Origin of the sequence: Sinorhizobium sp. BG8, from assembly GCF_016864555.1 — a bacterium.
Taxonomy (GTDB): domain Bacteria; phylum Pseudomonadota; class Alphaproteobacteria; order Rhizobiales; family Rhizobiaceae; genus BG8.
Genome location: NZ_CP044011.1, coordinates 3375548 through 3431616 on the forward strand (window position 1 = coordinate 3375548; position 56069 = coordinate 3431616).

Here is a 56069-nt window from a genome sequence, read left to right on the forward strand (position 1 = left end):
CCCGCCTCGGTAAGCAGTTCTTCAAACGCGACGGCCGCCTGCGGAACCATGCTGGCGTGTTTCGCAAGCACGGGATTGCCGATTGCCAGATTGGGTCCGGCCACCCGGATCAGTTGGTAGAAGGGGAAATTCCAGGGCTCGACGGCAACGACGACCCCGATCGGATGATACTCCAGCCACGCGTCGCCCTTCGGTGTCGCAACCTTCTCCCGGGCGAGAAGGGTCTCGGCGTTCTCGGCGTAGTACTGGGCGATTTCGGCGGTGATCCGCACCTCGGTGCGCGCTTCGTTGATCCGCTTTCCCATTTCCAGGGTCAGTATGCGTGCGAGCTCCTCCAGGCGCTCGTTTGCCAGTTTGGCAAATCGGTTCAGAACCTGCAGTCGCGGCCCCCTGTCGCCCTTGCACCACGGTGACTTGTAGAGGGAGTGCGCGAGCGCAAGCGCCCTTTCGATCTCCTCATCGCTGTGGCTTTCGAAGGTCTTGAGGACCTTGCCTGTTGCCGGGTTTACGCTCTGATATGCCATCTCATGTTCTCCTTTCTCGTCAGGGCCGGAAACGGCCTGTCTTGGGAATTTGGCGCACGTGTTCTCGCAGCCGCGATCCGGTCAGGGATCGCGATGGATTGAGGTTTCCGCAGTCGTTTGCTTGATCCGTCGATCAGAATTCCTGTGCCGTCGGACGCAGCACGATCTCATTGATGTCAACGTCGTCTGGTTGCTCGATTGCGAAGGTAATTGCCCTGGCGACGGAACTGGCGGGGATCGCCGACTTGTAGAATTCCAGGACAGCGCCCTGCGATGTGCCGCTGGTCGTATGCTTGAGATCGCTCTCGACGGCGCCGGGTTCGATGGACGTCACCCTCACCTTGCTTCCGACCTCCTGGCGCAACCCCTCTGAGATCGCCCTCACGGCAAACTTGGTACCGGAGTAGACCGTGCCACCCGGCGCGAAGACCTTGACGCCCGCGACGGAGCTGATGTTGATGATGTGGCCAGTCTCCTGTTTGAGGAACATCGGCAGGACGGCGGCGATACCGTACAGGGTACCCCTGAGGTTGACGTCGATCATCGCGTCCCATTCGTCCGTGTTCACTTCCGCCATCGGGCGGATAGGCATCAGTCCTGCATTGTTGATCAGCACATCCAGCTTTCCGAACTCGGATGCCACCGCGTCGACGACCGCCTTGAACTGGTCCTTGTTGGCCACATCCAGCTCATAGGCTTTCGCCTTGCCGCCCGTGGAGGAAATTCTGGACGCGACTTCGTCGAGTTTTCCACGCCGGCGCGCGGCGATCGCAATTTTTGCCCCCTTCGAGGCGAGCATCTGGGCAGTCTCCGCGCCCAGCCCCGTGCCGCCGCCGGTGATCAGAACGACTTTTCCTTCGATATTGGTCGTCATGTCCTATGCTCCTTTGCTGAAGTGTCGCTTTGCGTATCTGCTAGAGCTGCACGCCGATCGCGGACAGGGCGGCCTGAGCAACTGCTATGTCCTGCTCCACCGATCCGGCGCTTGCCCCGACGGCACCGATCAACCGCCCCTGATGGGTGACAGGGATCCCGCCCCGAAGATGATGACGTTGCCGTCGTTGCTCTGGTCGATGCCGAAAAGCGGCTCGCCGGGCTGGGCCAGCGTTGCCAGGTAGTCTGTCTTCTTGTCGAAGAGCCGCGCCGTGACAGCCTTCTTGATGGCCAGATCGATGCTACCGATGAGTGCGTCGTCCTGCCGGACGAAGGCGATCAAGTGTCCTCCGGCGTCAACCACCGCGATGTTGTAGGCGATGTCGAATTCGATCGCTTTTGCTTCCGCCGCTGACAGCATCAGCTTGGCGTCGTCCAAAGTCAGTGTAGCGATAAGCCTGGTCATCTCCGCTCCTCGCAACTCGATAGCGGCGCATCGGCCAGGCGATCCTTGCGTATCCACGGGACAAGCAGGAGCGCCGGACGTGGCTGGTCCGCCGTTTGAATGGGATGAAGGCTAGCATCTGGTCCGGGCGGCGCGCGCTAAATGCCGTCAATGTGCGCGAAATCTGGCATGTCACTGCGCCTGCTCGCCTCAGCAAGGCTCCTCACCGTCAGGTTGTTTCCGCAATCGGTTACCGAGACCGGCCGGAGTCGGCTCCATGTTCCCGTAAATTCGCGATGATAAGCGCTGTTTAACAGGCTAGGCTAAGCGAGCACGGCTAGGCTCACTCATCCACGCGCCGCAGCGCGGGACGGCACCGAGGTTACTCCAATGGCCGACAGAGGCGACTTCAACACTGTCAGCAGCCCGATTTCCGTTGAACTGCGTGAAATCCCTGGCGAGGCGTTTCCTCGCCTCACGCCCGATATGGTGGCACGCATCGCCCCGTTCGGAGGGAGCGATCGTTTCGAGGCCGGTGTGTACTTGTACGAGGTCGGCGATCGGGAGGTCGACTTCTTCGTCATCCTGAACGGGGCGGTCGACGTGTTCGAGAGTGACGGGCAAGGCGGGCACAAGCTTATCGCCACGCACCGCGAAAACCAGTTCACCGGAGAACTCCATCACCTGAGTGGGCGAGCAGTCCTGGTTTGTGGGAAGGCCACAGTTCCCACGTCCGTCATCCGCCTTTCCCGCTCTTCCCTGTTGAAACTGGTCAGCGCCGAGCCGGATATCGGAGAAATCATCCTGCGCTCGTTCATTCTCAGGCGCGCCAGGCTTCTCGAACATGCCGAAGGCGGCACCGTGGTCGTGGGCAATTGCCGCGCGGGAGATACGGTCCGCATCCAGACTTTTCTGGAAAGGAACGGCTATCCATATCGCTGTCTCGACACCGACGTCGACGTCGACGCGCGGGTTGCCATGGAGTCCTTCCATGCTGACGCCGATAGCCTGCCGATCGTCGTTCTTAATGGCGTCAGGGTTCTCACCCGGCCGACCAATCATGACCTCGCAGAGGCTCTCGGCATAACGGAGCGGCTGGATCCTTCGCATGTTTATGACGTGCTCGTCGTTGGTGCAGGGCCATCCGGCCTCGCCGCCGCGGTCTACGCCGCATCCGAGGGCCTGAATACGCTGGTCATCGAGGCCATTGGTCCAGGCGGCCAGGCGGGCACGAGTTCGCGGATCGAGAACTATCTCGGGTTCCCCATGGGCATCTCGGGACAGGATCTTGCCCGGCGCGCCCAGATACAGGCGCAACGGTTCGGCGCGCGCTTCGCCGTCGCCGATGCAGCGTTGCGTCTCGACTGCACCTGCTATCCATTCCAGGTGCAACTGGAAGGCGGAGGCGTGGTGCTTGGACGATCGGTCGTGGTCGCGACTGGCGCGCGGTACCGAAGACTGGACATACCCGAGGCACAGCGCTTCGAAGGGAAAGGAATCCACTACGCTGCAACGTCGATCGAGGCACAGCTTTGCGAAGGCAGTGAAGTCGCAATAGTCGGCGGTGGAAATTCCGCCGGACAGGCGGCGATCTTCTTGTCCTCACGAGCCCGGCGCGTACATCTGCTCGTCCGAGGTGACGGGCTTTCGGCGACCATGTCGGACTATCTTGTCGGCCGCATCACCCAGTCCTCGCGGATTGACCTGTATACCCGCAGCGAAATCACCTCCCTTGCCGGCGAAGGCTACCTTTCATCGGTCCGCTGGCGACAACACGGGAACGAAGGGTTCGAGCACGAAATCTCCAACCTTTTCCTGATGATCGGGGCTGTTCCGAACACCGACTGGCTCAACGGTTGCGTTGAACTCGATGATCGGGGTTTCATTCTGACTGGCGACCACTGCAATAGTGCTCCGCAGAGTTCGCCCTATGCGACGAGCGTCCCGGGAATATTCGCAGTCGGCGACGTTCGTGCCCAATCCGTCAAACGTGTCGCGTCAAGTGTCGGAGAAGGATCAGTCGTCGTTCACTCGATCCACGGCTGGTTGGCGAACAACCCGGTGGTGCGCAATGTCACGGGTCGCTTGGCGGGCGTTTGAGGAAGCACCGGACAACGCGCTACGTGCTCGCAATGCGTTCAGGATCCTTCAGCTCCGTCAGGAGGTCGCGGGCCTTCTGCAAGTCGGGAGTATCGAGCCCGTCCATGAACTGACCATATAGCGGCTCAAGTACGCTCTTGGCCTCGTAGATCTGCATTTGGTCTCTCAAGAGGGCGGCGAGATCTGTTGCGCAGCGGATCCGCCACGCCCAGGCGCCGTTTTCTTCGGCGACCTGCAGCGACTGCCGCAATGTGAAGACTGCTTCTTCGTCGCGCCCAGCCGACCGTTCCTTGACCGCTCTCAGACGCAACAATTCGGGCACCATCGATCGCTGCGGTCCGACCTCGAACAGGTAGTCGAGGATGCGCGCCGCTTCCGCCATGCATCCGATCGCGTAGAGGGCTCTTATCAGTTGTGCGAAATAGAGGTGACGTCCTATCTGTGGCAGTCCATTTCGAAGCTCGACAAACGCTGACATCAGGCCATTCGGGTCCCGGCGCGCGCCAGTCATCGCGTCAAGTACTTCGGTGAAGCAGTTTACGAGTGGAATCCATGCTGGCATCCCATGACGATAAATCGTTTCCTTCAACTGCTCGGCATAGTACTTCGCCAGGGTATACTCCTGGCATTCACACAAAACGAAGAGCGCTCCACGAGTGTAGCAAAAGATGATCGTCCATCCATGATCGGTTTTCGACACTGCCTTTGAAACAGCTCTTATCCTTTTCAAGCCGGTCCCGGGGCGAGTGGAACCAAGCCATTGTAATCCACCCAACGTATTTTCTGTTCTAAGCTTCGGATCAAGGTCAAACCGAGAGCCTACGCCATCGGCCGCCCCGCGTAGCTCTCGACGCAGTTTCTCCAAACGCGCTATCGCGGATGGGTACTCGCAGCGGATAATGTCCAATTCTGTCAGAAGATGCTCATGCTCCCAAAGGGCCGAGCGATTGTTCGAACGTATGGCCACGCGCTTCAATGCCCTGAGCGTTTCGCGGGCTACTGTCTGCTGTCCCGGCAGGATCTGGTACCGCGCCAGAGCACCCAAGGCCTTGCATTCCGCACTTGTATCGGCGACTTCACGTGAAAGTTGGATCGCAGTTTTGAAGGTCGCGACCGCCTTCTCGGCATCGGCTGATATATAGCTGCTCACTGTCGCCAGCCCTACAAGCAACTTGAGCTTCAGCGCTAGATCATTGCAACTGATGCGATCGAATTCGGCGAGAGCCTGCTCGCAGTTCCTGCGGGCCTCTTCGCTCAACGACAACTCATGCCATAGAGGCAACCCGGATGAGACCAGTTGCATGCCAAGCAGTGGATCGCCTCGAACAAAGAGCGCCCAATTGACGGCCTTTCGCAGATCGTCCGCTCGGCTCGCGTAGGCGGTGTGCCACTGCCGCGCTGAAAGGCTCGCCTGGTCGGCATTCGCGCGAGCGAGGATGTCGAGTACGAGGCGGGCGTAGGCTGCCGTCACATCGCTCAGTTCTCCGGAGGCTTCCAGCAAGTCGCCCGCGAACGCGCGGGTACTATCGAGAAGGCGATATCGCATTCCGCCTGGCATCTGCTCGACGCTCAACATCGACTTTGCACGCAGCCCGGCAATCGCATCAAAAACGATCGTCGGATCCAGCCCGTGGTGGACGACGACACTGACAACTGCATCCATGTCAAACGCGCCCGTGAACACCGAGACGGCACGCAAGATGGCCGCCTCGCTCGTCGTGAGGAGCGCATAGCTCCACTCCAACGTCGCAAGCAGGGTCTGTTGACGAAGGGGCCCTCCTGATCACGTCCGACGAGTGTGGTGAAGCGATCATCGAGTTCCTCGAGGACGTCAGAAGCAGGTCGGGTGATCAGCCGGGACGATACAAGCTCGATGGCGAGGGGCGATCCATCGAGGCGCCTGCATATCTCAGCAACCGCTGACGCATCTCCATCGCCCATCATGTATCTCCCCTTCTCGGACGCTCGTTCGATGAGAAGTTGGGGCGCGGTGTAACGAAGGACCTGTTCGGCGGTGTAGCTACGGCCAGGCGGCGGGACTTCGAGAGGACCGAGCCAGAAAACCTCCTCCCGCTTTGCGCGGAGGGCCTGGCGGCTTGTCGCGACGATCCTCACGTCGCCGGTGTTTGCGAGGACGACATCACAAAGATGGGCGACGGCATTGAGCACATGCTCGCATGTGTCCAGCAGGAGCAGTGCCTTCCTTCGAGCAAGGAACGACGAGATCGCCTCGAGCCGATCCTGGCTACCTGAACTGATACCAAGCGCTGCGGCAACCGAGGGAATGACGAATTCCTCGCCGACCGCCCGGGAGAGATCGATGAAAGTGACGAGACCTCCTTCATCGTCTTCGAGCAGCTGCACGGTCGCGACTGCAACTGTCGTCTTTCCAATGCCGCCGGGACCAACGATCGTCGTCAGGCGGTTGGCGGCAATCCTGCCGCGCAATTCAGCGATTTCGGCATCCCGCCCGACAACCGTGCCCAGTTCGGGAAACTGGGTGTTTGCCGCAATGGGCAGATCCGCGATACCAGGAGTATCCACGGCCCCCACCTGATCGCTCAGCCAGTAGCCACGGCCCACGAACGTCCTGATATAGTCCGCCGAGGGGGAATATTCCCTCAGTGCCCGCCTGAGCGAAGCTATCGTCACCTTCAGATTGGCTTCATGAACGAAAATACCGGGCCAGGCCGCGTTGTACAGCTCCTCCTTGTGCACCACATCGCCCTTCTTCCGGGCCAGGGCCACGAGCATCTCCATTGCCCGACCGCCGAGATGAACCTCTTCGTCACCGCAGAACAAGCGGCGATGGTCCCCATGAAGACGGAAAGGACCAAATACGAATACATTCTCCGGTTCCGTCGATACCATGTCTCCCTCTTCGTGCGGTCGTCATCAGCTCCGCAAGAGAATTCAGGTCACAATTAGGCGCTGGTGGTCGCGGCAGTCTCCGGCGATCGTTATCTCTGGCTTGCAATTAGCGCCATTTCTGGTTGAATTTCCACAGTTCCCTATAGCATGTCACGGCCATCGCCGGTCGGCAAATGTCGTCGGTGGGAATGCGATGCCGGACCCCAAAAACCGACCGCCTGCAGATGACCGCCTCAGGCAGCTCGCCGCAGGTCAATCGTTTTCGAACAGGTCCCGGAAACGATTGGGCTGGGATTGGAGATATTGCTTCGGCACGTGCACCTTTCCACCCAGCTTTGCGGCGGCATGCCAGGGCCAGTTCGGATCAAAGAGGATCGTCCGGGCGAGCGCCACCATGTCGGCGTCGCCCGTTCCGACAATGGCCTCGGCTTGTTCGAAACCTGTAATGAGTCCAACCGCGACGACGGGTATATTGACCTCTTTCTTGACCGCGCGGGCAAACGGAACCTGATAGCCTGGTCCAATCGGGATACGCTGGCCGGGGTACAGGCCGCCGCTGGATACGTGGATGGTGTCGCAACCGCGCCGCTGCAGTTCCGCAGAGAAATGAAGCGTTTGCTCCAGGTCCCATCCTCCATCGACCCAGTCGGTGGCGGACAGCCTGATCGAGACAGGAACGTCAGGGGGCACTTCCGACCGGACAGCATCAAATATTTCGAGTGGAAAGCGCATCCGATTTGCGAGCGAACCGCCATAAGCATCGCCACGGCGATTGCTCAACGGAGAGAGGAACTGGTGGAGAAGATATCCGTGAGCCGCATGGACCTGGACCAGATCCAAGCCAAGCTTGGCGGCGCGCCTTGCAGCGGCCGCGAATGCATCGCGAACATGCTTCAGCCCCTCCTTGTCCAGGGCAAGGGATGGGAACTTCCCCTTCCCGTACCGCAGTTGCGACGGCGCAAGAGTTTGCCAACCGAGTGCTTCTGTCGGCGGAATCTGCAATCCACCTTCCCAGGGAACCTCGGTCGAGGCCTTCCGGCCCGCATGATTGAGCTGCAATCCAATCGGCATGTCCGTCCAGCGACGGATGCTCTCGAGGATCAGTCCCATCGCCGCATAACACCGCTCGTTCCACAAGCCGAGGTCGGCATAGGTTATACGGCCTTCCGGCACGACCGCGGTCGCCTCGATCGTCAGCAAAGCCGCTCCGGACAATGCGAGCTTTCCAAGATGAATGAGATGCCACTCGTTCATGCAGCCTTCTTCGGCAGAGTACTGGCACATCGGCGCGATCACGATGCGATTGAGAAGATTCAAGCCTCTTATTTTGATGGGTTGGAACAGAGCTGCTGTGGACATTAGCTTCACTCCACGTCCTTGACTCAACATCACGAAAAGCTGCGCTGAGGTCCAACTCGGTCTCCGGAAAGGCGGCACCGCCGCTCCCTCCAACCACCAGACGACCGAGTTCAGGAACAAGATTGATATTTACGCCGGAAAGGCATCAGCAGCGCGCGAATTGTGGTCAAAGCCCGTGAAATCTCGGCCGCCGGCGCAGGGTTCGCACTGCGGGGAACGAACCCATCCCATTATTTACCGGATTTAACCTCCGTAGAGAGCGAGGTCCTGTAGTATCGAAACGAATATGTGTGGATCCAGCGCTCGAACGAGGGTCAATCCATTGAGGGCAACCGAAATGGGATATCACGCTAGAAACGGCTTTTTTGGCTTTGGGCCATACCAGTTGAACCCGGCGGCAAGGGTTCTTCTGCGAGGTGACGAATTGCTTGCAATAGGCAGCCGCGCTTTCGATATGCTGGTCGCTCTCGTCCAGAACCATGGACAGGTCCTCTCCCACGCTGAACTCATGGCGTTCGCATGGCCCGGCCTCAATGTCGAAGCCTCCAACATAAGAGTGCAGATGACACATCTGAGGCGCGAAATCGGCTGCGGCGAGAACGGCGATCGCTATATCGTCAGCGTGGCGGGCCGTGGCTATAGCTTCGTCGCCCCGGTTATATGGGAAGAGGCGTCGGAGGTGACGCAGGTCTGGCATGTACCCTTGAGCTACTGCGATTCATCCCGCACGGCACCCTGCGTCCCAAAGGCTTTCCCGCCACGCTTGAGCCATCCGATCGGCCGAGACGAGAATATTGCCAAGCTTTCGCAGATGGTGGCTGAACGCCGTTTCGTCACCATTGTTGGTGCGGGAGGGGTCGGAAAGACGACCCTTGCCATTTTGGTGGCCCACGCCGTGCGCATGTTCGAAGATGCGCGTTTTGTCGACCTCAGCACCGTCGATGATGAAGCAGCTGTACCAAGTGCGATTGCCTCGGCGCTGGAGATCCCCTTTTCAGAAGGTGATGTCATCGGCCGCCTGCGCTCACGACGCGCCCTCGTGGTCCTGGATAATTGCGAGCATGTCATCGACGCTGCGGCTGATATCGTCGTTTCATTGCTCGGACGGACCAATGGGGTGCATATTCTCGCCACAAGCCGAGAGGCGTTCCGCCTGCCCGGCGAAGCCGTCTTCCTGCTCCGGCCCCTCGGCGTTCCTCCGCTCACAGGACGTTTGACCGCAGATCAGGCGCTGCTTTGGCCCGCGATCCAGCTTTTCGTGGAGCGTGCGGTTGATAGTGGCCATCTGGAGCCATTCGTCGACGAACAAGCAGGCACCATAGCGGCCATTTGCAGGAGATTGGACGGTAATCCGCTCGCGATCGAACTGGTGGCGGGCCGCATGGGACCATATGGCCTCGACCGGGTCGCGGAACTGTTGGACAACCAGCTCGCCTTGCGTTGGAGAGGCAGCCGATACGCTACGCCGCGCCATCAGACGGCAGAAGCAATGATGGATTGGAGCTATGCTCTTCTGTCCGAAGCGGACCAGCGGGTCTTCAGGGGGCTGTCGGTATTCCCCGGTGAGTTCTCGCTGGATGCGGCCATCGCAATGATGGAAGACGATGACTTCGAGCAAGCAGATATCATCGAATCGATCGGCAACCTGATCGACAAGTCCCTCCTTTCCCTTCACCCCGGGACGGGCCCGCGCAACTCAAGCTGTCGGGTATCGCCAGGACATATGCGGCGTTGAAGCTTCTTGCCTCCGGGGAGCGCGCGCTTATCGAAGAGAGGCAGCCTTCCCACCATTCCCCGCCACCTCAACGGCGTCGTGCAGACACGGTTGTCTCTTCGGACGGCGGACAGGCGATGCAGATCCAGGCGTCCTGAGCGTCCCCGCAAATCCGAAGTTCGTGGGCGCGGACTTGCGCCAGTCTCCCGGCACAAGTGGGTTGCATCCCCCCTCCGACGCGACTCTGCCCCGATCTTTGATTGGCAGACTTCCACGAGCATAAGGCGATGCGAAGAAGGGAACGCCGGGGAACGTGCGCTCTTCCTGCAGGCGCTGGCCACGTCACAGTCACGGGATTTAACCACAATTAACGTGCGTCCGAGGCTTCGGAAGATGAGTATTCCCAACATTCAATTGAGAGGTTCATCGGAGAAGATCGCATGTCCCGGATCCTTGAACTTACCCTTTGCGCCCTGCTGGCGTTCGCGGGCACATCTTCTCCCGCAGCTGCCGCGGATCCCAAAGCCAGGACCGTCGTCCTTGTTCATGGCGCTTTCGCCGATGGATCATCCTGGCAGAAGGTCATTCCCCTATTGCAAAGCGCCGGATTGAAAGTGATCGCCGTCCAGAACCCATTGGAGTCCCTGGAGAGTGACGTGGCCTTCACCAAGCGCGCAATCCGCGATGCCGAAGGACCCGTCGTGCTCGTCGGTCATTCCTGGGGCGGCGTCGTCATTACGGAAGCGGGTGGCGATCCGAAGGTCCAATCACTGGTTTACGTGGCCGCCTATGCTCCGGATACCGGGCAATCTCTGGTCGATGTCGCCTCCAAATACCCTGAGCAGGAAAGCCGGACGACTTACGTCAAGGACGAAGATGGGTATCTCAAGATAAGCGATGACGGCATTTCCAGGTACTTCGCCGCGGGCCTCTCCCCGGACGAACAGAGGCTCGTTGCAGTCGTGCAAGGGCGGTTCCATGTGCGTGCGACCACCGCACCTGTCGGCCATCCCGCCTGGCGGGACAAACCGTCCTTCATGGTTGTGGCGACGGAGGATCAGATCATCTCTCCCGAGTTGCAAAGGGACCAGGTGAAATCCGCGAATGCCGAGATGGTTGAAGTTCCGTCCGGGCACGTCGCGATGCTGTCCCATCCCAAGGAGGTTGCGGACCTCATTGTTAAGGCGGCCCAATAGTCTGGGCAGGACGAGCACGTCTCTGCCCGCGCGAAACAACGAGTGTCCGGGTCAATCGCCAACAGGGCCGCCATGAACTTTCGGTCCTTGGTGAAATCCACCGCCGGCAGGCCCTGCCACGATCGTCATCCGCCGGACCGAACCGATTTTTAACCGCATCGAATGAGGAGGATTCTATGAGCAAGGGAAAGGTTCTCGTCGTCGGGTCAAACGCCACCCGGATTGAAATTCAGGGCGGAGGAACCGGTCCGACCGGACAATATCTCAACGAAACCGTGGTGCCAGCTTTAGCTCTTGTCGACGCAGGTTACGAGATCGTGTTGGCGACGCCCGACGGCACCAAGCCGCACATAGACCCCGTGTCCGATGTGGTGCAGCATTTTGACGGCGACGAAGCTGCTTACAAACGCGGCCGCGCCTTCTTCGACAACGATCGGGCGATGAATGACGTCAGGACATTGAGATCGGTAATCGACGAAGGCCTCGATGGCTATGCCGGCGTCTTCGTGCCAGGCGGCCAGGCGCCAGTGGTCGATCTTATGCAGGACGCAGATCTCGGCGAGATCCTGCGCCACTTTCATGCGCGCCGGAAACCTACGGCTTTCCTTTGCCATGGTCCGATCGCCTCGCTCGCCGCACTGCCGCGCGCAAGGGAGTACCGGGCTGCCTTGATTGCTGGCGATGTCTCAAAGGCGTCTGACCTCAGTAGGGGCTGGCAGTATGCGGGTTACGAGATGACCGTATTCTCTGCGAGCGAAGAGAAACCAATCGAAGAGCAGATCCTTCACGGAAAGCTCTATTTCACGATGCCCGATGCATTGGGTATGGCAGGTGGCGACGTCAGGACAAACCCGGTCGACTTCTCTCCCCATGTAATCGTGGACCGCGAACTCATCACGGGTCAAAACCCGCGATCGGATCATCCCCTTGCAGCAAAGCTGGTCGAGGCTCTCGATAGCGTGATGGTCACCACGTGATCTGTGATGAAGTACGGCATTGAAGCGGCTGGTGCATCTTCAGTGCCGTTCTCCGCTCCGCACAACCCTCGTGCGCGAATACCCCTCGTGTATTCCATCAGGAGCCCCGGAATGACGCAGTCCCCGACCAAGATCACCGCCATCCTGACCGCCCACCTTGGCAAGGCCGCCGAATTGCAAACACTGCTCGTTGGCATGGCACCGCTTTGCAGGGCGGAACCCGGCAATCTGCGCTGGGATGTTTGGCGCGACCGGGCACATGGCGAGCGATACGTGCTCGACGAACTCTATGTGGACGCCGCCGCCGTCGAGGCACACCGCATGACGCCCCACTATCAGTCTTATCTGGCCAGGATTCCCGAACTCGCCGAGCGAACGGCGTGGATCCTGGAGGCGGTCGATGTCGGAGGCGTTTGATTTGAATTCCTTGCACCCCCGCGCAATGCCCGTGCCGCAAATGTCGTGCGAAGGGCGGCGCACCGGACGGAGAAGAGTATCGTCCGTGCGCCGCCCCGAGGTCAGCGGGTTGGAGGCGCCGCTGGAGGCAGTCCAGCCGCTTCCGGCCGGGGGCCATTGATCAATCGTAGAGAACGGCAGCGACCTTGGCGTCAGTCAGGTTGCTCTTGTCGTACCAGTAGAACCCAGTGTCGATGACCTTCTCGAGCTTCTCGCCCTTGATCACCTTCGCAAGCGAGTCCACGACACATTGGCCGATGCCGACCGGGTTCTGCGTGATCGCGCCGTATTCGGAGCCGTCGGCGATTGCCGCCTTCTGCTGCTTGCCGGAGTCGAAGCCAATGACGATGACCTTGGATTTTGCTTCGCGAGCCGCCTGAAGCAGACCGATTGCGGATCCTTCGTTCGAAGCGAAGATGCCCTTGATGTCCGGATGGGCTGCGAGCATGGCCTTTGCGCTCTCGGTCGCCACCAGCGGATCGCCGCCGTACTGGATGTCGACGATCTGGATGTCGGGATATTTGCTCTCGATCTCGTTCTTGAACCCGTCCCGGCGCTGGATGCCCGTCTGGCTGGTTTGGTCATGCACGAGCATTCCGATCTCGCCGGACTTTCCGATCGCTTCCGCCATCTTCTCTCCGGCTGCGGCCGCGGCCTTGAGGTTGTCCGTCGAGCAGGTCGCAAGGGGAAGGTCACTGTCGACTCCCGAGTCGAAGGCGACGATCGGGATGCCCGCTTCGTGAGCCTTCTTCAGCAGAGGCACTTCGGCCTGGGAGTCGAGTGCTGCAAAGCCGAGGCCCTGCGGTTGCTTGGCGATCGCGGCGTTGAGCATGTCGATTTGCTTGTCGATCATGGTTTCGGTCTCCGGTGCCTCGAACGTGATCGTCACGCCATTTCTCTCCGCCGCTTCCTCCGCACCAGCCTTCACGGCCTGCCAGAACTGATGCTGAAAGCCCTTCGAGATGATTGCGAAATATGGGTCGGCGGCGAAGCTCGGTGCGGATACGGTCGCAGCAGGGCCGAGAGCCAGTGCAAAGATCAATGCGGTCTTCTTCATGTAATTCTCCTCCAGTAGGTTTTGACTTCGCTGTTCGATGCAGCGGAATTGCCTTCATGCGTGCGTGTCTGAGGAACTGCCCTCCCAATTCACCTTTGCTTGCGAAGAACCATGTCGACGAAGACGGCGACGATGATGATGATTCCGGTGACGACGATCTGCCATTCCTGGGCCACGCCCATGATGCGCAGGCCGTTGTTCAGAACGGAGATGATGAACGCGCCGATGATGGTCCCGAGGATCGTGCCCCGACCGCCGCTGAGCGACGTGCCGCCGATGACGACTGCGGCAATGGCATCGAGCTCGTAGCCCTGGCCGAGAGCAGGCTGTGCGGAGTTCAGCCGGGAAGCAATCAAAAGTCCCGCGATACCGCAGACCAGACCGCCGAGCGCATAGGTCAGGATCTTCCAACGGTCGACGTTGACGCCCGAAAGGCGTGCGGCCTCTTCATTGCTGCCGAGCGCGAAGATGTAACGACCGAGCAGCGTACGCGTCAGAATGATGGAGGCGACGAGTGCGACGGCGAACAGGATGAGGACGCCGTTCGGGATTTCCAGACCCGGCACGATCTGGCCAACGAAGGAATCGACCGAGATCATCGTGAAGTTCGGCGTATCGTTGAAGTAGATCGGCTTGACCCCTGAAATTACGAGCGAAAGGCCTTTCAGGATCAGCATCATGCCAAGCGTGGCGATGAAGGGCGGGATCTTGAACTTCGCGATGATCGTCCCGGAGACAGCGCCGCAGAACGCGCCCGTTGCCATGGCGCCCACGATCCCCACCGCCATCGGCAGCTTCAGGAAGGTTAGCAAGACGCCCGTGATGACCGCGCAGAACGTCATCAGGGTCCCGACCGAGAGATCGATGCCGCCGGAGACAATCACGAAGGTACAGGCAACTGCGAGAACCCCGTTGACCGCTGTCGCCTGCATGATGCCGATCATGTTGCTCTGGGTCATGAAGTTCGCGGTGGCGACGCTGAAGTAGATCAGCATCGCGATCAGCACCACGAACGCGACCGCCTTCTGCAGCGCCGCCGCCGTGAAGAATCCAGGCTTCGCCGGGCTTGCATGTGCGAGTGTTGTGTCAGTCATAACGTTGCTCCCCTTCAAGCGGCCGACTTCTGGCGTTGCGTGGCCAGTGTCATGATGGCCTCTTGTGTTGCTGTCGCTCCGTCGAGTTCCCCGGTTATCCGGCCCTCGCACATCACGATGATGCGATGCGAAAGCCGGAGGATTTCGGGAAGTTCGGACGAGATGACGATGATGGATTTGCCCTGCGCGGCGAGGTCCTGGAGCAGATGGTAGATCTCGGCCTTGGCACCGATGTCGATGCCGCGCGTCGGCTCGTCGAAGATGAGGATGTCGCAATCCCGCAGGAGCCACTTGGCGATGACGACCTTCTGCTGGTTTCCGCCCGACAGGAGTCGTGTTTCCTGGTCGACGGAAGGCGTCTTCACCCGGAGCTTTTTCACATATTGATCGGAAGTCTTTCGGAGCGCCGAATCCTTCATGAAGAAGGATCCCCAGGTGAACCGCGGCCATGAGGCCATCGTCACGTTATCGAGGACGGACATCCGGGTGACGAGACCGAAGTGCTTTCGATCCTCGCTCAGGTAAGCCACTCCAAGCCGGACCGCGTCTTTCGGCGTGCGGATATGCTGGGACGCACCATGAATGATGATCTCGCCTGAATCGATCGGGTCGGCGCCGAACACTGCACGGGCGACTTCGGTTCTCCCCGCCCCCATCAGGCCGGCAAATCCGAGGATCTCGCCTCTCCCCAGGGAGAAGCTGACGTCGCGAATGACCTTCCCGCGGTTCAGCCCCTCCACGCGAAGAACCTGCTCGCCGGAGCCTCGGCCCTCGGCCCTCGTAGCGTCGGCGAGTTCGCGTCCGACCATGAGCGAGATCACCTTCGAGATCGGCGTGCCCTTTGCCGGGAGGGTGCCAATGTACTGGCCGTCGCGCATGATGGTTATGCGGTCGGCAATGCGCATGACCTCGTCCATCTTGTGGGTGATGTAGACGATGCCGACGCCCTGGGACTTGAGATCCTCAATGATCGAGAAGAGATGCTCGACCTCGGTCTCGTTCAGCGCCGAGGTCGGCTCGTCCATGATGAGGACGCGCGAGTTGAAGGAAAGTGCCTTCGCGATCTCGACGAGCTGCTGCCGCGCCACGGTGAGGTCGCCGACCTGCCCTTTAGGATCGATCTTGACTTTCATCCGGGAAAACAGTGCGGCGGCATCGACGTTCATCTTGTCTTCGTCGACGAACATTCCCATCCAGCTACGAGGCTCTCTGCCGATGAATATGTTCTGAGCAGCGGTCAGGTGGTTCATCAGGAAGAGTTCCTGGTGAATGATTCCTATGCCCCGGCTCAGCGCCGACCGCGGGCCATGCAGCGTCACGGGCTCGCCGTCTAGACGTATCTCTCCGGCATCAGGCTGGTACACGCCCGTCAAGATCTTCATGAGGGTCGACTTTCCGGCGCCGTTTTCCCCCATGAGAGCGTGCACCTCGCCCTCGGCGAGATCGAAGCGGGCGTTGTCCAGCGCACGTACGCCGGGAAAGGACTTCTCGATGCCTTTCGCATCGATCACTATCTTCCCGGGCTGGGTCATTATGTTTTCAGTCACAGTGTCCTCCCTTGCGCGGCCGCAGGGACGCGCTCCCCCGCCCGGCTGTCATCGGGTGGCCGGTTGGATTGTCTTTGAACGATGTCGTTGATCTCGTTGCGCGGCTCAGGCCGCGCCGGGTTCAGGATCTGTCGCTACGCATCTGAAAACCGTGCGAACGGGAGCGATGCCGCCGTTCGCGAGGAGGGACACTTGTCCGAGTTCAGGTGCAGGAAATGTCTGATCATGATGCTGTCCTCCAACAGTCGATCAAGCGCATGTTTGTCACAGCACAGCATTCAGGACTGTGCGTGCAAGTTCACCCTCGACTGGAGAGAAACTCCCGGTCTCTCCGTGCGCTTTTCTGATCGGCGATGGTGATCTGAAGGACGGTTCATGGCAAATGATAAAATGATACATTTGCATCATTTGTTTCGTGCACGACGATGAGACACGCTCGGCAAAACGCCAAAGACCGTTGCGAAACGCGCATTTCCGTCAATGCAGACGCACCCCTCGGGTTCAGGGCGCGCACAAGTGAGCGTGGCAGGTGCGTCTAAGTCGTCGGAGGGACGGTTAGCCAAGGACTTTGGCTAGACGGATCACAGTCGTCTATTCGAAACGAACGTTCTCGCGGATGAAGATCTGGGGCCGCTGCGCCGCGGAAACCTCCTCTTCGGAAAACCTCCCGGCCTGGCAAAGCTGGATTTCTATGGCCCTTCGCGCATCCAGGTAGGGATCCCTGTCGATGATCGCATCGACAACGCCTTCGTTCATCAAGGCCACCCGCTCAGGTGTGACAGTGTGGGTTATGATGCAGGTGGTCTGGTCCTTGCCGACAGCCTTGAGCTCCTCGGCAAGACCCGGGTTTCCGACGGACATGTTGTAAATGCCCTTGAGGTTCGGATACGTCTTGAGAAGCGCGCGGAAGTCCTTCCTGATGTCTTCCTGCTCGAAGCTCTGGAAAGTCTCCACGATCTGACAATTCGGATAATTCCGCCGGAGGATGTTGCGGAACCCGACTTCTCGCTGATCATGTTCAAGCAGTTGGTGGAAGCCAACGATGATGACTATCTCGCCTCCGGGCGGGCCAAGGAACCTGCCCATGAGCGCTCCGGCCGTTCTTCCTTCCTGAAGCGCGTTGGAGCCGACGTAGTCGACGCGACCTGTTGCCGGCAGATCCGAAGCCACAGTGACGATCGGCATCTTCCGGGCAAGCTCCTCGGTCTTCATGACAACCTGCGGATCGTCGAACAGGATGACCACCAGGGCATCGCAGTCTGCCGCCGCCTTGTTCAGCGTCTTGATCGCGGCCTCGGGCGTGATCTGCTCGAAGTACCAGAAGCTCACACGGATGTTGTAGCGCTTGTATTGTTGGGCCGTTCTAGTGAACCCCTCGCGCAGCTTCACATAGTAGGAATTCGTGTTGTTCTGCAGCACGACGCCGATGCGAAGGATGCGTGTCGGCATCATGTTGAGCGCCCGGTCGACCCCGAGCGCCTTTGCCGTTGCGATTACAAGCTGCTCGGTCTGAGGCTTTACCCCACCCCTGCCGTTCAGGACCCGGTCAACGGTGATCCTGCTGACACCCGCCTTTTCGGCCACGTCCTCCATGCTCGGCTTGCGACGAACCATCCTCGCCTCCCCGTGGCCTCCAATGATGCATTAGTATTGAAATGATGCATTTGCGTCAACAATGACGTTGATCTCCGACCATGGACGGCGGGATATTCGGCCGATCAGGAGGAGCGAGCGCCTCGGCGCTTTGACAGGGTGGAGAGCAATGACAACACAATCGCAAATCGGGTCGGCCGATCGCGCCGTCCGGATCGCCGTCATCGGCGCTGGCCGCATCGGTGAGGTCCACATCACGAACCTGACCAGAAGGGTGAAGGGCGCGGTGGTCACGGGCGTCTTCGACAGCGACATATCGAAAGCGGAAGCGATCGGTGAACGCTTCGGCGTGCCGGCGCGGCCTACTCTTGAAGCGCTTCTCACCGAGGGAGGTCCTGTTGCCGTCGTGGTCGGCTCTCCCAGTGCTTTCCACCTGGAGCATGTGAAGAAGGCAGCATCCGCGGGTCTGCATGTACTTTGCGAGAAGCCCTTGGCACTGGACGAGGAAGGTATCGCCGAAGCCATAGAGGCATGCGCCTCGAAAGGCCGGATCCTGCAGGTGGGTTTCAACCGCCGTTTTGATCCCAACTCGGTCGCGGTCCGGGAGGAAGTCGATTCCGGGCGGCTGGGCAAGGTAAGGTCACTCAGGATAACCTCCAGGGACCCCTGGCCGCCATCCATCGACTATGTGCGCTCGTCTGGGGGGATGATCATGGACATGACCATCCATGATCTCGACCTCGCCCGATTCCTCACAGGAGAGGAAGTCGTGGAAGTGTCTGCATTCGGCGGCTGCCTGATTGACCCGGAAATCGGGAACGCGGGCGATATTGATCTCGCAACCATCATGCTCCGCTTTGAATCCGGCGCCGTGGGCGTCGTGGAGAACACCCGCGCCACCCCGTATGGCTACGACCAGCGCGTCGAGGTGCTCGGTTCGGACGCTTCCATCGAGAGCGAGAACATGACCCCGTCCCGGGTCGTGAAGCGTTCGGCATCGGGGCAGACGCAACCCAATCCCCTTCCCTTCTTTTTACAGCGCTACGAGGAGGCGTTTTCCCGGGAGCTGCAGCATTTCGTCGATGCGGTTCGCGAGGCGAAGGCGGTCGCTGTCTCCGGTAAGGATGCTCTTCACGCACATCGAATTGCTCAGGCCGTCCAACGCTCCCTGGCGAGCGGTCGTCCTGAACGCGTTACTGCTTGAGAGGAGATTGACATGGCCTGGATTTCCGCTTGTCGCGTCGAAGACATCGAACAGGAAGGCGTGGTGCGGTTCGACCACGCGGGAAAGACCTACGCTGTCTATCGCTCGCCGCATGACGAGGTGTTCTGCACCGACGGTCTCTGCACCCACGAGGCGATACATCTCGCCGAAGGACTGGTGATGGACTACGAGATCGAATGTCCCAAGCACGCGGGCGTATTCGACTACCGCACGGGCGACGCCATCCGCCTGCCCGCCTGCCGGAAACTCAACTCCTATCCGGCACGTGTCGAAGATGGAGCTGTGCTGCTGCAACTTCCTGCCTGACCGGTTTCCAGAAACGGGAGATGGACCATGTCGTCGTATGTCATAGTCGGCGCAGGCGAATGTGGTGCGCGCGCCGCCTTCGCACTTCGAGAAAAAGGTTTCGACGGATCGATAACGCTCGTCGGCAGTGAGCCCCACCTGCCTTACGAACGCCCGCCGCTTTCGAAGGACGCGATCATCGCGGGTTCTGCACCCAAGCTCGTGGCAGATGCCGAGGGGTTCGCGGCAGCGGGAATCGAGGTCCTGCTCGACACGCAAGTGGTTGCCATCGACCGTGCCAGGAAAGAACTGCTGCTTCTAGATGCAGATGGTCCCCTCCCGTATGACAAGCTGCTCTTGACCACTGGAGCACGACCAAGGGAGCTTCCCGTCGCCCGGCTCTCAAACGGGCGCGTGCGTTCACTTAGGAGCCACGGCGATGCGATGGCAATCCGCCGGCACCTCGCATCAGCTTGCCACCTGACTATCATTGGCGGTGGATTCATCGGATTGGAACTTGCGGCGGCTGCTCGAGGGCTGGGCGCGGAGGTCACTCTGCTGGAAGGACTTCCTCGTGTTCTCAGTCGCGGCGTTCCGGCGGAGATTGCTGAAGTTGTCGCCAGCCGCCACCGCCAGGAAGGCGTCGAGCTGATCTGTGATGCCAAGATCGATTCAATCGAGGAGCTCCCCGACCGCGTCGACATCCGGCTGGCTGACGGTCGCGCCATTTCTTCCGATCTGCTTGTCGTTGGCGCAGGTTCCATACCGAACACCGATATCGCCGAGGCGGCGGGGCTCGCCATCGCAAACGGCATCTCTGTCGACCAACATCTGCGGACAAGCGATCCCGACATTTTTGCAGCCGGCGACTGCTGCTCGTTCCCGCTCGGTCTCTACGATGGACGCCGCATTCGCCTGGAGTCTTGGAGAAACGCCCTCGAGCAGGGTCAGTTCGCAGCGGCAAACATGCTCGGCCTCACCGAAAGTACCTCCGCAGTCCCGTGGTTCTGGTCGGATCAGTACGACCTGACACTACAGATCGCCGGGTTGGCCGAAGGCTCCGTCCTCCAGGTCAGACGAAACCTCGCCGACGATGCCTTCATTCTGTTCGACCTCGACGCGGGCGGCAGACTGATCGCGGCAAGCGGTATTGGCAAAGGTAACGCCGTCGCTCGGGATATCAGGGTCGCCGAGATGATGATCGCAGCACGCATCCTATCGGATCCGACCGCCTTGGCTGCACCGGACGTCAAATTGAAGAGCCTTTTGGCCGCTTGAATGGAAGCAACCGGAACATGACCAACTATGTGCTGACGGTTGCTTGCAAGTCGAAGCGCGGTATCGTTGCGGCGATCTCCAGCTATTTGGCCGAGCACGGCTGTAACATCATCGACAGCTCGCAGTTCGATGACCTTTCGACCGGAATGTTCTTCACGCGGGTGGGCTTCACCTCCGAGGAAGGCGCAACACTTGCCGAGATCAGGGACGGCTTCAGGTCGATCGCCGACAAGCTCGAAATGGATGCCGAGTTTCACGACGGCCAGAACCGCATGAAGGTGCTGCTGATGGTCTCGCGGTTCGGACATTGCCTGAACGACATTCTCTACCGCTGGAAGATCGGCGCGCTGCCGATCGACATCGTCGGCGTCGTCTCGAACCATTTCGAGTACCAGAAGGTCGTGGTCAATCACGACATCCCCTTCCACCACATCAAGGTGACGAAGGAAAACAAACCGCAGGCCGAAGCGCAGCTCCTCGATCTGGTCGAGCAGACCGGCACCGAGCTGATCGTGCTCGCACGCTACATGCAGGTTCTCTCGGATGCGATGTGCCGAAAGATGTCCGGCCGCATCATCAACATCCACCATTCGTTCCTGCCGAGCTTCAAGGGTGCCAATCCTTACAAGCAGGCCTACGAGCTTGGGGTGAAGCTGATCGGCGCCACGGCGCACTACGTCACCGCCGATCTCGACGAAGGTCCGATCATCGAGCAGGACACGGCCCGCATCACGCACGCACAGTCGGCCGAGGACTATGTCTCGATCGGCCGCGATGTCGAAAGCCAGGTGCTCGCTCGCGCCATACACGCCCACATCCACCACCGGGTGTTCCTCAACGGCAACCGCACGGTCGTCTTCCCGGCAAGCCCGGGAAGCTACGCCTCGGAGCGTATGGGGTGACTGGCGCGCGACCGTTTCCCGGCTCTCGGATGAAGCAAATGCATCACCGTATCGTTTGCCTCTCCATGCCGTTGGGCAGACGATACCACCACTAGAACGCTGGGGCGTGGAGATCCAGCAGACCGAAATCGACCCATGCGGGAGGCATGATCATGGACGACCAGACATTCGGAAAACGTGACAAGCGAGGAAACTGGGCACCGAACGGGGCCCTGTCGCCAGCACCACTCTTCGTTCTGCCTCCCAGGCCCCTCCAGCTTCTTCGGTGGCTGCCGAGCTACTTCCTTCCCTGGAACGTGTTCTTCATGGCCACCGCCGCGCTGTTCTGGTTTTACCTGACACCGGAAACAGAGACGACGAAGACGCTCTCAGTGGGGTGGATCGCCTTCATCTTTGCGCGGAACCTCGCCGCATTCTTCCTGTTCTATGGGGTGATTGAGTTCCGGCTCTACCGCCTGCGCCGTCAGGAAAACCGCTTCAAGTACAATCCAAACTTTCCCGCCGACAAGAAGAACTCCGTCTTCATGTTCGGTTCGCAGGCACTGGACAGCATCATCCGGGCGGTGGGAACGGGCGTTACGATCTGGACCGCCATCGAGGTCGTCACACTATGGGCTTTCGCCAACAACTACGTTCCCATGGCGAACTTCCACGACGATCCGCTTTGGCTGGCAACGATCGTCCTTCTGGTCCCCGTCTTTCATGAAGCGTATTTCTTCGCGATCCATCGGGCTCTTCACATCCCGTTTCTCTACAAGATGGTTCACTCCGTGCACCATAACTCGGTGAACCCTTCGCCGTGGTCGTCGCTGGCGATGCATCCGATCGAGCATCTGTTCTTCTTCGGCGAGGCGCTCATCCACCTGGTCATCTTCTCTCACCCGCTGGTCGCGATCTACAATCTGCATTCGCTGGCGTTCGGCGCGGTCGTTGGGCATGTCGGGTTCGACAAGATCGAAACCGGTGAGGATAGCGGCATCGACACGCATGCCTATGCTCACTACCTCCATCACAAATACTTCGAAGTGAATTATGCAGATGGGCTCATCCCCTTCGACCAGTGGTTCGGTACCTGGCACGACGGCACCAAGGCCGGCGAGGAAGCGATGAACGCCCGCTGGAGGAAGAAGATGGAGCGTGAGAACGCCCGCAAGGCCCGACAGGGAGAAAACGCATGACGCGCCCGCTGACAGTCGCCGATCTCTCGGCCCTGAAAGGCAAGCGCCAGTTTCTCACCATGCACGTGGATAGTCCCTCGGAAGCCGCAGCCGCGTCAGAGGCGGGCATAGAGATGTTTACCTGCGAGGTGGGGGAAAACCTCCGGAAGATCCGCGCGGCGGCTCCGAACACGTTCATACAGGCCGCTCACGCGCAGGGAACCGTTCACGACGAGTCCAGCGCCATCCGGGAGGGTTTTCGAGCACTCGAACTCGGAGCGAGCTGCGTCTACTTCGCCGGGTCCCTCCGACTGGTCGAGGCCATGGCAAAGGAAGGGATACCCGTGAGTGGCCATGTCGGACTGGTCCCAAGGTGGGCGACGTGGACAAACTACCGGGCAGTTGGCAAGACGCCGGAAGAGGCCGTGTCCGTGTTCCGGAAGGTCAAGGATTACGAGCAAGCGGGTGCCTGGGCCGTCGAGATGGAAATCGTTCCGGTATCGATTGCCGAATGGATTACACGGTCAACGCCGCTGATCACGCTCGGGATGGGTTGTGGATCCGTCTGCGACGCGCAGTATCTCTTTTCCTGTGATGTGCTCGGCACCGGAACAGGCCGCATGCCAAGGCACGGAAAACAGTACGCCGACCTCGCTTCCGAGGAGGCAAGGCTGCAGCAGATCCGGGTGGATGCGTTTCGTAATTTCGCAGACGACGTCCGATCGGGCGGCTACCCCGATCACCGCCATGAGGTTCACGTCGATGAGGATGTCCTGGAGTCTGCCAGGAAGCTCATCCGGTCTGCGTGACCATCCGCGTGGCGAGGGCGTCGTTCAACGCGCGAGGCAGACCTGCTAGCGATAGCGATCCTCGCGTTTGATGACGAAGCGGTTTCGATCAAAAAGCAAGACAGACGAACTCGTGTGAGGGTCAGGGCCGCGCCTGACCTGCTGGCGCGGTTGGGGAAAGTAAAGCGGGAGAAGCGGCAGCGCGTTCTTGCGGAATCATTCGGCCAGAAGTGGAATTCCAGCCGGTTCACCTCACAGAAGCGAATCAACGATATCTGTCGCGAAGCAAAGAATGCCGAAACTTCAGAATGCTGGTCTTGTTGTAAAAGCGCGTTGGTAAAAATGCGCTAAGTAGTTGTTTTGGTGGGTGATCACGGGCTCGAACCGTGGACCCGCTGATTAAGAGTCAGCTGCTCTACCAACTGAGCTAATCACCCATCCGCGACCGCTTCAGCGGTCTGGAGGGGCGTATAATGGCGTTCGGGGAGCTTGTCCACCCACCCCTCGAAAATTTCTTTGCAGAAGCGAAGATTTTTTCGCAGCCGCTCCCTCGGGGTCAGATTTCCAGCGTTCCCGAAGCGAGCTTGACCGCCTGGCCGCCGATCCTGGCTCCCGCAATCTCGCCGCCGTCGACATCGAGATGAAGATGGATGAAGGACGGCCTGCCCATTTCCACCCCCTGCTCGATCAGCAAGGGATGGCGCCCGTCGATCAGCCTGTCGAAGAAATGAATGGCGCCGGACATTGCCGCGACGGCAGACCCCGTCGCAGGATCCTCGCTGGTCCCCAGGTCGGGCGAAAACATGCGGGTGTGGAACTTCGCAGTGTGGTTCACCCCGCCGCGACAGTAAAGGTACGCCGCCGCCAGCCGTCCCTCGGCGAATGGCACGCAACGCTCCCAGAGCACCGGGTCGAACTCCACCTCCCCCACGGCTGCAAGATCGTGGAGCGGCACGAGAACGAACGAAACGCCGGCGCTCCACAGAGACGGAACGTGATTCTCGAAACCGATATAGGACACCTTGATCCCCAGGGCATCGGCGATCGCCTGCCGGTCGAGCGCCGCGTCGAGGCGCACGGATTTACGCGGCAGGTCGAACTCGGCGAAGGAGGCGCCCTCCCCATTGATCTTCACCGCGCAACGCACCGGACCGACGTTTTCGTCAAGCACGCTGACCAGGTCGATCGGGCCGGTCGCCGTCTCGTTTTCTGCCTCCGCAATGGCGATCGCCGCGCCGACGGTCGGATGGCCGGCGAAGGGCAGCTCGGAGACCGGCGTGAAAATCCTGAGCCGGGCGGTGTGCGCGGGCCTGGACGGCGCACATACGAAAACGGTTTCGGAAAGATTGAATTCCCGGGCAATCGCTTGCATCGCCTGGTCAGAGAGGCCATCTCCCCGAAGACCACAGCGAGCGGATTCCCCGCCAGCTTCGTGGCTGTGAAGACGTCGTAAATGGCATAGCGACGTGCCAAGGGTCTCTCCTCTGCTACGCTTTTCCAGAGCCGCAAACTGCACGAGGCAACTGGACGCGGCAAGCGCAAATCAGCCTTTTTCCCGTGCAAAAAACCAGTCGAGGACGGGAGGCATGAAGGGCATGTAGCTGTGCGCCGACGCGTCCGGCCCGAATATCGCGACCGCCCCTTCGATCTCGGGCTCTGGCTCGGAAGCGACATGGGCTGCGATGCGTTCCATCAGTTCCGCCGCGCTCGCGGCCATCCGGAATATGCGGACGACCGTGAAGACGCGATCGATGTGAAGCGCGTAGTAGCCGCCCTCCGCCTCGGCGGCGGCAAGGTCGAGCCCCGTCTCCTCCTTGACCTCGCGGCGCATGTTGAGATCGATGTCGGCCCGCCCATCGAGAACATCGCCGCAGTCCAGGGACCCGGCCGCACAATAGACCTTCCCGGCATTGACGGTGTGGCGCCCCATGCTGACGGCGATGATGCCGCCATCGGCGGAAACGATCAGCGGAAGCCCGAACAGGTGATAGCCACTGTCAACGGAGCGCGACTTGCGCCACCAGAGAAAGGTCGAGAACGGCACCATGTGCCCGCTGGCGGAGAGGCTTTCCCCGACAATGGAGACCTCACGTTGGAAGAGGATCTGCCCGTCGAAGAGGGCCGGATTGGCGGCAGTCTCCACAAGCCAGTTGGCCGCGGCATTCGACGCCTCGCGAAGATGGTATGGGTGAGGCACGCTGCTCACCCGCAGGTCTGGGCGAGATATCGGGAAGACCACGCCTTCGGGCGGCCATTCGGCTCTGCTCATGTCAGGTACCTCTCCGTCATACGTCCAGCGTCATCACGACCGGGCAGTGGTCGGAAGCCTTGGGTCGATCCCAGCCGATGCGCGGGTAGCGCTCCACCTCCTGTCCTGGCGGAAAGATCGTTCTGTAGGGCTGCCCGCCGCGGATGATTTCCGGGATGCGCTCGGCATTGCGCTGCGCGAGTCGCGGCGACAGCAGTATATAGTCGAGCTGGCAGAGATGGCGCTCCTGCGGACCCCGACTGTGGTAGAGCGTCCATTGGTCGTCCACGGGACGCCGTTCGACCACATTGGTGGCGAAACCGTCCCGCGTGAATACGTCGAGGCAACTCCTCTCCTCCGAGGCGGGCGTGAAGCTGTAGCCATTCTTCCGGTCACCCTCGATAACCAGCTTGTTCTGGTAGTCGTTCATGTCGCCGCAGATGGCGAAACTCTTGTTGGCCGTTCGCCCGGCACCGAACCGGCCCTCGATGATGCGGCGGACGGCGGAAGCTTCCGCGACGCGAAGCGGCATGGTGGACTGCCTGCCGTCGAGCCCGTTGCGCCCCGGCCCCATCGACTTGAAGTGGACCACGTAGAGCGTCAGCGGCCGGCCTGCGATCCTGAGGTCCAGTTCGAGGCAGTCCCGCTTGAAGATCCGGTCGTCAGGATTGGTTCCCTCCGGCATGTCGTTGGTGAACAGGTCGAGGTCCCGATAGGTCAGCGACGCGTGGCTCCGCACGTCGACGCACACGATCGGCTGGCCGTCCCGGGTCTGCTCGCGCATCAAAACAGCGACATCGATGCCGCGCGTGTCGTTGCCCTCGATCAGATACTTCTGGCGGTAGCCGTTGCCGACCATGCGGAAAAGATAGCCATACTCGAAGGCCTCGAGCGCCGACATGTTGTCGGCCTCCTGGAGGCAGATGATGTCGGCGTCGGTATCGGCGATCGCGAGCGCCGTCTGCTGGCGCGTATCGTCCGTATGGGCGATTGTTCGCGCTTCCTCCAGCCTCTGGTACTCCGCCTCGCTGCGGATGTCGAAAAGCCTCAGCACCCGATCCTGCTTCAGCTGGTTGCGGAAACCCGTGAAATCGAACCGGGTCATGAGATTTTCGATATTGAAAGTGGCAAGGCGAAGCGACATCTGGAAAACCTGTTTTCGGCGCAGGAGTTTAGCCAGCAGGCGAAGGAAGGAAAGCCCATTTTGCGGGGCCAGCGCCAAAGCCCGGACGCCCGATTGCTCCGACGAGGCACGCATCTTGCTTTCTCCGACCCCGGGAGACAAAACCATGGGGACAGAAATGCAACCGACAACAGTGACCACTCCGGAAGGCAACACGCTCTTCCCGATCGTTCTTTCCATCGTCGCCGCCGCCGCGACGGGCGTGCTCTGGGCCTACGCCAATCCGATCCAGCTCGTACCAGGCGTGATCCAGTGGCGGATCTTCGCCTTTCTCCCGCCGCTGATCGGCATTCTTCTCGGCTGGCGAAGCGGCTTCATCTGCGGATACCTCGGCACGATCGTCTGGTCGCTGCTCGCCGGCACCTTCATTCCTGCCCATTCCCTGATCGTCGACGGCATCATGGTCGGCCTGACGGGTCTGGTGCCCGGGCTGCTCTTCGATCCGACCAAGACGACGTTCGACCGCACAACGCTGATCAAAATTGCAGCAACCTGCCTCATTGTTGGCCTCGTCATGGTTGCAGCAGTCTCCGCCAGCCTCGCCTATCTCGGCATCTTCCCGTTCTGGTGGGCCGTCATGTATCTCGGGCTCTCCGACATCGTCCCGATGATCATCGGCACGCCCCTTCTGGTAATTCCGGCGCTGAAGATCCTCAAGAGCGCTCATCCGGCCGGCTTCACGCGGTTCTAGACCAAGACTGTAGTGCAAAGTGCTTGAAGTAAAAGACATAGCGGTAGGCTTCGGCGAAACGGGACGCGTGCTCGCCGGGGCCTGCCTGACACTTTCCGAGGGACAGAGGCTGTTGGTGTGCGGCGCCGCGGGCAGCGGCAAGTCCACCCTTCTCAACGTCGCAGCCGGCATCATTCCTCGCCTGATCACTCCGCCGCGCTTCGGCGGCACCATGACGCTGTACGGCCGGCCGATGGGCGTCTACAGCAAGGATGCCCTCTTCACCACGATCAGCATCGTCTCGCAAAACATCGAGGACCAGCTGTGGGATCTGAATGTCGAGGACCTCATAGCCTTCCCGCTGGAAAATCGTGGCCTCGACAAGCGCGCAACCAGGGACCGCCTGCAGGTTCTCCTCTCGGAAATGGAACTGGACGCCCTGAGGGGCCGGCGCGTTCTGAAACTTTCCGGCGGCGAGCGTCGGATGGTTGCTATCGCCGCCGCCCTTGCTGCCTCGCCCAAGCTCCTCGTTCTCGACGAGCCGACGACCGGCCTCGATCCTGCCGCCCGCCTGCGGCTGGTGCGCATCCTCAACAAGCTCACGCCCGAAATTCCCGCCCTCCTCGCCTCGGAGCAGGATCCCGCCTCGCTGAGAGATACGATCGACAGCGTCACGCTGCTGAACGGCGGCAAGCTCACGCACACCGTGGCAGCGCAAGACATCATGCCTCTGTCTGCGCCATGGCTCGATGCGGGGATCCTGCCGCCGAGCCGGCAGAGAAGCGCACGCAGAGATGGCGCACCGGGCGAAACGCTCCTGTCCGTTTCAAACCTCAGGACGAAGCTTGCCCGCCCCGATGGGCGTCCGGTCCTTGAAGAGGTCGCCTTTGCGATCCGTGCCGGCGAGACGGTCGCTCTGATCGGCCGCAACGGTGCCGGCAAAACGACCCTCTTCCAGGCGATCCTCGGGCTGGTGAAGGTTGCAGAAGGGGCGATCACCATTGGCAGGGAGCGCGCGGACGGCTGGACGGCGGCGCGCCGCGCCCGGTCGATCGCATACCTGCCGCAGAACATGCGGCGCATCCTGTTCAACATGTCCGTGCTCGAGGAGGTGGTGTTCGCGATCACCGCATCGACGGGAACGACGAACGACCAGGCTGTCCTTTCGCGCGCCACGGCCGCGCTCGCGAAATACGGGCTGGCTCATCTCGCGCAGAGCAATCCCTTCGCGCTCTCCGCACGCCAGCAGGCGCTTCTCGGGCTTGCCTGCGCGGATGCGGCCGAGACGCTGGTCGCAATCCTCGACGAACCGCTTCTCGCCCGCGACGTCCATGGACGAAAGATGCTCGATCTCTTCCTGGACACCATGCGGTCGCGTGGCCGCGCCGTGCTGCTGATCTCCCACGATCTCGAACTGGTCGACGACGTGGCGTCGCGAACGCTTATCCTCGACGGTGGCCGCATCACCTTTGACGGAACGCTGGAAAGCGGGTGGACGAGCAGCGCCTTCCACGGGCTCGGCTGGCCCGCTCCCTATCAGCTCGCCACGGGAGAGGTCGCATGAACCGGCTATTCGACCTCAATTTCTTTCTCAAGCTGATCGCGGCCTTCCTCGTCATGCTGGTCGCCTGGCTGATGCCGGACTGGCGCTTCGGCATCGCGCTGGCGGTGGCGGTTGTCGGTTTCCTGTGCGTTGTCCGCACTCCGGGACTGCGCGCCTATCTGAAGGGCGCACTGCTTCTCACCCTCCTTGTCATGACGAGCTGGATCGTCAATCTGCTGCTGCAGGGCCTGCCCCTTGTGGAGGCACTGCCGATCGCCTCGGCGATGGCTGCCCGGCTGGTGACGACCACCGCGGCCTTCTATTTCGTCATGGAAACCAGCACGCCGGGCTCCATCCTTGCCGCCTGCAGCGCGCTCCGCCTGCCACCCATCGCCACACTCGTGCTGTCGCTGACGTTCGGCATCATCCCGATGCTGCGCGAGGACTTCGAACGTATTGCCGATGCGCAGCGTGCACGCGGCATGGAAATAGATGACGTGCCGCTCCCGACCCGGCTGCGCTATGCACTTGCGCGCGGCATGCCGATGCTCGTTCAGGCGATCCGCATGGCCCACGCCATCTCGCTCTCGCTGGCGATCTACGGCTTCGACCTCAAGCGAAAGCGAACAACATGGCGCAATGTCGGCCTGCTCGTCGAACCGCGCCTCATACCGAAGGACAAGACTGAATGACCAATGAACCGTTGGAGACGCCGCTGACCGGAGAGTTCTGGCCGGTCGATGTGGCTGGCCTCGAAGTCAAGCTGCCGATCGTCGCGATCAAGCCCGACTTCGCCATCTCGCTGATGATGGTCATCGATCTCGGGGTGAAGTTCGGAGAGCATATAGGCAAGGAACTCGCCAGGAAGCTGGCGCCGCTCGAGCCCGACGTCATTGTCGGCGCGGCCACCCTCGGAATTCCGGTTGCGATCGAGGTTTCCCGCGCCCTGGGCCTCGACAACTACGTCATCCTGCAGAAATCGCCGAAGATCCATCTCGGTGACGCCATGGTGCAGCGCATTTCCTCGATCACCTCCAAGGGTGAGCAGCGCCTGCTGCTGGACAGGCAAGCCATTCCGCTTCTCGAGGGCAAGCGGGTCGTCGTCGTGGACGACGTCGTCGCCTCCGGCTCTAGTCTCAAGGGCTCCGTCGAGCTCGTCCGCAGTGCCGGCGGCAATGTCGTCGGCATCGGCGTGATCCTCACGGAAGCGCGCGACTGGCAGGAGACCCTTGGCGAGGACAGCGCGCTGGTCCATGGCCTTGCACATATTCCGCAATTCACACCCGGCGAAGGCGGCTGGCAACCGATTCCGGAAACGTTCCTCTGAAGGCAGGATACCGCCGGCTGAACCTATTCAGGAGGGGCGCGTTTCGACACGCCCCTGTCTCTGATCCACTACCTTCCGGTTGAAGGCGCGAAGAAGCCGCTTGTCGGGGGAGACGGAACTCACCATGATGCGCCCCCGCGTCAGGGGTTTTTCGCCGGTCGCCTGCACCGGCTCATGAGGAGGAAATTGCAATGGAATACCGGCTGCTCGGCCGCTCGGGCCTGAAGATCTCGACCCTTACCATGGGCACGATGACGATTGGCGGCGGCGGCAAGTTCGCCCAGGTGGGTTCGGTCGGGCTTGAGGATGCGCGCCGCTACGTTTCCATGTGCATCGACGCCGGCGTAAATCTCATCGATACCGCCAACATCTACTCGAACGGAGCCTCCGAGGAGATCATCGGCGACGTTCTTGGCGGCAAGCGGCCTGGAGGTGTTCTGGTCGCCACCAAGGCACGCTTCTCGATGGGCAAGGGACCGAACGATGGCGGCCTCTCCCGCCATCACCTCATTCACGAGTGCGAAGCGAGCCTCAGGCGGCTGAAAACCGATGTCATCGACCTCTACCAGGTGCACGAGTGGGACGGACAGACGCCCCTCGAGGAAACGATGGAAGCGCTCGACACGCTGGTGAAGCAGGGAAAGGTCCGCTACGTCGGCTGCTCCAACTATTCGGGCTGGCATATCATGAAGGCGCTCGGCATCAGCGCCGCCGAGCACCGCCAGCGCTTCGTCAGCCAGCAGATCCACTATACGCTGGAAGCGCGCGAGGCTGAGTACGAACTGCTGCCAATATCGATAGATCAGGGCCTCGGCGTTCTGGTCTGGAGCCCGCTCGCCGGCGGGCTGCTCTCCGGCAAGCATCGCCGCGACACTCTGACGCCGGAAGGCTCGCGCCAGCTCGCCGGCTGGAACGAGCCGCCGATCCGCGACGAGAATCGTTTGTGGAATATCGTCGACGTGCTGGTCGAGATTGGCAAGGAACGCGGCGTGTCGGCCGCGCAGGTAGCGCTCGCCTGGCTCATCGGGCGGAAGGCCGTGACCTCGGTCATCGTGGGCGGTCGGACAGAAGCGCAGTTCAGGGACAATCTCGCCGCTGCCGACCTTGTGCTGTCCGAAGAGGAGCGCCGGCGCCTGGACGACGTCAGCCTGCCGCCGGTCATCTATCCTTACTGGCACCAGCTGTGGACGGCGAACGACCGGCTCGGCGAGGCCGACCTTTCGCTGCTCGGTCCACACCTCGGCAAATGAGAAGCGCCGCCGCGCCCTGAGAATTCGTCACAGGGTGGTCAGCAGCAGGCTCGTCTCGGACTTCGATACGCCATCCATCGAACGGATATGGCGGAGAACCCTGTCGAATTCGACGAGGTTTTCCGCCTCGATCTCGGCAACGAGGTCCCAGGAACCATTCGTCGTATGCAGCGCACGGATCTCCCGGACACCGCGCAGGTTCCCGATGACGGAGACGGTCTTCTGCCCGGTGATCTCGATGAGCGTGATCGCGCGCACCGCGTGCGGATCGTCGGATGCGGCCACGCGCACTGTAAAACCGGTGATCACACCGTCCTGCGTCAGACGGTCTATTCTGTTCTGAATGGTTCCCCGCGACACTTTGAGCATTGCCGAGAGCTTCGATACAGAGGCCCGTCCGTCCGTGCGCAGCGCCGCCAGAAGGCGTTTGTCGATCGTATCCATCATCCCTGCCATTTTGTCAGCCATGCCTATCAATTTGCGCACCTTATCGCGCATTTTCCCAAATTGTTGACATTTCGCATGATTGCGTCCTCCGCTAGCGTCCTTGCCGGTACGCGGTTACGGACTTGCCGCACAGCATGAGCAGAAGGGTTACCAATGGCGAGCACCGCATCGAACGAGAACAGGGTATCCGCCTCCCGGACAAGCGAACTGGCGCTTGAGATGACCCGCTGGCCGAGCGTGAGCGGCACGCCCGGCGAAGCCGAATTTTCCGAGAGGCTGCACGCACTGCTGGCGCAAACGCCCTATTTTCAGGACCACCCCGACCAGCTCCTGACCTTCGACAGCCACGGGGATCCGATGACGCGCAATGTCGCGGCGCTGGTCAGAGGCTGCGGCCGGGAGACGATCGTTCTGGCGGGCCATTTCGACACCGTCTCCATCGACAACTACGGCACGCTGGCGCCACTGGCCATCGAACCGGAAGGCCTGACCAAGGCGCTCGTCGCCGAGCTTTCGGCCCGCCCGCGTAATCCCGCGGAGGAGAAGGCACTTGCCGACCTCCTCGGCGGCGACTTCATTGCCGGTCGCGGACTGCTCGACATGAAAAGCGGGCTTGCAGCAGGCATCGCCGCCATGGAGCGTTTCGCCGCCCTGCCCGCGCCCGTGGGCAATATCCTCTTCATTGCGACGCCCGACGAGGAGGTCCTGTCTCGCGGCATGCGAAGCGTTCGGGACGCCCTGCCCGCACTCGCGGAGCGTTTCGGGCTGGATATCGTCGGCGGCATTAATCTCGATGCGTCGAGCTGCGAGCGTAATGGTGAGGAGGGCCGCGCCGTCTATCTGGGCTCGGTCGGGAAGTTCCTTCCCTTCGCCTTCGTGGTCGGCCGTCCGACTCATGCCGGCTATCCGTTCGACGGGATCAGCGCCCACCGGATTGCCGCGGAAATCGTTCGTGCCATAGACACCAACCCGGCCCTTTGCGACGAGGCCTTCGGCGAGACCTCGCCGGCACCCGTCGTTCTCGAGGTGAAGGACCTGCGCGAGAGCTACGACGTCACGACCCCGGACAGGGTCTGGCTTGCCTGCAACTGGCTCACGCACCGGAGGACCGCCGCCGGGCTGTTCGAGGAGTTCGCGGCAATCGTTGGCAACGCCATGGCCGCGGCGCTTGGCGCTCAGGCGGAGAACCGCAGCAAGTCCACCGGAGACTCAGCCCCTTCCCATGCGCCGGCCGGCCGCGTGCTCGCCTACAGCGAGCTGGTTGCGATCGCCAGGGAGCGAGGCGGCGAGACGGCGATCGAACGCGTTCGAAATATCGAGCGCACTCTTTCCGGCGGCGACAATCCGCTCGCCATCACGCGCGAAATCGTCTCGGCCATGGTGACGGAGGCAGGCATCGTGGGCCCGGCGGTCATCGTGGGGCTGAGCAGCCTGCACTATCCTCTCGTGCATCTTGACCGGCAGGGTGCAGCCGGCCGAGCGATGCAGGAGATCCTTGCCTCGGTGATGGAGCGGGTCGCCGCCCGCCACGACACGACGATAAAGTTCAAGCAGATCTTCGCCGGAATCTCCGACATGAGCTTCTTCGGCCATGCGCCGGACGCATCGGAAACGGACGTACTGGCGGTCAACACACCGGCAGCCGTGTTCTCCGACACGCCGCCGGCGGGAAGCCTCTCCTTCCCCGTCGTCAACATCGGCCCGTGGGGCCGCGACTATCACCAGAAATGGGAGCGCGTTCACGCCCCTTACACTTTCACCGTACTGCCTGACCTCGTCTTCGAGGCGGCGGTCGCCTGCCTTCAGGCCCTGCGCGCGAGATAAAAAAATCTCCCGAAGGCGAGGAGCGCTTTCGGGAGACTTGCATCAGATGTTGGCTGCGAAGCTGGGAGACGCCTCAGGCCTTCGGCATCTCTTCCGCGATCAGTGCGCCGAGGCGCGCGATGCCCTCGTCGATCATCTTGTCGTTTGCGCAGGAGAAGCTCATGCGGAAGGTGTTCTCGCCCGTGCCATCCGCGTGGAATGCGCGACCGGGGACGAAGGCCACCTTCTTCGTGGCGATTGCCTTCGCCAGGAGATCGGCGCCGTCCATGCCCTTCGGCAGGGTCACCCAGATGAACATGCCGCCCTCCGGCTTCGTCCAGCTCGTGCCCTTGGGCATGTACTTTTCGAGCGCGGCCAGCATGCAGTCGCGGCGATAGCTGTAGGCCTTCTTGATCTTGGCGACCTGGGCATCGAAGCCGCGGCTTGCGACATGGGCGATGGCCATCTGGTTGATGGTCGAGGAATGCAGGTCTGCCGCCTGCTTCATCAGCACGAGTTTGCGGATGACGGGGGCATTCGCGACGATGAAGCCGACGCGCAAACCCGGAGCCAGCGTCTTGGAGAAGCTGCCGCAATAGATGGTGCGCGTGTCGTCGATGTTGCCCTTGCGCTCGATCTCGAGTGCGAGGATCGGAGGGATGGCCTCTCCGTCGTAACGCAGCGACTGATAGGCGGCATCCTCGATGAGCGCGATATCGAGCTCGTCGACGAGGTCGATGAGCTTTTCACGCTCGGCCCGATGCACGGTCTCGCCGGTAGGGTTGGCGAAGTCGGCCGAGAGATAGGCGAACTTGACTTGTCCTCCGGCCTCTGCCGCCGTCTGCCTGTGGGCTTCCGGTGTCCGGTTGCCGCCGGGAGTGAGCTGGTCGTAGTTCGGCTCGTAGGCGTTGAAGGCCTGAAGGGCGCCCAGATAGGTCGGCCAGGTAACGAGAGCGGTGTCTTTCGGCGAGAGGAAGAGCTTGCCGAGATAGTCGAGGCCCTGTTGCGAACCGGAAACTATGAAGACGTTATCGAGACCGCAGGGTACGCCGAGCTTGCCCATCTCGCCCGCGATCCATTCGCGCAGCGGCGCATAGCCTTCGCTTACGGAGTACTGGAGTGCCGAATTCACCGCAGCGCTGGAGAAAATGTCGGCATAGGCCGCCTTGAATTCCTGGTCCGGAAACAGGGCCGGATCCGGAATGCCGCCGGCAAAGGAGATGATGTCCGGGCGGTCGAGCAGCTTGAGAAGTTCGCGGATGTCGGACGCCTTCATGCGCGAAGAACGCGTCGCAAAGATCTTTTCCCAATTCAACATGGGGTTTCCTCGTAATTTTTTGTCGCGGGGCGACCAAATCACGCAACAAACAATATGTCAACAATGCTGACCTATCTGGTGCGATTATTCTTGGTTCGCAGCGTGGCAGCCGCCCTTCCCGGAAGCTTTGAGAACGTTCGCGGTCAGGCGTCAAGCTCTTTTCAGGAATGGTGCCTGAACGGCGCAAGAGTAGTCCGCGCGCCACCGCACGGCCTGATACTGATGGTTGAAAGTGTGACTTGCAGGGGTGAGAGGGAGAACGCGAAGCGGCTGGATGACAGGGGCCTTGCAAGGCCGCACGCCGGAGCCTGCACCCGGGGAACCATGACAGTTCGCGCAAAGGTCGATCGGAGGACTGGTCCTCGCCGCCTTCAGTTGAACTAGCTGAGCTGGCGCCTTGCTACTTGGCGTGGCGGTCGTACCAACTGCACAGCGCGAGGCAGATGATCCCCCCGAGAATGAAGAGATCGAGCACGGCGAAGTAGTTCAGAACCGTCGTCATCACACTATCCTCCCGATTGTGGAACGAGACGATGATGATTTTGTTCCTCTTTTGGAAATGATGCAACTGTCGATTGGCATCGTCGTGCAAACCGGAGGAGGACGGCCCGGTCGCCGCGCAGAAAAAGAAAACCGGGCAGTCTCCCGCCCGGTTCCCGTTGATGGATGGACGCTGGCCCTGGGCCAGCGCCGATCGATTAGTTGACCGACTTGTCGACCAGCTTGTTCTTGCCGATCCACGGCATCATGCCGCGGAGCTTCGCGCCGACTTCCTCGATCTGGTGCGAGTCGTTGTTGCGGCGGATGCCCTTGAAGCGTGCGCCGCCGGCCTTCCATTCCTGCATCCACTCGGAGGTGAACTTGCCGGTCTGGATGTCCTTGAGGACGCGCTTCATCTCTTCCTTGGTTTCAGCCGTGATGATGCGCGGACCGGTTACGTATTCGCCCCACTCGGCCGTGTTGGAGATCGAGTAGTTCATGTTGGCGATGCCGCCTTCATAGATCAGGTCGACGATCAGCTTCACTTCGTGCAGGCACTCGAAATAGGCCATTTCCGGTGCGTAACCGGCTTCGACCAGCGTCTCGAAACCAGCGCGGATGAGCTCGACGAGACCGCCGCAGAGCACGACCTGCTCGCCGAAGAGGTCGGTTTCGCACTCTTCCTTGAAGTTGGTCTCGATGATGCCCGAACGGCCGCCGCCGACGCCGCAGGCGTAGGAGAGCGCGAGGTCAAGGGCGTTGCCCGAGGCATTCTGGTGAACTGCAACGAGGCAGGGAACGCCGCCGCCCTTCTGGTATTCGCCGCGAACCGTGTGGCCCGGGCCCTTCGGTGCGATCATGACGACGTCTACGGAAGCCTTCGGCTCGATCAGGCCGAAGTGGACGTTGAGGCCGTGCGCGAAGGCAATCGCGGCACCGTCACGGATGTTGCCGGCGATGTCGGCCTTGTAGATGTCGGCCTGAAGTTCGTCCGGCGTCGCCATCATGAGCAGGTCGGCCCACTTTGCGGCATCCGCAACGGTCATGACCTTGAAGCCGTCGGCTTCAGCCTTCTTGACGGTCGGCGAACCGGCCTTGAGAGCGATCGCTACGTTCTTTGCGCCGGAATCCTTGAGGTTCAGCGCATGGGCACGGCCCTGGGAGCCGTAGCCGACGATGACGACGTTCTTCGACTTGATCAGGTTGAGATCGGCATCACGATCGTAATAGACACGCATTTGGAGTTTCCTTCCCTTGGGTCGCGTTTCCTCGGCAGGCGTTTTACGCCCCTGCCCCGACGTTTTCCACACCGTAAAGAGCGAGAAAGGACGCAACCGCCCGTTCCGCCCGTCCGGCGAATTCTTTCTTCATCGGCGTCATGTCATCACCGAGGAGCATCCTGAGATGCAAATCGGAAACGACGAGGCCGTAGAGCGTTCCGTAGGCTTCTTCCGCATCCTCGAAGAGGAGAAGCCCCGCCTCACGCCCCGCGTTGAGCAGGGTTGCCGCGCGTCGCCCTATCTGGCGCCGGCCGCGCTCCTGCAGCATGTGGCCAAGCTTCGAGCCTTCCCGGCTTGCCTGCCCGATCGCCAGCCGGTTGAGCGCGAGCGAGACGTCGCCGGACAGAACCCCGAGCAGATCGTGCGAAAAGGCGACGAGATGCCTGCGCAGGCTCTCGCTCGTCAACGCCTTCGCATCGACCTCGACCGTGCGGACCTTGCCCGCCTGGTATGCGATCATCGCGGACAGCAATCCGTCCCGATCACCGAACCACTTATAAAGACTCTCCTTGGAGCAGTTGGCAGCACGGGCCACCCCGGCCGTCGTCAGGGCCTTTTCGCCCCCCTCGACCAGCAGCATGAGCGCGCACTCGAGAACGTCGCCCTGACGTGTCGTCAAGGTGCCCTTCGTGTCTCCGTCTCTGCTCCGCTCTAGAGCCTGCACCAAACCAACTCCCCCTGCAGTACCGTACGGTACGGTTCGGCAATAAACCAAGCCTGCTGTCGGGTCAATGGGGTTGTCGGTGAAACTTCTGACGACACGACGGGCTCTGCGACATTGTGAATCGGTCATGAATCGATTCCCGCGAAGAAAGCCCCCGCAGCACAAACCGGTGCTGGCGGGAGGGGCAGGAACGCAAGATTGAGGCAATCAGCTATGCCGCTGAAAAGAGAAGAAAATTCCGAAAACTCGCAACAAAGTTCACCTTTGCGCGAAATTTTGCTTCCACTCTCGGCATTTGCAAATAAAATCGATCAAGTAAGTTGTCACATTGAAACATAGCGTTCCCACAGGCATTGAATACGGCTGACATTTTAGGAGTACGAAGCCCAACGCCCTTACGCCAAGGAGACAGAAAATGATGAATTTCCTGCCAGACCTTCACGAAGGACATGCTCCAATCACCCTCCAACACCTCTTCCGCGACGCCATCTATGCGTTCGACGATTGGGAAGATGGCACGCCCGAACCGGCCGTCATGCATCAAGGCACCCTGGTTCCGATAACGGTCGTGTTCGAATCCATGCGCGGCTGCACCGATATCGTGCCTCAGACGGTTCTGGTTGCTGTCACCGAGCGCCTGACCAAGCCCTGGGACGGCGACGGCCCTCTCGATGCAATGACATTCTCGACCGCGGCCCGCATCATGGGCGTGCTGATCCGCAAGCGGAAGCTTCACGGGACCGAGGCAGTTAACACTTTCGTCGAACACGCGTCCGCCAAGCGCCCGCCCCTCCACTGAGGGGCCTCGCTGTTCCTGGACAAGACACGTAGCCATCTTCCCGCTCTGGGCGGGGAGATGACCGGTTTTTCAGGCAATCGCCCCCGCGGTAATCCGTATGGTGGAGCGGCTGAATCCCGGAGGACATGGCCCGGAGAGGCGCCCTGCCCGTCGAGAAAGTCTCCCCGGCTTCTTGACTTCTCCGTGGGACCAATTATTTGAAGGGCATCGAGATTTGAACGTTGACTTCTGCTTTTGCGCTTTTAGCGCAGTTTGACGAACTTCCCCTTCAAATTCGACCAAAAGCGGTAGACGGCGAAGTAGCCGTCTATCTGATTGATCAGACGGAGAAGAAGAAAGGTTTCGTCATGGCAACTGGTACTGTCAAGTGGTTCAACACGACCAAGGGTTACGGCTTCATCGCACCCGATAGCGGCGAGCCCGACGTGTTCGTCCACATCTCGGCTGTCCAGCGCGCTGGTTTGAACGGCCTCGACGAAGGTCAGAAGGTTAGCTACGAACTCGTACGCGACCGTAAGTCTGGCAAGATGTCGGCCGATCAGCTCGCTGCAGCTTGATGGCAAGTTCCCGCCGTTGACCACGGATGTACCGGCAGCGGCTAGGGAATGAAGGGAAGGTCGGGCTTTGTCCGGCCTTTTTTCTTGCGCGCTTTTCGCCTGGCCCCAACAGGCTCATCGCGCGTGATCGAGTGGCAGCCCCTTGCCGCTTTTGAGCACTTCCATGGAAATGGACGCCGACACGTCGAACAGCTCCACCTTCCGCACAATCTGCTTGTAGATGACGTCGTAGTGCTCCACCCGGGGCAGCACGACCTTCAGGATGTAGTCATAGTTGCCCGTGAGCCTGTGCGCTTCCACGATCTCGGCAATGTCACCGATTGCGCGTCGGAACGATTCGATCCACTCGTCCGAATGATGGGCCGTCTTGATCAGGGCAAAGACCGTCGTCGGCACGCCCATCTTTCCCCGATCGAGCACTGCCACCCTACCCTGCACATACCCGCCTTCCTCCAGCCGCTGGATACGGCGGGCGCAAGCCGAAAGGGATAGATTGACCCGGTCGGCCATTTCGCCGATCGAAAGGCCGGCATCCTCCTGCAACAGGCCCAGAAGCCTGCGATCCCGATCGTCTATCGTCATTGCTCTCCTCCCGCGCGCTCCGTGCTGCGCTCCGCAACCTTAGCGCAGTATCGCACATTTGCGCGAATATTTCGCGCCAATGTCAAATATTTCGGGATTTATTCGTGCGGACACCGCAAATCCTGCGCATGAATGCAAACAACGATCGCGGCCTCTCCTGCATATTGGATCCAGTTGAAACAGGGAACTTGCCTATGAAAAAGATCGGCCTCATCGGCGGCATGAGCTTCGAAAGCTCCGCCGTCTACTACCGTCAGATCAACGAAGCCGTGCGCGACTGCCGGGGCAGCCTGCACTCCGCCGAGGTCATGCTTCACTCGGTGGACTTCCAGGGCATTGTCGATTTGCAGAAGGCCGGCGCATGGGAGAAAGCGGCTGACAGGCTTGCCGAGGTCGCGGTGAACCTTGAACGGGCAGGCGCCGATTGCGTGCTGATCTGCACGAACACCATGCACCTCGTCGCCGAGCATGTTCAATCCGCCATCGGCGTCCCTCTCATCCACGTGATCGACGAAACCGCGAGAGCGATCCGCGCCGCCGGCAAGCGCAAGGCCCTCCTGCTCGCCACCCGCTACACCATGGAGCACGGCTTCTACGCCGATCGCATGGCGCAGAACGGCGTCGAGATCACCCTGCCCGATGCGGCCGACCGCGCGATCGTCCATGACGTCATCTTCAACGAACTCTGCGCGGGCCAGATCCTGGAGCCGTCGCGTAAGATGCTTCTTTCGATCATAGAAAAGGCGAAGGCCGACGGTGCCGACAGCGTTATTCTCGGCTGCACGGAGATCTGCCTTCTGCTCGATCCCGACCAGCTCCCGCTCCCCGGCTTCGATTCGACCGCGCTCCATGCCGGCGCCGCCGTCGATTTCGCGCTCGGCAAGCGGGAGGCGGAAGCGCGCGCGGCCTGAACCTCAGAAACTACTTGACTCAGTCAAGTAATTTGCAATCATGGCATTCAAAGGAGAATGCCATGCAAACCTATGCCGAGATCGGGGACGACGACATCGAGGCCATACGCGCCTTCAACCGCTTCTATACGAACAGGATCGGGGTGCTCGCGCGCGCATATCTCGACACCCCCTACACGTTGACGGAAGCCCGCGTCATCTACGAACTCGCCGCTTGCGGCAGTACGTCTGCGTCCCGGCTGACGGAGGAACTTTCGCTCGACCCGGCTTACCTGAGCCGGATGCTGAAATCCTTCTCCTCTGCCGGTCTCGTCGAAACGACGCGCGATCCGGCGGACGGCCGCGGCCGTCTGCTGGAATTGACGTTGCGCGGACGCGCGGTCGCGACCGAGCTCGCCCAGCGTTCGCGCTGCAGCATCTCGGCCCTCGTCGAGGCGCTCCCCGAGGAGCGACAGCGCGAACTCACCAATGCCATGGGCACGATCCGTAACCTCCTTTCCGAAAACGCAGATACGCCGCCGCCGATTGTGCTCCGGCCACATCGCGCCGGAGACATGGGTGCGGTCGTCGCAATGCAGGCGCGCGGATATACGGAGGCCTACGGCTGGAACGAGGAATACGAGGCGCTCGCCGCAGAAATCTCCGCGGCGTTCCTTCGCAACTTCGACCCCGCATGGGAACGGTGCTGGATTGCCGAACGCGCCGGCCAGATGGTTGGAAGCATCTTTCTCGTGAAAGGCCCTGATGGCGTGGCCAAACTGCGCCTCCTCTACGTGGATGCCGCCGCACGCGGCAGCGGGCTCGGCACCCGACTGGTCGAGGAATGCATCGCCTTTGCCAGGGAATGCGGGTACCGACGGATCGAACTCTGGACCAACGATATTCTCGTTGCCGCGCGCCGGATCTACGTCGCGGCCGGCTTCAAGCTCGAGAAGGAAGACCGTCACCACAGTTTCGGCAAGGACCTGGTAGGCCAGACCTGGGCTCTCGACCTGACGCCACAGGCAAGTTGAGCCTCGAGCACAGGCCCGTCGACTATACCTGGGCCTCGTCGTAGGCCTTTCGTGCGGCACGTATCGCCGGATGATTGGCCTGCGACCAGTCGACAAAGGTGATCAATAGCGCCAGGAAAGACCGGCCGAGCTCCGTCAGCTCATACTCGACGCTCGGCGGCTGGGTCGGAAACACCGTTCGCTTGAGATAGCCGTCACGCTGCAGGTCGCGCAATGTCTGGGTCAGCATTCTCTGGGAAATGTCCGGGATCGCCCGTCGCAGCTGGGAGAAACGGGCCGGTCCATCGGCAAGGGACAGGATCATCAGCGAATTCCACTTGCCCCCGATATTGTCGAGCACATCCCGGACCGGGCAGTTGTCGAAAGGCATGGCTATCCCCGCCACCACGATCACCCTTTCGCCCTCGACGCTTTCCACGAGCTTGTTCATAACCGGTATCCTTCAGGTAACCTTGGGCTGAAAAACTGCCTTCTTTACTTCTCTTACCACAGGCATAAGGAAGAGTAAGTCTCTTTTTGAGACTGAACATTCCAGCGCCGGAACGCCGGCCTTACTGAAGGAAGAAGACAATGCCCGACACGTTCCTCATTACCGGTGCTGCAGGCAAGCTTGGCCGTCTCGTCATCGAGGAGCTGCTTGCCTCCGGCAAGGTTGCTCCCGCCTCGATCGTCGCCGCAAGCCGCGACCTGTCGAAGCTGTCGGACCTCGCGGCCAAGGGCGTCACAGTCAGGACCGCGGATTTCAACGATCCCGCCTCCCTCGACAGCGCCTTCCAAGGCATCTCCAAGGCGCTCATCATCTCTACGGACGCGCTTGGCGAACCCGGCCTTCGCCTTGCCCAGCACCAGGCGGCCGTCGCGGCGGCAAAGAAAGCCGGCGTCCGGCATATCCTCTATACGTCCATGCCGCAGCCGGACGACTCGCTCGTCGCCTTCGCCGGCGACCACCTCGGCACCGAGAAAGCCATCAAGGCGACCGGCATTCCCCATACGCTGCTGCGCAACGGCTGGTACATGGAAAACCTGTTCCTCGCACTGCCGCATGCGCTTCAGACCGGCAAGTGGTACACGTCGGCCGGCCAGGGCCGGATTGCCCACATAGCTCGCGCCGATGTCGCCGCGGCGATCGCCGGCGCTCTGCTTTCCGCAACTGAGGAGAGCCGCACCTATACGCTGACCGGCAGTGAAACTCACACGACCGAGGAAATTGCAGCCCTCGCCAGCGCCGCCACCGGAAAGTCGCTTGAAGTGGTCCACCTCACGGACGAACAATTGGCGGCCGGGCTCGAGGGCGCCGGACTCCCGGGCTTCCTCGTCCCCATCCTCGTCTCCTTCGATGCCAATTGCCGCGAAGGCAAGATCGCCATGGCGACGGGCGATGCCGAGACGCTCTCAGGCAGGAAGCCGAAGTCTCTCGAAGCGTTCATCAAGGAACAGGCCGCCGCCCTGGCCGGCTGATTGCTCCACCCGGGAAAGGCTGCGCGCGGCGCAGCCTTTCGTCTCTTATACGTCCTGCCCGCAAGCTCGGCAGAAGCGGCGCACCGTTTCGGCCATTCCGTATTCCAGGGCGTCGGCCGTCAGGCCGTGCCCGATGGACACTTCCGCGAGCGCCGGGATGCGTGCGGCGAGCGCAGGAAGGTTGGCGACCGTCAGGTCGTGGCCGGCATTCACCGCGAGACCGAGATCGATCGCGATATCCGCAGTGCTTCCCAGCTCTTCCACCAGGCGCGCCGCCTTTTCCGGATCGTCGAAGCAGCCGCCATAGGGACCGGTGTAGAGCTCGACCCGGTCCGCGCCGACATCCCGCGCGATCTTGAGCGCTTCCCGATCCGGGTCGCCATCGGCGAAAAGCGATACCCTGAGGTTCAGCTTCTTCAGACGCGCGACGACGCTTCCAAGCAGGTTGTGGTGCTTGCGGAAGTCCCACCCGTGATCCGACGTCGCCTGGGAGGGATCATCAGGCACCAGGGTGACCTGTTCCGGCCGGTGCTCCTCGACCAGCCGCAGGAAGCCCTCCTCCGGATATCCTTCCATGTTGAATTCGGCCTCGGGAAACGTGCTGTCGATCAGCGTCCGGATCGGCTGCAGATCGGTGAAGCGGATGTGACGCTGGTCGGGACGGGGATGAACGGTCAGTCCGCTTGCTCCCGCCGACAGCGCGATGGCGCCAAGATCCGTAACGCTCGGCCAGGGAAGGTCCCTGCGGTTCCTGAGCATCGCGATCGCGTTTAGATTGACCGAGAGTTTCGCTGGCATGAGATCGAATTTCCCTGTGAACTTTCATTGCTCTAGAGCAATGGAAGCCCAAATGGAACCACCCTGCCGCATTGATTCCCGTTCTGAAACGACTATTGGGCCGCCGCCTGTCCTCCTGTCCCATCAAAGCGAGGGACCGGTAATCATCGCGAAACCAACCGCGCGACCCTTGGAGGCTGATCCCTATAAATTTAAGGGTTGGGCTTGATGCCGACATCGGATTATCGATAAGGTTGTACGATCGAACCGCTACAGCCTGACGACGACGATCGCCGGCCGGAAGGGAGACATGCGCAAGCCGCCAGCGGCGGAGGTTATCGGTGACGAAGGAGATGGAGATGTGATCGAAAGGCCCGCAGCTGACACGATACGCAGATGCGTAGAGGAGATATTGACGAGCGATACCTTTGCGCGCTCCGAACGCCTTCGCTCGTTCCTGGCCTATGTCGTCGATCGGGAATTGTCCGGCCAGGCGTCCCATCTCAAGGGCTACGCCATTGGAATGGATGTGTTCGACCGTTCGCCCGGCTTCGACGCCAGCAACGACCCGCTGGTTCGCGTCCAGGCCGGCAAGCTGCGGAAGCTCCTCGACATCTACTACGAATCGGAAGGCAGCACGGCACCGGTCCGCATCCGCATCCCCGTCGGCAGCTATGTGCCAGAATACGAATGCAGGGCCGCGGCCTTGCGGGAAGCGGAGAACGCGCCTCCCGAAGTCGCGCCCGCTGCCGTGGCGGCCATGCTGAAGCGTCCGATGGGCCGATGGGTACCTGCCCCCGTCTCCTCGCACCTTGCGCTGCTCACGCTGCTTCCGCTCTTCTTTCTCGTGCCCTCGGTTTCGCCCGATGCTGTCGCACTCGACAGCACGAGCGCAAAACTGGTTCTGGCCACCAAGCAGGCTGCCCCCAGCAGCATTCCGACGATGGTTCCGACCGTCCGTATCCAGCATTGCTGGCCGAGCACAGGAAACTGCCGGCGCCTTGCCGAAGCAATAGGCGAATCGGCCCGCTATCATCACAGCGTGCGCGTGCCGAGCTCCGAACTGGCCGGGGAAGCAGGCCCGCTTTCCTATACGGTCCGGATCGAGAACGAGCCCAGCGGCGACGCCGTCTATGCGCGGATCGTCCATGACCAAACGAACGAGAGCATCTACGTCGAACGTTTCCATCTCGCCGCGTTGAAGGACGAGGCGAGGCTCCTCCACGATGCGGTCGCCTTCGCTGCGCGCACGCTGTCGCCCACGGGCATGATCTACCGGCACGCGATCGCGCGGGGTTCGGCAAGCAATCTCATGGTGTGCCTTTCAAGCCGCGCCATGGAAAAACCGGATGCGCGCCGTCCCTCGAGTCGCTCTGCCGCCTGCCGCATCGCCGTACAATCGATGGCCCTCAACCGTTACGAGCACGACCTCCGCGAGGATCCGGGTACCACGCGGTGAACCGGGCCGGAAAACTGGCCGCTCGCATCGCAACTGCGAAGAAAATCCTGCAAAAAACCCACCTAAGAAAATACATCCCTAGATATAGGGGTATGATTTTTGTCCGACCGGGGTTAGTCTGATTTGTCGGTTCGGGCAGGTGTGGGATGTTCGAGCAGAACTTTGATGACGTATCATGCTTTCTCGGCCATCCGACTTCTGTCGCGTCAGAAGCAACCGGGTGCGGAGAGGCATCCGGGGACAATTGAATGATACAGTATCTAATTTCGGGCGGCTCGTATGGTATCGAATGAGTCGAAGAAGCATTCCTCCTTCAGCCGGTCTCAGGCGGGCAAAAAGGGAATTCGTTTTCTGCCGGTAGCACCGCTTCCCGGCGACCTTCCTGAGGGCAGGCTCGCGATCGCCGATATGGCGAACGCATTTGGCGTTACGCATCGCACGCTGCACTTCTATGAAGAAAAAGGGCTGCTCACGGCTGCTCGAGTGGGACCCATGCGGGTCTACGGACCGGATGAAATCCAGCAGATGGCCGTCGTCAACACGTGCCGCGAAACCGGCATGCCTGTCGCCGTGATCCAGGAACTGCTTGGCGCCCTTGCCCAGGCACGGAGCCAGGACGAGGCCGACGGCATATTCCGTGCGGCAATGATCGCGCGCAAGCGGGAACTGACCGCGCAGCAATCGACGATCCGCCGCCAGATGCAGCAGATCAGCGAACTGCTCGAGTTCAGCGCCGCCTACGAAGTCGAAAGCAACGACAATACGCCGCCAGCATCGCTGACCGATCAGGAACTGCGCTGCCTGTCGCTGATGGCCGAAGGCTATCCCACCACCCGCATCGCGCGCGCGCTCGAAATTGAGCCCGGCGAAGTCCAGGTGATGGAGAAGGAAGTCATCCGCAAGTTCAACAGCAACAACCGCTTCCAGGCGGTTGCCAAGGCCGTTCTTCTCGGCATCGTCGGCAACTGACGAAGCGCGTGCGCCTGCGGGCGCGCCGCATGCCTGCCTTTCGCGAATCATCTCTCACCCCGACAATCGCTTCGCCGATTGTCGGGGTGTTGTTTTTTCGGCGACGGGCGGCGCGATGCCTACCGGCCTCCGTGCCTTCTTCCCTATCGGACGATCGTCAGGGTCTCGGCCGCGCGCGTGATGGCGGTATAGAGCCAGCGCTCCCGGGTGTCGCGAAACGCCCAGCTCTCGTCGAACAGGACCACGTTGTTCCACTGGGAGCCCTGGGCCTTGTGCACCGTCAGCGCGTAACCATAGTCGAACTCGTCGTAGCGCTTGCGGGTGGACCACGGAATTTCGCCTTCCACGTCCTCGAACGCTGCCTTCAACAGCTTGATCTTGGCCGCTCCCCTGTCCATGTCGTCGTCCTCGGGACGGATCATCAGGTTGATCCCCGGCTTTACCGTCTCCTTCGAGGAACTCATGACCTGCCAGAGGGATCCGTTCAGAAGTCCCTTCGCCGGATCGTTTCTAAGGCATACCAGCTTGTCGCCGGATTGCGGATATTCCGTCTGGAAGCCCTTGAGCTCGCGCAGGCGCATGTTGTAGCGGCGGCGGGTGCGATTGGTCCCGACCAGCACCTGGTCCGCATCGAGAACGAGCGACTGGTTGACCTCGTTCTTGGAAATGACCTGTGCCGAGCCCCAGTCCCCGTGCATGATCTCCTTGCCTTCGCGCACATGCATGGCGAGCTGGATGATCGGGTTGTCCCGCGCCTGACGGTGAATGTCGGTCAGCAGATAGTCGGGCTCCTGGTTGGTGAAGTAGCCGCCACCCGAGACGGGCGGAAGCTGCCCGGGATCACCGAGAACCAGGATGGGCGTGCCGAAACTCATCAGGTCCTTCCCGAGCGCCTCGTCCACCATGGAGCATTCGTCGACGATGATCAGCGCGGCCTTGGCGACGGGGCTCTGCCGGTTGATCGAAAACATCGGCGCGATGGAGGTCTTGCCCGTTTCCTCGTCCGACACTTCCTCCTCGCCGCGCGGCCGGTAGATCAGCGAGTGGATCGTCTTGGCGTTGGTCGCTCCCTTCGAGCGCAGCACCTGCGCGGCCTTGCCGGTAAAGGCCGCAAACAGGACTTCGCCGTCCACGTGTTCAGCGAAATGACGGGCAAGCGTGGTCTTGCCGGTTCCGGCATAGCCGAACAGCCGGAAGAGCGGCGACCGGCCTTCCTTCAGCCAGCGCGCGACGGCCTTCAGCGCCTCGTCTTGTTGCGGTGCGAATTCCATGGTTCGACTTGGCAGGATTCGGGAGGTGGCGCAAGCACGCGACGCCGCTATCCAGAGGCGATCCCGCTTCACGGACCCGGTCGGGAAGGATAAGTGCCCGGCGTCTCGAACAAAGTTGCCGGCCGCTATTCCCTTCCCCCTGCCGACAGGATAGTGGGTAGGCCTCGAGAGGGCGCAATCCTGCCGCGCGCCCCGCAGGTCGCCGGTCGGTCTGCCGAATAGCTCAGGGACGGCAAGTGAAACCACAAGACAATCCTGCAACCGGCGAGAAGACGGCAAATGGCCTTGGCCTTCTGCCCCCGTGGCTGCAGTGGATCGCCCTCGCCTCTCTCTCCCTGGCCGTCGTGGTGCCGCTGGAGCTTGCGGGCCTGCCTGCGGCCCTCCTCATGGGACCGATGCTCTCCGGCATCGTCATGGCGCTCGCCGGCGCAACGATCCGTCTCGCCCGCCCCTTCTTCTTCCTGGTCCAGGCCGTGCTCGCGATGATGATCGCAGGCACCGTGTCGCCCACGCTGCTTTCGACCTTTGTTTCCAACTGGCCGCTGTTCCTGGTGATCGTGCTTTCCGTCATTGGCGTCAGCTCGGCCTGCGGCTGGGCGATCACGCGCATGGGCGTGGTGCCGGGCACGACCGCAATTTGGGGCTCGTCCGCCGGTGCCGCCTCCACCATGCTCGTCATGGCCGAGGCCTACGGAGCCGATACCCGCCTCGTCGCCTTCATGCAGTATCTCAGGGTGATCTTCGTCGCGAGCCTCGCGACACTCGTCGCCCACTATGGCGGACACGGCGGAGAACCTCTGCACACCGTCGAGTGGCTTGCCCCGGTGGACTGGGGCAGGCTTGCAGCCACCCTGGGGATCGGCATCGGATTCGGGCTTCTCGGGCGCACGCTTCGCATACCGGCAGGGGCATTCCTCCTGCCCTTCATCGTTGGCTCGAGCATGAGCCTCGGCGGCATCCTGACGGTCGAGCTTCCGCAATGGCTGCTCGCCGCATCCTTCGCCCTTCTCGGCTGGAACATCGGGCTCGGCTTCACGCGCTCCATCCTCCTCCACGCCCGTCGGGCGCTGCTGCCGACGCTCGTTTCGATCATCGTGCTGATCGCTTTCTCGGGCGTACTGGCGGCTCTTCTCATCGTGGTACTGGGCGTGGATCCTCTCACCGCCTACCTGGCCACCAGCCCGGGCGGCCTCGACTCGATCGCCGTCATCGCGGCATCGAGCAATGTCGACCTTCCCTTCATCATGGCGCTCCAGACGCTTCGGCTCGTGATCGTCACATTGATCGGACCGGCGCTCGCCCGTTTCGTCGCCAACCGCTCCTGAAGCGAACGCGGTCAGCTGCGGCAACCGTGAGGCTGCCGTCATTTCCTTTCTTTTTTCACGCAGTGCGGGAATAATGCGCCTGTGGCCGGTGTCTGAAGAGCGGACCCGCAGCAGTGCGGAGCCGTCGAACAGAGAGACAGGAACCGCTCCATGAAAACGTTGACGCTCGCTATCGCCGCGACTTTTCTTGCCACTTCGGGTGCGATCGCGGCTGCACCGGTCAAGACCGTGAAGTCCTCGATCGGCGACGTCCTCGCCGGGGAGAACGGCATGACCCTCTACACCTACAAGGACGACAGCATGGGCAAGTCCACGTGCTACGATGCCTGTGCGAAGAACTGGCCGCCCTTCATGGCCACCGGGAATGCCATGGCCGATGGCGCCTACTCGATCATTGAGCGCAAGGACGGCTCGAAGCAATGGGCGAAGGACGGCATGCCGCTCTACTACTGGATCAAGGACAAGAAATCCGGCGACGCAACGGGCGACGGAATGAAGGGCGAATGGGATGCCGCAAGGCCCTGACCCCGACGAAGCAGCGGAAGCCGGGCCTGCGAGCCCGGCCTCCTTCGAGGCGGCCCTTCTGGCGCTCGTTCCCGCCCTCAGGCGCTATTCCCGTAGCCTTGCCCATTCCGATGCGGATGGCGACGATCTCTTGCAGGACTGCGTCGAGGTCGTACTGTCCAGGCGCGGCCAATGGCGTGGCGTGAACCTGCGCGCCTGGGTGTTCACGATCATGACGAACCTGAACCGCAACCGCTACCGCACGGCGGCGCGGCGACCGACGACCGGGATCGAGGCCGCAAGCGACATCGCCGCCCCCGATCGCACCGGAGACCCCCTTGAGCGGGCGAGGCTGCGATCGGCGCTGGATGCTCTTTCCGCCGAGAACCGGGCGGTCCTGATGCTCGTCGCGCTCGAGGGCTACAGCTACCGCGAGACGGCAGACCTTCTCGCAATTCCGGTCGGCACCGTGATGTCCCGCCTCTCCCGGGCGCGCGACCAGCTCGGTGCGCTGCTGGCAAAGGACAACATACTCACGCTCAGGAGAACGAAATGAGCGAACGGCCAGTCTCGGTCACGGAAGAGGAATTGCACGCCTATGTAGATGGGTGGCTTTCGCCGGAGGATCGCCAAAGGATCGATCTCTGGCTTGCGGAGCACCCCGCCGAACTGGAGCGTGTCACGGGCTGGAAGCTTCAGAACGAGCGCATTCGCGCCGTCTTCGGCTCCGACGAGACGGTTCGCCCCGGCGACCGCGAGCTCTTTGCGAATGCCCTGACCCGCTTCCGCCCTTCGAAGCTGCGGTGGCCGCTGGCGGCGGCGGCGGCAATTGTGATCTTCGCGGCCGGCGTCGTTACCGGCAATGTCGTTCCGTTCCCCGTCGGCTCGGCCCGAACGGCGCCGCCAGTGGAGGCCTCGCTCCCCCGTGAGGCCCAATCCGCCTTCCTCGTCTATGCAAGCGAGGTCCGCCATCCGGTCGAGGTCGTGGGAAGCGAGCGTTCGCATCTCGCCACATGGCTCGGAAAGCGGCTCGACCACGCGCTCAACATCCCGGACCTTACCGCGCTCGGCTACGATCTCGTGGGTGGGCGCCTGGTTCCGGTGCACGGCAAGGCCGGCGCCTTCCTCATGTATCAGAACGCGCTCGGCAAGAGGATGACGGTGCTGATCGGCCGCAACGGAGAGGAACGGGAGACGAGCTTCCTCTTTTCCCGCGAAGGTACGCTCGAAACCTTCTACTGGATCGACGGCGGCGTGGGTTACGCCATCACAGGCGAAGTCTCTCGCGAGGAGCTTCGCAAGATCGCCGACGAATGCTACCGCCAGTTCGAGACGTAGAGCGTGTTGCGGCCGAAGATGCCGTAAGCGAAACTTATGGAGACGCGTTCTCGAGCCGGATCGGAGTGCCGTGTGGCGTCGCCTCGGCGGCCCTGCTCCAGCGGTCGGAGAGCGCCGAAAGCGCAGTCTCGTCGGTGACCCCGCGCGCCGCGACGAGGTTCGAGAGTGCCGCGACCCAGCAATCGAAGTAGTCGCTGCCGTCGGCACTGCGCCCGGGTCGGTGAACTTCGGTAGAAAGCGCCTCGGCCCAGTCGCTCCAGCTGAACAGCCCCTGCTCGTGCAGCCGAACCGTCATCGCGAAGGCCTGCGCCTGCCATGGCTCGGCGAACACGGGAGCACCTTCCGGCGAACGCGGCAGCCCCGGCGAACGAACGAGGTCCGAGGTTGTTTCACACGCGCTCAAGATAGCTCTCCCAGGCGTCGATGGAGACGGTGAGGCCGGGCTCGACGCCCTCGCCCCAGATTTCCTTGCCGTCGAATACGACCGTATAAACCCACTGCGGGTTCTCGCCTTTCCCGTGCGCATTGTCGTCGGGAAATACGAATCCGCCTTGCACCGCCTCGATGGTCCCGGTCTTCCCGCGGGCGTAGCGCGGCAGCCGCGTGTGGGTCGGCGGGTGGAAGTTGGCCGTGCGGACCTTGTCTCCCACGGCAAAGGCCGGAACCGTCTCGACCGGCCTGTCGCAGGGTCCCCCGCGCGCCAGCGTTCCGGCAACCATGTCTGCCTTGAGCGTTCGCTTCGGCACCGCTCCCGGCGAAAGCGCCGTGCCTTCGGAAAGCTCCGTCTCAGAAACGAAGCCGTGTCGCGCAAGAAGCGTCTCCAGCGCACGGGTCCAGATCTCGTAGTAGCTGGCGGAAAGGTAGGTAGCCGGCGGAATGTTCTCCCGCGCATGCCGGCTCTCGTCCAGCGTCCATGCGCCGAAAGCACCGCAGGAAAGCGTTATGCCGAGTGCCCGCTTCTCCCACTCCGCATGAAAGATCGGCTCGTCCTTCTCGGGCGCGACCGGACCCATGCCATGCTGGCCGCCGAGATCGTGTGGGCCGTTCATGGCCTGGCCTCCGGCAAAACGGCAAGACCGGTCCCGATCATCGAATCCCGGGTGACGAGGTCAGCAAGCGCCTCCGGGTCCAACCCCTCTGTTCCCGCGGGACGCTCCGGAATGACGATGTAGCGCAGTTCGGCGGTCGAGTCCCAGACGCGGATTTTCTTGTCGTCCGGCAACGTTACGCCGAATTCCGCAAGCACGCTGCGAGGCTCGATCACTGCGCGCGACCGGTATGCCGGCGCCTTGTACCATACCGGTGGGAGCCCGAGGACCGCCCAGGGATAGCACGAGCAGAGCGTGCACACGACGAGGTTATGCGTCTCGTCGGTGTTGAACACCGCCCGCATATGCTCGCCCTGGCGTCCGGTATAGCCGAGGCTCGCGATCGCCGCAGTGGCGTCGTCCTTCAGCCATTGCGCGAAGTCGGGTTCCGTCCAGGCCTTGGCCACGACGCGCGCTCCGTTACGCGGACCGATCTTCGTCTCATAGGTCTCCACGATCGCATCGGTCGCCGCCGGGTCGATCAGCCCCTTTTCCGTCAGGATCGTCTCGAGGGCGCGCACGCGCGCCTCCATCGGCGAGAAGTGGTTGTCATGATGGTGATGGTGGTGATCGTCGTGATGGTCGTGGTGATGAGGGTCGTGCATGCGGAAAACCTCCTGGGCCGGATGGTCGGCCCGTCGCCGGAAATCGAATCATCTTAGCATCGGCCAGAGGCTCGCGACCAGCAGGAGGGCCATGGTGATATTGAACCACTTGAGCCGAACCGGTTGCGAAAGCCAGTCTCTCAGCGCCGATCCGAACCCCGCCCACGTCGAGACGCTCGGAAAGTTCACCAAGGCGAAGGCGACGCCCACCATCAGCACGCTGAGGGTGTAGTTGTTCGAATCCGTATAGGTCGACATCGCCGCGAGCGCCATCACCCATGCCTTGGGATTGACCCACTGGAATGCCGCGGCCTCCAGGAAGGACATCGGCCGGGCACCGGCCTCGCCCTCGCCGAGCGTACGCGAGGTCGCGATCTTGTAGGCGATCCAGAGCAGGTAGAGGCCACCGGCGAATTTCAGCGCGACATAGAGAAGTGGCACGCTTTCAAGAAAGGCCCCGAGGCCAAATCCCACTCCAAGCAGCAGCGACAGGAAGCCGGCTCCGATGCCGCACATATGCGGGATTGTACGGACGAAGCCGAAATTAACGCCGGATGCCAGGAGCATCATGTTGTTCGGTCCGGGCGTGATCGAGGTGGTGAAGGCAAACAGCAGCAGGGCCAGAAAGACTTCGATCTGCATATATTTCTCCACACGCCCGAGATGAGCCCCATCAATAGGCACTGCCGCTGGAACAACCAGACTATTCTTGTGATAAGGGCATTCCGGCCGTTGATGGTTTCTGCGAAGAAGGGCCGCGCAAACGAGGATGAATGCAATGACCGACAGCCTGCCAATGGTGACATTTCCCGATGGAAGAAGCGTATGTGCCCTGGGCCAGGGAACCTGGCACATGGGTGAGCGAAACGGGGATTTCGCCGCAGAGGTCGACAGCCTGAGGGCCGGAATAGACCTCGGCCTGACGCTGATCGACACCGCCGAGATGTATGGCGGTGCGGAAAACGTGGTTGGCGAAGCCGTCAAGGGCCGGCGCGACGACGTCTATATCGTCAGCAAGGTCGTGCCGTCGAACGCGAGCAGCAAGGGTATAGTCCAGGCCTGCGAAGGAAGCCTCCAGAGGCTCGGGGTGGAACGCATCGATCTCTATCTGCTGCACTGGCGGGGCCGCCATCCGCTCGCCGAGACGGTGGAGGCGTTCGAAAGACTGCAGGAGGCCGGCAAGATCGGCGCCTGGGGTGTATCGAACTTCGACGTGGACGACATGGAAGAGCTCCGGGAAGTTCGTGGCGGCGGTGCGGTGGCGACGAACCAGGTTCTCTACAACCTCGCCCGGCGCGGCATCGAGTTTGACCTCCTGCCCTGGAGCGAATCGGCAGGCGTGCCTGTCATGGCCTATTCGCCCTTCGACGAAGGTCGCCTGCTGAGCGAGCCCGTGCTTGCCGAGATCGCGGCACGCCACGGCGCAACCGCCGCACAGGTCGCGCTTTCCTTCCTGCTACGCCGCACGAACGTTGTCGCAATCCCGAAATCCGGATCGGCGGTGCGCCTGCGGGAGAACCGCAAGGCGATCGATCTTCGTCTCACCTCTGATGATCTCGCCCTCCTGGACAACGCCTTCCCGCCGCCGGTTTCCAAGCAACCCCTGGAAATGATCTGAGCACCTTAACGGCGAGAGGGATGGGTCTGCTCGCCTGCTCGCTCCCTTCACGAGATCCGCACCCTCTCCTCCGGGCCGCGATGTCCTGAGGCATTGCTTTCACAAAACTTTTCGAGTTGCAGATGGTGACTATTTGCTGCGACTCGATACACTGCTGCGTGTCGGCTTGCAGAAGTCGGCGCACTTTTGCGAATATGGAAATGCGTAAATAGCAATTCAGAGTGGCAGTCGGGGATCCCCATGCTCGGTCGGGCGGGGATCATCTGGGGGAAACTGGCATGATTGCGCAATTGACCGAGGGGGAACGCCTCCTCGCCGCAGTAACCTTCCTGATCCTCATCTGTATCGGCGTGGCGCTTGCCGCTGCCGGAAGAGATGACCTCATCGGCACGCATGGCGTCATCATCGCGGCTATCGCGCTCGCAGGCATGGCCGTGCTGCTGCGCGGCGTCGACGCCCCTCGCCCGTCCGAGGCGAGGCTGTCCGAATACTATGACGACCCGAGCAAGGTGGGGATCGTACTGACGCTGATCTGGGGCGTGATCGGCATGTTCGTCGGCGTATGGGTCGCCGCTCTGCTCGCCTGGCCGAACCTGACGTTCGATGCGGCCTGGGCAAGTTTCGGTCGCCTGCGCCCTGTTCACACCAGCGGCGTCATTTTCGGCTTCGGCGGCAATGCCCTGATCGCGACCTCGTTCCACGTTCTCCAGCGCACCACCCGGGCGCGCCTGCCCGACCAGTTCAGCCCGTGGTTCGTGCTGCTCGGCTACAACCTCTTCTGCATCCTCGCCGCGAGCGGATACCTTATGGGCCTAACCCAGTCCAAGGAATACGCCGAGCCCGAATGGTATGTCGACCTCTGGCTCGTGGTCGTCTGGCTCGTCTATTTCTCCATCTACATCCGCACGCTGGCACGGCGCAAGGAACCGCACATCTACGTAGCCAACTGGTATTACATGGCGTTCATCGTCGTGGTCGCGATCCTGCACATCGTCAACAATCTCGCCGTCCCCGTGTCGATTGCGAGCGCCAAGAGCTATTCGCTGTTTTCCGGGGTCCAGGATGCCATGACGCAGTGGTGGTACGGCCACAACGCCGTCGCCTTCTTCCTGACCGCCGGCTTTCTCGGCATGATGTACTACTACCTGCCCAAGCGGGCCGGCAGGCCGATCTTCTCCTACCGCATGTCCATCATCAGCTTCTGGGGCATCACCTTCATGTACATGTGGGCAGGTTCCCACCACCTGCACTACACCGCCCTTCCGCACTGGGTTCAGACGCTCGGCATGGTCTTTTCAATCGTCCTCCTGGTGCCGTCGTGGGCTTCGGCGGGCAACGCGCTGCTGACCCTCAACGGTGCATGGCACAAGGTGCGCGACGACGCGGTCCTGCGCTTCATGATGCTTGCGGCGATCTTCTACGGGATCGCCACGTTCGAAGGGTCTTTCATGGCCATCCGGGCGGTGAACTCCCTTTCCCACTACACCGACTGGACGGTCGGCCATGTCCACGCCGGTGCGCTCGGCTGGGTGGCGATGATCACCTTCGGCTCGCTCTACGCACTGGTGCCGTGGCTGTGGAAGCGCCGAGCGCTCTATTCGGCGCGCCTCGTCGAGGTTCACTTCTGGCTCGCGCTCGCCGGCACCGTCGTCTACGTCTTCGCCATGTGGAATTCGGGCGTCACCCAGGGGTTGATGTGGCGCACCTACGATCCGAACGGCACGCTCGCCTATTCCTTCGTCGACACGCTCGTGGCGATGTATCCCTACTACATCGCGCGCGCCTTCGGGGGCCTGCTGTTCCTGGCCGGGGCGGTTGTCGCCTCGTACAATGTCTGGATGACGATCCGCCAGCCGGCACCGCTGGACGAGGAGTCGGCTGCCGACTTGCCGCTTGAACCGCCTGCGCCGCGGGCGTTTGCCCAGGCAGGAGAATAGCCGATGTTCAATTTCCATTATCGGCTCGAACGCAACGCCATCGGCCTCGTGCTTGGCATCGTCGTGGTCGCAAGCATCGGCGGCCTGATCGAGATCGCTCCCCTGTTCACGATCGACGAAACGGTCGAGGACGCGCCCGACATGCGCGTCTATACGCCGCTCGAGGTGGCGGGGCGAAACATCTACATCCGCGAAGGCTGTTAT

The 56069-nt window shown here is 61.5% G+C and carries 54 protein-coding genes, 1 tRNA gene and 2 pseudogenes (2 of these 57 running past the window's edge); 31 read left to right on the forward strand and 26 right to left on the reverse strand.

What is annotated here, in order from left to right:
* The 3 genes and pseudogenes from F3Y30_RS15920 to F3Y30_RS15930 all read right to left on the reverse strand — a co-directional run.
* Nucleotides 1–524, reverse strand: the 5' end (the start) of a protein-coding gene (locus tag F3Y30_RS15920; RefSeq protein ID WP_203423697.1) for an NAD-dependent succinate-semialdehyde dehydrogenase. 847 nt of this gene lie to the left of the window's left edge; only the first 524 of its 1371 coding nucleotides appear in the window; it begins with the start codon at nt 522–524; the stop codon falls past the left edge of the window.
* A gap of 133 nt (nt 525–657) precedes the next feature.
* Entirely contained in the window at nt 658–1398 is a 741-nt protein-coding gene (locus F3Y30_RS15925; RefSeq protein WP_203423698.1) for an SDR family oxidoreductase, read from the reverse strand.
* A 40-nt stretch (nt 1399–1438) separates the two neighbouring features.
* Nucleotides 1439–1863, reverse strand: a pseudogene (locus F3Y30_RS15930) (heme-binding protein).
* A gap of 369 nt (nt 1864–2232) precedes the next feature.
* Between F3Y30_RS15930 and F3Y30_RS15935 the strand changes: the two are divergent.
* Nucleotides 2233–3942, forward strand: coding sequence for an FAD-dependent oxidoreductase (locus F3Y30_RS15935; RefSeq protein WP_203423699.1), 1710 nt, complete (start codon nt 2233–2235; stop codon nt 3940–3942).
* A gap of 19 nt (nt 3943–3961) precedes the next feature.
* On the opposite strand, the gene F3Y30_RS26425 is transcribed toward F3Y30_RS15935, so the two are convergent.
* The 3 genes from F3Y30_RS26425 to F3Y30_RS15945 all read right to left on the reverse strand — a co-directional run bounded on the left by F3Y30_RS26425 (nt 3962) and on the right by F3Y30_RS15945 (nt 8172).
* Nucleotides 3962–5605, reverse strand: a complete 1644-nt coding sequence (locus tag F3Y30_RS26425) for a hypothetical protein (RefSeq protein WP_246752761.1) — start codon at nt 5603–5605, stop codon at nt 3962–3964.
* Nucleotides 5512–6813: a winged helix-turn-helix domain-containing protein gene (locus F3Y30_RS26430; protein WP_246752762.1), complete on the reverse strand. Its 1302-nt coding sequence runs from the start codon at nt 6811–6813 to the stop codon at nt 5512–5514. The genes F3Y30_RS26425 and F3Y30_RS26430 overlap by 94 nt, the downstream gene beginning before the upstream one ends.
* Before the next feature lie 252 nt (nt 6814–7065).
* Nucleotides 7066–8172, reverse strand: coding sequence for an NADH:flavin oxidoreductase/NADH oxidase (locus F3Y30_RS15945; RefSeq protein WP_203426641.1), 1107 nt, complete (start codon nt 8170–8172; stop codon nt 7066–7068).
* Between the two features lie 454 nt (nt 8173–8626).
* On the opposite strand from F3Y30_RS15945, the gene F3Y30_RS15950 reads away from it, so the two are divergent.
* The 4 genes from F3Y30_RS15950 to F3Y30_RS15965 all read left to right on the forward strand — a co-directional run bounded on the left by F3Y30_RS15950 (nt 8627) and on the right by F3Y30_RS15965 (nt 12476).
* Nucleotides 8627–9907 (forward strand): winged helix-turn-helix domain-containing protein, encoded by a 1281-nt coding sequence (locus F3Y30_RS15950; RefSeq protein ID WP_246752990.1) that lies wholly within the window; start codon nt 8627–8629, stop codon nt 9905–9907.
* A gap of 419 nt (nt 9908–10326) precedes the next feature.
* Nucleotides 10327–11082 carry an alpha/beta hydrolase gene (locus F3Y30_RS15955; protein WP_203423700.1) on the forward strand — a complete coding sequence of 252 codons (756 nt, stop codon included), beginning with the start codon at nt 10327–10329 and terminating at the stop codon, nt 11080–11082.
* A 176-nt stretch (nt 11083–11258) separates the two neighbouring features.
* Entirely contained in the window at nt 11259–12059 is an 801-nt protein-coding gene (locus F3Y30_RS15960) for a type 1 glutamine amidotransferase domain-containing protein (RefSeq protein ID WP_203423701.1), read from the forward strand.
* A 111-nt stretch (nt 12060–12170) separates the two neighbouring features.
* Entirely contained in the window at nt 12171–12476 is a 306-nt protein-coding gene (locus F3Y30_RS15965; RefSeq protein WP_203423702.1) for a putative quinol monooxygenase, read from the forward strand.
* Between the two features lie 160 nt (nt 12477–12636).
* Here the strand turns inward: F3Y30_RS15965 and F3Y30_RS15970 are convergent, their stop codons facing one another.
* From F3Y30_RS15970 to F3Y30_RS15985, 4 genes are all read right to left on the reverse strand, one after another.
* Nucleotides 12637–13572, reverse strand: coding sequence for an ABC transporter substrate-binding protein (locus tag F3Y30_RS15970; RefSeq protein WP_203423703.1), 936 nt, complete (start codon nt 13570–13572; stop codon nt 12637–12639).
* Nucleotides 13573–13661: 89 nt separating this feature from the next.
* Complete coding sequence (locus tag F3Y30_RS15975; protein ID WP_203423704.1) at nt 13662–14666, reverse strand: ABC transporter permease; 1005 nt, start codon at nt 14664–14666, stop codon at nt 13662–13664.
* 14 nt (nt 14667–14680) lie between these two features.
* Entirely contained in the window at nt 14681–16198 is a 1518-nt protein-coding gene (locus tag F3Y30_RS15980; RefSeq protein ID WP_203426642.1) for a sugar ABC transporter ATP-binding protein, read from the reverse strand.
* Between the two features lie 606 nt (nt 16199–16804).
* Nucleotides 16805–17827: a LacI family DNA-binding transcriptional regulator gene (locus tag F3Y30_RS15985; protein ID WP_203423705.1), complete on the reverse strand. Its 1023-nt coding sequence runs from the start codon at nt 17825–17827 to the stop codon at nt 16805–16807.
* Between the two features lie 148 nt (nt 17828–17975).
* Here F3Y30_RS15985 and iolG point away from each other — a divergent pair, with 148 nt between their 5' ends.
* The 6 genes from iolG (at nt 17976) to F3Y30_RS16015 (ending at nt 23462) form a co-directional block, all read left to right on the forward strand.
* Nucleotides 17976–19010 (forward strand): inositol 2-dehydrogenase, encoded by a 1035-nt coding sequence (gene iolG / locus F3Y30_RS15990; RefSeq protein ID WP_203423706.1) that lies wholly within the window; start codon nt 17976–17978, stop codon nt 19008–19010.
* A gap of 12 nt (nt 19011–19022) precedes the next feature.
* On the forward strand, nt 19023–19337 hold the full coding sequence (locus tag F3Y30_RS15995; protein ID WP_203423707.1) for a MocE family 2Fe-2S type ferredoxin: 315 nt from the start codon (nt 19023–19025) through the stop codon (nt 19335–19337).
* A 27-nt stretch (nt 19338–19364) separates the two neighbouring features.
* Nucleotides 19365–20594, forward strand: coding sequence for an FAD-dependent oxidoreductase (locus F3Y30_RS16000; RefSeq protein WP_203423708.1), 1230 nt, complete (start codon nt 19365–19367; stop codon nt 20592–20594).
* A 17-nt stretch (nt 20595–20611) separates the two neighbouring features.
* On the forward strand, nt 20612–21496 hold the full coding sequence (gene purU / locus F3Y30_RS16005) for a formyltetrahydrofolate deformylase (protein WP_203423709.1): 885 nt from the start codon (nt 20612–20614) through the stop codon (nt 21494–21496).
* A 152-nt stretch (nt 21497–21648) separates the two neighbouring features.
* Nucleotides 21649–22674 (forward strand): sterol desaturase family protein, encoded by a 1026-nt coding sequence (locus tag F3Y30_RS16010; RefSeq protein ID WP_203423710.1) that lies wholly within the window; start codon nt 21649–21651, stop codon nt 22672–22674.
* Nucleotides 22671–23462, forward strand: coding sequence for a 3-methyl-2-oxobutanoate hydroxymethyltransferase (locus F3Y30_RS16015; RefSeq protein WP_203423711.1), 792 nt, complete (start codon nt 22671–22673; stop codon nt 23460–23462). Before F3Y30_RS16010 ends, F3Y30_RS16015 begins: the two co-directional genes overlap by 4 nt.
* 340 nt (nt 23463–23802) lie before the next feature.
* Here the strand turns inward: F3Y30_RS16015 and F3Y30_RS16020 are convergent.
* The 4 genes and pseudogenes from F3Y30_RS16020 to F3Y30_RS16035 form a co-directional block, all read right to left on the reverse strand.
* Nucleotides 23803–23878 (reverse strand) — tRNA-Lys (locus F3Y30_RS16020).
* Nucleotides 23879–23997: 119 nt separating this feature from the next.
* A pseudogene (locus F3Y30_RS16025) lies at nt 23998–24914 on the reverse strand (PhzF family phenazine biosynthesis protein).
* 70 nt (nt 24915–24984) lie between these two features.
* Nucleotides 24985–25710 carry an NUDIX hydrolase gene (locus F3Y30_RS16030; RefSeq protein ID WP_203423712.1) on the reverse strand — a complete coding sequence of 242 codons (726 nt, stop codon included), beginning with the start codon at nt 25708–25710 and terminating at the stop codon, nt 24985–24987.
* Between the two features lie 16 nt (nt 25711–25726).
* Nucleotides 25727–26833, reverse strand: a complete 1107-nt coding sequence (locus F3Y30_RS16035) for an endonuclease/exonuclease/phosphatase family protein (protein ID WP_203423713.1) — start codon at nt 26831–26833, stop codon at nt 25727–25729.
* A 157-nt stretch (nt 26834–26990) separates the two neighbouring features.
* Between F3Y30_RS16035 and F3Y30_RS16040 the strand changes: the two genes are divergently transcribed.
* The 5 genes from F3Y30_RS16040 to F3Y30_RS16060 all read left to right on the forward strand — a co-directional run bounded on the left by F3Y30_RS16040 (nt 26991) and on the right by F3Y30_RS16060 (nt 31662).
* Nucleotides 26991–27563, forward strand: a complete 573-nt coding sequence (locus F3Y30_RS16040; protein ID WP_203423714.1) for an aminotriazole resistance protein — start codon at nt 26991–26993, stop codon at nt 27561–27563.
* Nucleotides 27564–27582: 19 nt separating this feature from the next.
* Nucleotides 27583–29106 carry an ATP-binding cassette domain-containing protein gene (locus tag F3Y30_RS16045; RefSeq protein ID WP_203423715.1) on the forward strand — a complete coding sequence of 508 codons (1524 nt, stop codon included), beginning with the start codon at nt 27583–27585 and terminating at the stop codon, nt 29104–29106.
* Nucleotides 29103–29777: an energy-coupling factor transporter transmembrane component T gene (locus F3Y30_RS16050; RefSeq protein WP_203423716.1), complete on the forward strand. Its 675-nt coding sequence runs from the start codon at nt 29103–29105 to the stop codon at nt 29775–29777. The genes F3Y30_RS16045 and F3Y30_RS16050 overlap by 4 nt, the downstream gene beginning before the upstream one ends.
* Nucleotides 29774–30412: a phosphoribosyltransferase family protein gene (locus F3Y30_RS16055; RefSeq protein ID WP_203423717.1), complete on the forward strand. Its 639-nt coding sequence runs from the start codon at nt 29774–29776 to the stop codon at nt 30410–30412. Before F3Y30_RS16050 ends, F3Y30_RS16055 begins: the two co-directional genes overlap by 4 nt.
* Nucleotides 30413–30603: 191 nt before the next feature.
* On the forward strand, nt 30604–31662 hold the full coding sequence (locus tag F3Y30_RS16060) for an aldo/keto reductase (RefSeq protein ID WP_203423718.1): 1059 nt from the start codon (nt 30604–30606) through the stop codon (nt 31660–31662).
* A 27-nt stretch (nt 31663–31689) separates the two neighbouring features.
* Here the strand turns inward: F3Y30_RS16060 and F3Y30_RS16065 are convergent, their stop codons facing one another.
* Nucleotides 31690–32130 carry an Lrp/AsnC family transcriptional regulator gene (locus F3Y30_RS16065; RefSeq protein WP_246752763.1) on the reverse strand — a complete coding sequence of 147 codons (441 nt, stop codon included), beginning with the start codon at nt 32128–32130 and terminating at the stop codon, nt 31690–31692.
* Nucleotides 32131–32262: 132 nt separating this feature from the next.
* Between F3Y30_RS16065 and F3Y30_RS16070 the strand changes: the two genes are divergently transcribed.
* Nucleotides 32263–33933: a M20/M25/M40 family metallo-hydrolase gene (locus tag F3Y30_RS16070; protein WP_246752764.1), complete on the forward strand. Its 1671-nt coding sequence runs from the start codon at nt 32263–32265 to the stop codon at nt 33931–33933.
* Between the two features lie 73 nt (nt 33934–34006).
* On the opposite strand, the gene F3Y30_RS16075 is transcribed toward F3Y30_RS16070, so the two are convergent.
* From F3Y30_RS16075 to F3Y30_RS16085, 3 genes are all read right to left on the reverse strand, one after another.
* Nucleotides 34007–35230: a PLP-dependent aminotransferase family protein gene (locus F3Y30_RS16075; RefSeq protein WP_203423719.1), complete on the reverse strand. Its 1224-nt coding sequence runs from the start codon at nt 35228–35230 to the stop codon at nt 34007–34009.
* A 698-nt stretch (nt 35231–35928) separates the two neighbouring features.
* Nucleotides 35929–36948 carry a ketol-acid reductoisomerase gene (ilvC, locus tag F3Y30_RS16080; protein WP_203423720.1) on the reverse strand — a complete coding sequence of 340 codons (1020 nt, stop codon included), beginning with the start codon at nt 36946–36948 and terminating at the stop codon, nt 35929–35931.
* A gap of 43 nt (nt 36949–36991) precedes the next feature.
* Nucleotides 36992–37609: a TetR/AcrR family transcriptional regulator C-terminal domain-containing protein gene (locus F3Y30_RS16085; protein ID WP_281435388.1), complete on the reverse strand. Its 618-nt coding sequence runs from the start codon at nt 37607–37609 to the stop codon at nt 36992–36994.
* A gap of 460 nt (nt 37610–38069) precedes the next feature.
* On the opposite strand from F3Y30_RS16085, the gene F3Y30_RS16090 reads away from it, so the two are divergent.
* Entirely contained in the window at nt 38070–38453 is a 384-nt protein-coding gene (locus F3Y30_RS16090) for a hypothetical protein (protein ID WP_203423722.1), read from the forward strand.
* Between the two features lie 347 nt (nt 38454–38800).
* On the forward strand, nt 38801–39010 hold the full coding sequence (locus F3Y30_RS16095; protein WP_203423723.1) for a cold-shock protein: 210 nt from the start codon (nt 38801–38803) through the stop codon (nt 39008–39010).
* 114 nt (nt 39011–39124) lie between these two features.
* Here F3Y30_RS16095 and F3Y30_RS16100 read toward each other — a convergent pair whose 3' ends face one another.
* Complete coding sequence (locus tag F3Y30_RS16100) at nt 39125–39592, reverse strand: Lrp/AsnC family transcriptional regulator (protein ID WP_203423724.1); 468 nt, start codon at nt 39590–39592, stop codon at nt 39125–39127.
* A gap of 194 nt (nt 39593–39786) precedes the next feature.
* Here F3Y30_RS16100 and F3Y30_RS16105 point away from each other — a divergent pair, with 194 nt between their 5' ends.
* The gene (locus F3Y30_RS16105; protein WP_203423725.1) at nt 39787–40503 is read left to right on the forward strand and encodes an aspartate/glutamate racemase family protein; all 717 of its coding nucleotides are present in this window, start codon (nt 39787–39789) and stop codon (nt 40501–40503) included.
* Nucleotides 40504–40565: 62 nt separating this feature from the next.
* Complete coding sequence (locus tag F3Y30_RS16110) at nt 40566–41516, forward strand: helix-turn-helix domain-containing GNAT family N-acetyltransferase (protein ID WP_203423726.1); 951 nt, start codon at nt 40566–40568, stop codon at nt 41514–41516.
* Between the two features lie 22 nt (nt 41517–41538).
* Here F3Y30_RS16110 and F3Y30_RS16115 read toward each other — a convergent pair whose 3' ends face one another.
* Nucleotides 41539–41946: a helix-turn-helix domain-containing protein gene (locus F3Y30_RS16115; protein ID WP_203423727.1), complete on the reverse strand. Its 408-nt coding sequence runs from the start codon at nt 41944–41946 to the stop codon at nt 41539–41541.
* Nucleotides 41947–42086: 140 nt separating this feature from the next.
* Between F3Y30_RS16115 and F3Y30_RS16120 the strand changes: the two genes are divergently transcribed.
* Entirely contained in the window at nt 42087–42974 is an 888-nt protein-coding gene (locus F3Y30_RS16120) for an SDR family oxidoreductase (protein WP_203423728.1), read from the forward strand.
* Between the two features lie 45 nt (nt 42975–43019).
* On the opposite strand, the gene F3Y30_RS16125 is transcribed toward F3Y30_RS16120, so the two are convergent.
* Nucleotides 43020–43772 (reverse strand): pyridoxine 5'-phosphate synthase, encoded by a 753-nt coding sequence (locus F3Y30_RS16125; protein ID WP_203423729.1) that lies wholly within the window; start codon nt 43770–43772, stop codon nt 43020–43022.
* Between the two features lie 289 nt (nt 43773–44061).
* Here F3Y30_RS16125 and F3Y30_RS16130 point away from each other — a divergent pair, with 289 nt between their 5' ends.
* A complete protein-coding gene (locus F3Y30_RS16130; RefSeq protein WP_203423730.1) occupies nt 44062–45210 on the forward strand; it encodes a hypothetical protein in 1149 nt (382 codons plus the stop codon).
* A gap of 279 nt (nt 45211–45489) precedes the next feature.
* A complete protein-coding gene (locus tag F3Y30_RS16135; protein ID WP_203423731.1) occupies nt 45490–46179 on the forward strand; it encodes a MerR family transcriptional regulator in 690 nt (229 codons plus the stop codon).
* Between the two features lie 143 nt (nt 46180–46322).
* On the opposite strand, the gene F3Y30_RS16140 is transcribed toward F3Y30_RS16135, so the two are convergent.
* Nucleotides 46323–47450, reverse strand: coding sequence for an ATP-dependent RecD-like DNA helicase (locus F3Y30_RS16140; RefSeq protein WP_203423732.1), 1128 nt, complete (start codon nt 47448–47450; stop codon nt 46323–46325).
* A 293-nt stretch (nt 47451–47743) separates the two neighbouring features.
* Between F3Y30_RS16140 and F3Y30_RS16145 the strand changes: the two genes are divergently transcribed.
* The 4 genes from F3Y30_RS16145 (at nt 47744) to F3Y30_RS16160 (ending at nt 50617) form a co-directional block, all read left to right on the forward strand.
* Nucleotides 47744–48775, forward strand: a complete 1032-nt coding sequence (locus tag F3Y30_RS16145) for an AbrB family transcriptional regulator (RefSeq protein WP_203426645.1) — start codon at nt 47744–47746, stop codon at nt 48773–48775.
* 150 nt (nt 48776–48925) lie between these two features.
* A complete protein-coding gene (locus F3Y30_RS16150; protein WP_203423733.1) occupies nt 48926–49300 on the forward strand; it encodes a hypothetical protein in 375 nt (124 codons plus the stop codon).
* Nucleotides 49284–49835, forward strand: a complete 552-nt coding sequence (locus F3Y30_RS16155) for an RNA polymerase sigma factor (protein ID WP_203423734.1) — start codon at nt 49284–49286, stop codon at nt 49833–49835. Before F3Y30_RS16150 ends, F3Y30_RS16155 begins: the two co-directional genes overlap by 17 nt.
* Nucleotides 49832–50617: an anti-sigma factor gene (locus tag F3Y30_RS16160; RefSeq protein ID WP_203423735.1), complete on the forward strand. Its 786-nt coding sequence runs from the start codon at nt 49832–49834 to the stop codon at nt 50615–50617. The genes F3Y30_RS16155 and F3Y30_RS16160 overlap by 4 nt, the downstream gene beginning before the upstream one ends.
* 34 nt (nt 50618–50651) lie before the next feature.
* On the opposite strand, the gene F3Y30_RS16165 is transcribed toward F3Y30_RS16160, so the two are convergent.
* From F3Y30_RS16165 to F3Y30_RS16180, 4 genes are read right to left on the reverse strand one after another with little or no spacing between them, the layout of a single operon-like run.
* Nucleotides 50652–51020: a nitrile hydratase accessory protein gene (locus F3Y30_RS16165; protein ID WP_203423736.1), complete on the reverse strand. Its 369-nt coding sequence runs from the start codon at nt 51018–51020 to the stop codon at nt 50652–50654.
* Complete coding sequence (gene nthB, locus F3Y30_RS16170) at nt 51007–51666, reverse strand: nitrile hydratase subunit beta (RefSeq protein WP_203423737.1); 660 nt, start codon at nt 51664–51666, stop codon at nt 51007–51009. Before nthB ends, F3Y30_RS16165 begins: the two co-directional genes overlap by 14 nt.
* Nucleotides 51663–52310, reverse strand: coding sequence for a nitrile hydratase subunit alpha (gene nthA / locus F3Y30_RS16175; protein WP_203423738.1), 648 nt, complete (start codon nt 52308–52310; stop codon nt 51663–51665). Before nthA ends, nthB begins: the two co-directional genes overlap by 4 nt.
* A 48-nt stretch (nt 52311–52358) precedes the next feature.
* Nucleotides 52359–52952, reverse strand: coding sequence for a LysE family translocator (locus tag F3Y30_RS16180; RefSeq protein ID WP_203423739.1), 594 nt, complete (start codon nt 52950–52952; stop codon nt 52359–52361).
* Nucleotides 52953–53088: 136 nt separating this feature from the next.
* Here F3Y30_RS16180 and F3Y30_RS16185 point away from each other — a divergent pair, with 136 nt between their 5' ends.
* The 3 genes from F3Y30_RS16185 to ccoO all read left to right on the forward strand — a co-directional run.
* Nucleotides 53089–53928, forward strand: coding sequence for an aldo/keto reductase (locus F3Y30_RS16185; protein WP_203423740.1), 840 nt, complete (start codon nt 53089–53091; stop codon nt 53926–53928).
* A 278-nt stretch (nt 53929–54206) separates the two neighbouring features.
* On the forward strand, nt 54207–55865 hold the full coding sequence (gene ccoN, locus F3Y30_RS16190) for a cytochrome-c oxidase, cbb3-type subunit I (protein ID WP_203423741.1): 1659 nt from the start codon (nt 54207–54209) through the stop codon (nt 55863–55865).
* 3 nt (nt 55866–55868) lie between these two features.
* Nucleotides 55869–56069, forward strand: the 5' end (the start) of a protein-coding gene (gene ccoO, locus F3Y30_RS16195; RefSeq protein WP_203423742.1) for a cytochrome-c oxidase, cbb3-type subunit II. The gene runs 531 nt beyond the window's last position; 201 of the gene's 732 nt are visible here — the first part of the coding sequence; the start codon lies at nt 55869–55871; its stop codon lies beyond the right edge, outside the window.

Coding starts and splice junctions, on each gene's coding strand:
- F3Y30_RS15995 (WP_203423707.1), top strand. CDS start 19,023: ATGGCCTGGATTTCCGCTTGTCGCGTCGAAGACATCGAACAGGAAGGC.
- F3Y30_RS15955 (WP_203423700.1), top strand. CDS start 10,327: ATGTCCCGGATCCTTGAACTTACCCTTTGCGCCCTGCTGGCGTTCGCG.
- F3Y30_RS16070 (WP_246752764.1), top strand. CDS start 32,263: ATGGCGAGCACCGCATCGAACGAGAACAGGGTATCCGCCTCCCGGACA.
- F3Y30_RS15960 (WP_203423701.1), top strand. CDS start 11,259: ATGAGCAAGGGAAAGGTTCTCGTCGTCGGGTCAAACGCCACCCGGATT.
- F3Y30_RS16120 (WP_203423728.1), top strand. CDS start 42,087: ATGCCCGACACGTTCCTCATTACCGGTGCTGCAGGCAAGCTTGGCCGT.
- F3Y30_RS15925 (WP_203423698.1), bottom strand. CDS start 1,398: ATGACGACCAATATCGAAGGAAAAGTCGTTCTGATCACCGGCGGCGGC.
- F3Y30_RS15950 (WP_246752990.1), top strand. CDS start 8,627: ATGCTGGTCGCTCTCGTCCAGAACCATGGACAGGTCCTCTCCCACGCT.
- F3Y30_RS16075 (WP_203423719.1), bottom strand. CDS start 35,230: ATGTTGAATTGGGAAAAGATCTTTGCGACGCGTTCTTCGCGCATGAAG.
- F3Y30_RS16110 (WP_203423726.1), top strand. CDS start 40,566: ATGCAAACCTATGCCGAGATCGGGGACGACGACATCGAGGCCATACGC.
- F3Y30_RS16135 (WP_203423731.1), top strand. CDS start 45,490: ATGGTATCGAATGAGTCGAAGAAGCATTCCTCCTTCAGCCGGTCTCAG.
- F3Y30_RS16115 (WP_203423727.1), bottom strand. CDS start 41,946: ATGAACAAGCTCGTGGAAAGCGTCGAGGGCGAAAGGGTGATCGTGGTG.
- F3Y30_RS16125 (WP_203423729.1), bottom strand. CDS start 43,772: ATGCCAGCGAAACTCTCGGTCAATCTAAACGCGATCGCGATGCTCAGG.
- F3Y30_RS16130 (WP_203423730.1), top strand. CDS start 44,062: ATGCGCAAGCCGCCAGCGGCGGAGGTTATCGGTGACGAAGGAGATGGA.
- F3Y30_RS16055 (WP_203423717.1), top strand. CDS start 29,774: ATGACCAATGAACCGTTGGAGACGCCGCTGACCGGAGAGTTCTGGCCG.
- F3Y30_RS16150 (WP_203423733.1), top strand. CDS start 48,926: ATGAAAACGTTGACGCTCGCTATCGCCGCGACTTTTCTTGCCACTTCG.
- iolG (WP_203423706.1), top strand. CDS start 17,976: ATGACAACACAATCGCAAATCGGGTCGGCCGATCGCGCCGTCCGGATC.
- F3Y30_RS16010 (WP_203423710.1), top strand. CDS start 21,649: ATGGACGACCAGACATTCGGAAAACGTGACAAGCGAGGAAACTGGGCA.
- F3Y30_RS16140 (WP_203423732.1), bottom strand. CDS start 47,450: ATGGAATTCGCACCGCAACAAGACGAGGCGCTGAAGGCCGTCGCGCGC.
- F3Y30_RS16100 (WP_203423724.1), bottom strand. CDS start 39,592: ATGACGATAGACGATCGGGATCGCAGGCTTCTGGGCCTGTTGCAGGAG.
- F3Y30_RS15985 (WP_203423705.1), bottom strand. CDS start 17,827: ATGGTTCGTCGCAAGCCGAGCATGGAGGACGTGGCCGAAAAGGCGGGT.
- F3Y30_RS16090 (WP_203423722.1), top strand. CDS start 38,070: ATGATGAATTTCCTGCCAGACCTTCACGAAGGACATGCTCCAATCACC.
- F3Y30_RS16105 (WP_203423725.1), top strand. CDS start 39,787: ATGAAAAAGATCGGCCTCATCGGCGGCATGAGCTTCGAAAGCTCCGCC.
- F3Y30_RS16060 (WP_203423718.1), top strand. CDS start 30,604: ATGGAATACCGGCTGCTCGGCCGCTCGGGCCTGAAGATCTCGACCCTT.
- nthB (WP_203423737.1), bottom strand. CDS start 51,666: ATGAACGGCCCACACGATCTCGGCGGCCAGCATGGCATGGGTCCGGTC.
- ilvC (WP_203423720.1), bottom strand. CDS start 36,948: ATGCGTGTCTATTACGATCGTGATGCCGATCTCAACCTGATCAAGTCG.
- F3Y30_RS16000 (WP_203423708.1), top strand. CDS start 19,365: ATGTCGTCGTATGTCATAGTCGGCGCAGGCGAATGTGGTGCGCGCGCC.
- F3Y30_RS16185 (WP_203423740.1), top strand. CDS start 53,089: ATGACCGACAGCCTGCCAATGGTGACATTTCCCGATGGAAGAAGCGTA.
- F3Y30_RS16155 (WP_203423734.1), top strand. CDS start 49,284: ATGCCGCAAGGCCCTGACCCCGACGAAGCAGCGGAAGCCGGGCCTGCG.
- F3Y30_RS26425 (WP_246752761.1), bottom strand. CDS start 5,605: ATGGATGCAGTTGTCAGTGTCGTCGTCCACCACGGGCTGGATCCGACG.
- F3Y30_RS16160 (WP_203423735.1), top strand. CDS start 49,832: ATGAGCGAACGGCCAGTCTCGGTCACGGAAGAGGAATTGCACGCCTAT.
- nthA (WP_203423738.1), bottom strand. CDS start 52,310: ATGCACGACCCTCATCACCACGACCATCACGACGATCACCACCATCAC.
- F3Y30_RS16180 (WP_203423739.1), bottom strand. CDS start 52,952: ATGCAGATCGAAGTCTTTCTGGCCCTGCTGCTGTTTGCCTTCACCACC.
- F3Y30_RS15935 (WP_203423699.1), top strand. CDS start 2,233: ATGGCCGACAGAGGCGACTTCAACACTGTCAGCAGCCCGATTTCCGTT.
- F3Y30_RS26430 (WP_246752762.1), bottom strand. CDS start 6,813: ATGGTATCGACGGAACCGGAGAATGTATTCGTATTTGGTCCTTTCCGT.
- F3Y30_RS16015 (WP_203423711.1), top strand. CDS start 22,671: ATGACGCGCCCGCTGACAGTCGCCGATCTCTCGGCCCTGAAAGGCAAG.
- F3Y30_RS16095 (WP_203423723.1), top strand. CDS start 38,801: ATGGCAACTGGTACTGTCAAGTGGTTCAACACGACCAAGGGTTACGGC.
- F3Y30_RS15965 (WP_203423702.1), top strand. CDS start 12,171: ATGACGCAGTCCCCGACCAAGATCACCGCCATCCTGACCGCCCACCTT.
- F3Y30_RS16030 (WP_203423712.1), bottom strand. CDS start 25,710: ATGAGCAGAGCCGAATGGCCGCCCGAAGGCGTGGTCTTCCCGATATCT.
- ccoN (WP_203423741.1), top strand. CDS start 54,207: ATGATTGCGCAATTGACCGAGGGGGAACGCCTCCTCGCCGCAGTAACC.
- F3Y30_RS15970 (WP_203423703.1), bottom strand. CDS start 13,572: ATGAAGAAGACCGCATTGATCTTTGCACTGGCTCTCGGCCCTGCTGCG.
- F3Y30_RS16035 (WP_203423713.1), bottom strand. CDS start 26,833: ATGTCGCTTCGCCTTGCCACTTTCAATATCGAAAATCTCATGACCCGG.
- F3Y30_RS15975 (WP_203423704.1), bottom strand. CDS start 14,666: ATGACTGACACAACACTCGCACATGCAAGCCCGGCGAAGCCTGGATTC.
- purU (WP_203423709.1), top strand. CDS start 20,612: ATGACCAACTATGTGCTGACGGTTGCTTGCAAGTCGAAGCGCGGTATC.
- F3Y30_RS16040 (WP_203423714.1), top strand. CDS start 26,991: ATGCAACCGACAACAGTGACCACTCCGGAAGGCAACACGCTCTTCCCG.
- F3Y30_RS16065 (WP_246752763.1), bottom strand. CDS start 32,130: ATGGCTGACAAAATGGCAGGGATGATGGATACGATCGACAAACGCCTT.
- F3Y30_RS15980 (WP_203426642.1), bottom strand. CDS start 16,198: ATGACCCAGCCCGGGAAGATAGTGATCGATGCGAAAGGCATCGAGAAG.
- F3Y30_RS15945 (WP_203426641.1), bottom strand. CDS start 8,172: ATGTCCACAGCAGCTCTGTTCCAACCCATCAAAATAAGAGGCTTGAAT.
- F3Y30_RS16050 (WP_203423716.1), top strand. CDS start 29,103: ATGAACCGGCTATTCGACCTCAATTTCTTTCTCAAGCTGATCGCGGCC.